This window comes from Lysinibacillus sphaericus, from assembly GCF_000600105.1.
Lineage (GTDB): Bacteria > Bacillota > Bacilli > Bacillales_A > Planococcaceae > Lysinibacillus > Lysinibacillus sphaericus.
Genome location: NZ_CP006837.1, coordinates 3056591 through 3114261, shown reverse-complemented (window position 1 = coordinate 3114261; position 57671 = coordinate 3056591). Strand labels below are relative to the sequence as shown.

General features: G+C 37.1%; 63 protein-coding genes (2 of these 63 running past the window's edge). 56 read left to right on the top strand and 7 right to left on the bottom strand.

Annotated features, from left to right (window positions below; genetic code table 11):
* The 9 genes from T479_RS14970 to mtnN all read left to right on the top strand — a co-directional run.
* Positions 1 to 313, top strand: the 3' end of a protein-coding gene (locus T479_RS14970; RefSeq protein WP_025220074.1) for an acyl-CoA dehydrogenase family protein. Its footprint begins 878 nt before the window's first position; the window shows 313 of its 1191 coding nt (coding positions 879–1191); its start codon lies off the left edge, out of view; its stop codon occupies positions 311 to 313.
* 129 nt (positions 314 to 442) lie between these two features.
* Positions 443 to 1561: an endolytic transglycosylase MltG gene (gene mltG / locus T479_RS14965; protein WP_024363107.1), complete on the top strand. Its 1119-nt coding sequence runs from the start codon at positions 443 to 445 to the stop codon at positions 1559 to 1561.
* Positions 1562 to 1835: 274 nt separating this feature from the next.
* Entirely contained in the window at positions 1836 to 2468 is a 633-nt protein-coding gene (locus T479_RS14960; protein ID WP_024363106.1) for an O-methyltransferase, read from the top strand.
* Between the two features lie 5 nt (positions 2469 to 2473).
* Positions 2474 to 3406, top strand: a complete 933-nt coding sequence (locus T479_RS14955; RefSeq protein ID WP_024363105.1) for a peptidase U32 family protein — start codon at positions 2474 to 2476, stop codon at positions 3404 to 3406.
* 14 nt (positions 3407 to 3420) lie between these two features.
* Positions 3421 to 4701 carry a peptidase U32 family protein gene (locus T479_RS14950; protein WP_029747273.1) on the top strand — a complete coding sequence of 427 codons (1281 nt, stop codon included), beginning with the start codon at positions 3421 to 3423 and terminating at the stop codon, positions 4699 to 4701.
* Positions 4701 to 5339 (top strand): uridine kinase, encoded by a 639-nt coding sequence (udk, locus tag T479_RS14945; RefSeq protein WP_024363103.1) that lies wholly within the window; start codon positions 4701 to 4703, stop codon positions 5337 to 5339. The genes T479_RS14950 and udk overlap by 1 nt, the downstream gene beginning before the upstream one ends.
* Positions 5340 to 5525: 186 nt before the next feature.
* The gene (greA, locus tag T479_RS14940) at positions 5526 to 6014 is read left to right on the top strand and encodes a transcription elongation factor GreA (protein WP_024363102.1); all 489 of its coding nucleotides are present in this window, start codon (positions 5526 to 5528) and stop codon (positions 6012 to 6014) included.
* Between the two features lie 109 nt (positions 6015 to 6123).
* The gene (locus tag T479_RS14935) at positions 6124 to 6786 is read left to right on the top strand and encodes a YrrS family protein (protein WP_025220073.1); all 663 of its coding nucleotides are present in this window, start codon (positions 6124 to 6126) and stop codon (positions 6784 to 6786) included.
* A gap of 211 nt (positions 6787 to 6997) precedes the next feature.
* Positions 6998 to 7690 carry a 5'-methylthioadenosine/S-adenosylhomocysteine nucleosidase gene (gene mtnN, locus T479_RS14930; RefSeq protein ID WP_025220072.1) on the top strand — a complete coding sequence of 231 codons (693 nt, stop codon included), beginning with the start codon at positions 6998 to 7000 and terminating at the stop codon, positions 7688 to 7690.
* Between the two features lie 406 nt (positions 7691 to 8096).
* Here the strand turns inward: mtnN and sigK are convergent, their stop codons facing one another.
* Positions 8097 to 8804: an RNA polymerase sporulation sigma factor SigK gene (sigK, locus tag T479_RS14920; RefSeq protein ID WP_024363098.1), complete on the bottom strand. Its 708-nt coding sequence runs from the start codon at positions 8802 to 8804 to the stop codon at positions 8097 to 8099.
* 87 nt (positions 8805 to 8891) lie between these two features.
* A complete protein-coding gene (gene pssA / locus T479_RS14915) occupies positions 8892 to 9392 on the bottom strand; it encodes a CDP-diacylglycerol--serine O-phosphatidyltransferase (RefSeq protein WP_051147750.1) in 501 nt (166 codons plus the stop codon).
* Positions 9393 to 9528: 136 nt separating this feature from the next.
* Between pssA and T479_RS14910 the strand changes: the two genes are divergently transcribed.
* The 12 genes from T479_RS14910 (at position 9529) to T479_RS14855 (ending at position 19506) form a co-directional block, all read left to right on the top strand.
* Positions 9529 to 10311 carry a phosphatidylserine decarboxylase gene (locus T479_RS14910; RefSeq protein ID WP_024363096.1) on the top strand — a complete coding sequence of 261 codons (783 nt, stop codon included), beginning with the start codon at positions 9529 to 9531 and terminating at the stop codon, positions 10309 to 10311.
* Positions 10312 to 10344: 33 nt separating this feature from the next.
* Positions 10345 to 10869 carry a YqeG family HAD IIIA-type phosphatase gene (locus T479_RS14905; RefSeq protein ID WP_227665469.1) on the top strand — a complete coding sequence of 175 codons (525 nt, stop codon included), beginning with the start codon at positions 10345 to 10347 and terminating at the stop codon, positions 10867 to 10869.
* Complete coding sequence (gene yqeH, locus T479_RS14900; RefSeq protein ID WP_024363094.1) at positions 10866 to 11969, top strand: ribosome biogenesis GTPase YqeH; 1104 nt, start codon at positions 10866 to 10868, stop codon at positions 11967 to 11969. The genes T479_RS14905 and yqeH overlap by 4 nt, the downstream gene beginning before the upstream one ends.
* 31 nt (positions 11970 to 12000) lie before the next feature.
* Positions 12001 to 12831: a shikimate dehydrogenase gene (aroE, locus tag T479_RS14895; RefSeq protein WP_025220070.1), complete on the top strand. Its 831-nt coding sequence runs from the start codon at positions 12001 to 12003 to the stop codon at positions 12829 to 12831.
* 5 nt (positions 12832 to 12836) lie between these two features.
* Complete coding sequence (gene yhbY, locus T479_RS14890; protein ID WP_025220069.1) at positions 12837 to 13139, top strand: ribosome assembly RNA-binding protein YhbY; 303 nt, start codon at positions 12837 to 12839, stop codon at positions 13137 to 13139.
* 9 nt (positions 13140 to 13148) lie between these two features.
* Entirely contained in the window at positions 13149 to 13739 is a 591-nt protein-coding gene (locus T479_RS14885; RefSeq protein ID WP_025220068.1) for a nicotinate-nucleotide adenylyltransferase, read from the top strand.
* A complete protein-coding gene (gene yqeK / locus T479_RS14880) occupies positions 13708 to 14280 on the top strand; it encodes a bis(5'-nucleosyl)-tetraphosphatase (symmetrical) YqeK (RefSeq protein WP_024363090.1) in 573 nt (190 codons plus the stop codon). Before T479_RS14885 ends, yqeK begins: the two co-directional genes overlap by 32 nt.
* On the top strand, positions 14277 to 14621 hold the full coding sequence (rsfS, locus tag T479_RS14875; protein ID WP_024363089.1) for a ribosome silencing factor: 345 nt from the start codon (positions 14277 to 14279) through the stop codon (positions 14619 to 14621). The genes yqeK and rsfS overlap by 4 nt, the downstream gene beginning before the upstream one ends.
* Positions 14622 to 15362: a class I SAM-dependent DNA methyltransferase gene (locus T479_RS14870; RefSeq protein ID WP_025220067.1), complete on the top strand. Its 741-nt coding sequence runs from the start codon at positions 14622 to 14624 to the stop codon at positions 15360 to 15362.
* Between the two features lie 527 nt (positions 15363 to 15889).
* Complete coding sequence (locus T479_RS14865; protein ID WP_025220066.1) at positions 15890 to 16528, top strand: helix-hairpin-helix domain-containing protein; 639 nt, start codon at positions 15890 to 15892, stop codon at positions 16526 to 16528.
* Between the two features lie 120 nt (positions 16529 to 16648).
* On the top strand, positions 16649 to 17218 hold the full coding sequence (locus T479_RS14860; RefSeq protein ID WP_024363086.1) for a ComE operon protein 2: 570 nt from the start codon (positions 16649 to 16651) through the stop codon (positions 17216 to 17218).
* Positions 17219 to 17340: 122 nt separating this feature from the next.
* On the top strand, positions 17341 to 19506 hold the full coding sequence (locus T479_RS14855; protein ID WP_227665365.1) for a DNA internalization-related competence protein ComEC/Rec2: 2166 nt from the start codon (positions 17341 to 17343) through the stop codon (positions 19504 to 19506).
* Positions 19507 to 19538: 32 nt separating this feature from the next.
* Here T479_RS14855 and T479_RS23295 read toward each other — a convergent pair whose 3' ends face one another.
* The gene (locus T479_RS23295) at positions 19539 to 19676 is read right to left on the bottom strand and encodes a YqzM family protein (RefSeq protein WP_024363084.1); all 138 of its coding nucleotides are present in this window, start codon (positions 19674 to 19676) and stop codon (positions 19539 to 19541) included.
* Positions 19677 to 19841: 165 nt separating this feature from the next.
* Between T479_RS23295 and holA the strand changes: the two genes are divergently transcribed.
* Together holA and T479_RS14840 are read left to right on the top strand one after the other, a co-directional pair.
* Positions 19842 to 20852 (top strand): DNA polymerase III subunit delta, encoded by a 1011-nt coding sequence (gene holA, locus T479_RS14845; RefSeq protein ID WP_025220064.1) that lies wholly within the window; start codon positions 19842 to 19844, stop codon positions 20850 to 20852.
* Positions 20853 to 20909: 57 nt separating this feature from the next.
* The gene (locus T479_RS14840) at positions 20910 to 21944 is read left to right on the top strand and encodes an acyltransferase (RefSeq protein WP_024363082.1); all 1035 of its coding nucleotides are present in this window, start codon (positions 20910 to 20912) and stop codon (positions 21942 to 21944) included.
* Between the two features lie 214 nt (positions 21945 to 22158).
* Here the strand turns inward: T479_RS14840 and rpsT are convergent, their stop codons facing one another.
* Entirely contained in the window at positions 22159 to 22407 is a 249-nt protein-coding gene (rpsT, locus tag T479_RS14835; protein WP_024363081.1) for a 30S ribosomal protein S20, read from the bottom strand.
* Positions 22408 to 22570: 163 nt separating this feature from the next.
* Between rpsT and gpr the strand changes: the two genes are divergently transcribed.
* From gpr to T479_RS14790, 8 genes are all read left to right on the top strand, one after another.
* Positions 22571 to 23587: a GPR endopeptidase gene (gene gpr / locus T479_RS14830; protein ID WP_025220063.1), complete on the top strand. Its 1017-nt coding sequence runs from the start codon at positions 22571 to 22573 to the stop codon at positions 23585 to 23587.
* 51 nt (positions 23588 to 23638) lie between these two features.
* Positions 23639 to 24529, top strand: a complete 891-nt coding sequence (spoIIP, locus tag T479_RS14825; RefSeq protein ID WP_227665364.1) for a stage II sporulation protein P — start codon at positions 23639 to 23641, stop codon at positions 24527 to 24529.
* Between the two features lie 619 nt (positions 24530 to 25148).
* Complete coding sequence (locus T479_RS14820) at positions 25149 to 27038, top strand: acyltransferase family protein (protein ID WP_025220061.1); 1890 nt, start codon at positions 25149 to 25151, stop codon at positions 27036 to 27038.
* A gap of 270 nt (positions 27039 to 27308) precedes the next feature.
* Positions 27309 to 28160, top strand: a complete 852-nt coding sequence (locus T479_RS14815) for an excalibur calcium-binding domain-containing protein (RefSeq protein WP_025220060.1) — start codon at positions 27309 to 27311, stop codon at positions 28158 to 28160.
* Positions 28161 to 28479: 319 nt separating this feature from the next.
* Complete coding sequence (lepA, locus tag T479_RS14810) at positions 28480 to 30306, top strand: translation elongation factor 4 (protein WP_025220059.1); 1827 nt, start codon at positions 28480 to 28482, stop codon at positions 30304 to 30306.
* Positions 30307 to 30619: 313 nt separating this feature from the next.
* Entirely contained in the window at positions 30620 to 31027 is a 408-nt protein-coding gene (locus tag T479_RS14805) for a hypothetical protein (protein WP_025220058.1), read from the top strand.
* Between the two features lie 21 nt (positions 31028 to 31048).
* Complete coding sequence (locus T479_RS14800; protein ID WP_025220057.1) at positions 31049 to 31237, top strand: hypothetical protein; 189 nt, start codon at positions 31049 to 31051, stop codon at positions 31235 to 31237.
* 1258 nt (positions 31238 to 32495) lie between these two features.
* Positions 32496 to 33242, top strand: a complete 747-nt coding sequence (locus tag T479_RS14790; protein WP_025220055.1) for a hypothetical protein — start codon at positions 32496 to 32498, stop codon at positions 33240 to 33242.
* A 460-nt stretch (positions 33243 to 33702) separates the two neighbouring features.
* On the opposite strand, the gene T479_RS14785 is transcribed toward T479_RS14790, so the two are convergent.
* Complete coding sequence (locus T479_RS14785; RefSeq protein ID WP_025220054.1) at positions 33703 to 34329, bottom strand: nitroreductase family protein; 627 nt, start codon at positions 34327 to 34329, stop codon at positions 33703 to 33705.
* Positions 34330 to 34458: 129 nt separating this feature from the next.
* On the opposite strand from T479_RS14785, the gene T479_RS14780 reads away from it, so the two are divergent.
* A complete protein-coding gene (locus T479_RS14780; RefSeq protein WP_025220053.1) occupies positions 34459 to 34830 on the top strand; it encodes a winged helix-turn-helix transcriptional regulator in 372 nt (123 codons plus the stop codon).
* A gap of 160 nt (positions 34831 to 34990) precedes the next feature.
* Entirely contained in the window at positions 34991 to 35719 is a 729-nt protein-coding gene (locus T479_RS14775) for a coiled-coil domain-containing protein (protein WP_024363070.1), read from the top strand.
* Positions 35720 to 35886: 167 nt separating this feature from the next.
* Here the strand turns inward: T479_RS14775 and T479_RS14770 are convergent, their stop codons facing one another.
* Positions 35887 to 36510 (bottom strand): hypothetical protein, encoded by a 624-nt coding sequence (locus tag T479_RS14770; protein WP_025220052.1) that lies wholly within the window; start codon positions 36508 to 36510, stop codon positions 35887 to 35889.
* A 228-nt stretch (positions 36511 to 36738) separates the two neighbouring features.
* Between T479_RS14770 and T479_RS14765 the strand changes: the two genes are divergently transcribed.
* From T479_RS14765 to T479_RS14720, 10 genes are all read left to right on the top strand, one after another.
* The gene (locus T479_RS14765) at positions 36739 to 37272 is read left to right on the top strand and encodes a DUF6143 family protein (RefSeq protein ID WP_025220051.1); all 534 of its coding nucleotides are present in this window, start codon (positions 36739 to 36741) and stop codon (positions 37270 to 37272) included.
* 277 nt (positions 37273 to 37549) lie between these two features.
* Positions 37550 to 38173, top strand: coding sequence for a DUF2306 domain-containing protein (locus T479_RS14760; RefSeq protein ID WP_025220050.1), 624 nt, complete (start codon positions 37550 to 37552; stop codon positions 38171 to 38173).
* A 784-nt stretch (positions 38174 to 38957) separates the two neighbouring features.
* Positions 38958 to 39368, top strand: a complete 411-nt coding sequence (locus T479_RS14755) for a hypothetical protein (protein WP_025220049.1) — start codon at positions 38958 to 38960, stop codon at positions 39366 to 39368.
* A gap of 45 nt (positions 39369 to 39413) precedes the next feature.
* A complete protein-coding gene (locus T479_RS14750) occupies positions 39414 to 40307 on the top strand; it encodes a S8 family peptidase (RefSeq protein ID WP_025220048.1) in 894 nt (297 codons plus the stop codon).
* Positions 40308 to 40521: 214 nt separating this feature from the next.
* Entirely contained in the window at positions 40522 to 40719 is a 198-nt protein-coding gene (locus T479_RS14745) for a hypothetical protein (protein ID WP_025220047.1), read from the top strand.
* A 170-nt stretch (positions 40720 to 40889) separates the two neighbouring features.
* The gene (locus T479_RS14740; protein ID WP_025220046.1) at positions 40890 to 41543 is read left to right on the top strand and encodes an SMI1/KNR4 family protein; all 654 of its coding nucleotides are present in this window, start codon (positions 40890 to 40892) and stop codon (positions 41541 to 41543) included.
* A gap of 60 nt (positions 41544 to 41603) precedes the next feature.
* The gene (locus T479_RS14735) at positions 41604 to 42092 is read left to right on the top strand and encodes a tetratricopeptide repeat protein (protein WP_025220045.1); all 489 of its coding nucleotides are present in this window, start codon (positions 41604 to 41606) and stop codon (positions 42090 to 42092) included.
* A 12-nt stretch (positions 42093 to 42104) separates the two neighbouring features.
* Positions 42105 to 42308 carry a hypothetical protein gene (locus tag T479_RS14730; protein WP_025220044.1) on the top strand — a complete coding sequence of 68 codons (204 nt, stop codon included), beginning with the start codon at positions 42105 to 42107 and terminating at the stop codon, positions 42306 to 42308.
* An 85-nt stretch (positions 42309 to 42393) separates the two neighbouring features.
* Entirely contained in the window at positions 42394 to 42732 is a 339-nt protein-coding gene (locus T479_RS14725; protein ID WP_025220043.1) for a cupin domain-containing protein, read from the top strand.
* Between the two features lie 114 nt (positions 42733 to 42846).
* Complete coding sequence (locus T479_RS14720) at positions 42847 to 43542, top strand: toxoflavin lyase-like VOC family protein (protein WP_025220042.1); 696 nt, start codon at positions 42847 to 42849, stop codon at positions 43540 to 43542.
* 23 nt (positions 43543 to 43565) lie between these two features.
* On the opposite strand, the gene T479_RS14715 is transcribed toward T479_RS14720, so the two are convergent.
* Entirely contained in the window at positions 43566 to 44561 is a 996-nt protein-coding gene (locus T479_RS14715; protein ID WP_038509812.1) for a PLP-dependent cysteine synthase family protein, read from the bottom strand.
* 260 nt (positions 44562 to 44821) lie between these two features.
* On the opposite strand from T479_RS14715, the gene T479_RS14710 reads away from it, so the two are divergent.
* From T479_RS14710 to prmA, 13 genes are all read left to right on the top strand, one after another.
* On the top strand, positions 44822 to 45883 hold the full coding sequence (locus tag T479_RS14710; RefSeq protein WP_227665363.1) for a DUF1835 domain-containing protein: 1062 nt from the start codon (positions 44822 to 44824) through the stop codon (positions 45881 to 45883).
* A 147-nt stretch (positions 45884 to 46030) separates the two neighbouring features.
* On the top strand, positions 46031 to 46435 hold the full coding sequence (locus T479_RS14705) for a hypothetical protein (RefSeq protein ID WP_052599507.1): 405 nt from the start codon (positions 46031 to 46033) through the stop codon (positions 46433 to 46435).
* Positions 46436 to 46500: 65 nt separating this feature from the next.
* Positions 46501 to 46926 (top strand): GatB/YqeY domain-containing protein, encoded by a 426-nt coding sequence (locus tag T479_RS14700; protein ID WP_025220039.1) that lies wholly within the window; start codon positions 46501 to 46503, stop codon positions 46924 to 46926.
* A gap of 220 nt (positions 46927 to 47146) precedes the next feature.
* Positions 47147 to 47716 (top strand): TetR/AcrR family transcriptional regulator, encoded by a 570-nt coding sequence (locus tag T479_RS14695; protein WP_025220038.1) that lies wholly within the window; start codon positions 47147 to 47149, stop codon positions 47714 to 47716.
* A gap of 86 nt (positions 47717 to 47802) precedes the next feature.
* On the top strand, positions 47803 to 48735 hold the full coding sequence (locus T479_RS14690) for an SDR family NAD(P)-dependent oxidoreductase (RefSeq protein WP_025220037.1): 933 nt from the start codon (positions 47803 to 47805) through the stop codon (positions 48733 to 48735).
* 193 nt (positions 48736 to 48928) lie between these two features.
* Positions 48929 to 49786 (top strand): DUF4179 domain-containing protein, encoded by an 858-nt coding sequence (locus T479_RS14685; protein WP_025220036.1) that lies wholly within the window; start codon positions 48929 to 48931, stop codon positions 49784 to 49786.
* An 89-nt stretch (positions 49787 to 49875) separates the two neighbouring features.
* Entirely contained in the window at positions 49876 to 51045 is a 1170-nt protein-coding gene (chrA, locus tag T479_RS14680; RefSeq protein ID WP_227665362.1) for a chromate efflux transporter, read from the top strand.
* Between the two features lie 362 nt (positions 51046 to 51407).
* Positions 51408 to 52553, top strand: coding sequence for a radical SAM family heme chaperone HemW (hemW, locus tag T479_RS14675; RefSeq protein WP_024363053.1), 1146 nt, complete (start codon positions 51408 to 51410; stop codon positions 52551 to 52553).
* An 89-nt stretch (positions 52554 to 52642) separates the two neighbouring features.
* Complete coding sequence (hrcA, locus tag T479_RS14670; protein WP_024363052.1) at positions 52643 to 53671, top strand: heat-inducible transcriptional repressor HrcA; 1029 nt, start codon at positions 52643 to 52645, stop codon at positions 53669 to 53671.
* Positions 53672 to 53688: 17 nt separating this feature from the next.
* Positions 53689 to 54261 (top strand): nucleotide exchange factor GrpE, encoded by a 573-nt coding sequence (gene grpE, locus T479_RS14665; protein ID WP_024363051.1) that lies wholly within the window; start codon positions 53689 to 53691, stop codon positions 54259 to 54261.
* Between the two features lie 72 nt (positions 54262 to 54333).
* Complete coding sequence (gene dnaK, locus T479_RS14660; protein ID WP_025220034.1) at positions 54334 to 56175, top strand: molecular chaperone DnaK; 1842 nt, start codon at positions 54334 to 54336, stop codon at positions 56173 to 56175.
* A 227-nt stretch (positions 56176 to 56402) separates the two neighbouring features.
* Positions 56403 to 57524, top strand: a complete 1122-nt coding sequence (gene dnaJ / locus T479_RS14655) for a molecular chaperone DnaJ (protein WP_024363049.1) — start codon at positions 56403 to 56405, stop codon at positions 57522 to 57524.
* 21 nt (positions 57525 to 57545) lie between these two features.
* On the top strand, positions 57546 to 57671 hold the 5' end (the start) of the coding sequence (prmA, locus tag T479_RS14650; RefSeq protein ID WP_024363048.1) for a 50S ribosomal protein L11 methyltransferase. The gene runs 816 nt beyond the window's last position; the window shows 126 of its 942 coding nt (coding positions 1–126); its start codon is at positions 57546 to 57548; its stop codon lies beyond the right edge, outside the window.

The following is a 57671-nucleotide window of genomic DNA, read 5'->3' as shown; positions in this document are numbered from 1 at the left end:
GTTGTATCAAACAGCACGTCGTACGCTTTACAGTATTGCTGCACAAGCAGAACAGCACCCGACAGGTAAACAGGATTTAGCGCAGGATGTTAATATTGCAAAATATGTGATTTGTCAACATGCCATAGACATTGTGACGAAAGCGATGCAAGTTGTTGGAGGCCGAAGTTTGTCGAAGTCTAATAAATTGCAACGACTTTTTCGAGATGTTCAGTGTAGCCGCTTTAATCCACCAGCTGATGATGTTGTTATTGCTCAACTAGCGCAAGGTTTGTTAGTAGAAGAGAAAAAGCAAGGAGCGTTGCAATTATAAAGGTACAAATCTGCTAAAGAATGTATTAGCAGATTTTTTTATGTGTGCAATTTCTCCTGAATTGTCATTTCTGTTTGTCGAAAAAGTTGATTTCTAGTATGATATTGGATAGTGATAGGGGGGAAACCCGTGGATAACGGTTCTAAAAAACAAGAAATGTTTTCAAAAATGGAAGAAAAAAAATCTGAGGTAAAAATCGTGAGAAAAATCGTAGCTATTATAGCCATTACGTTTTTATTATTATTTGGCATTATCGGTTTAATTGGGTACAACTACGTTAAAAGTGCGCTTAAACCGGTGAATCCGGATGCGACGAAAACCATTGCTGTTGAAGTACCAATTGGCTCTAGTTTAAGTTCGATTTCGGCTTTGTTAGAGAAAAAGGGCATTATTAAAGATGCGAAAGTCTTTAAATATTACGCCAAGTTTAAAAATGAATCTCAATTCCAAGCAGGAAATTATGATTTAACCCAAGCGATGACATTGGACGAGCTGATTGAGAGTTTAAAAACAGGCAAGGTGTATCGTGAGCCAATCTTTACGATGACGATTCCAGAAGGTCTAACACTTGATCAGATAGGTAAAATCGTAGAAAAGAAAACACCTTATACTCAAAAAGAGTTTATGGATTTAGTAACAAGTGAAGCATTTGTTCAAAAAATGATGGCTAACTATCCAGAACTTATTACAGATGCGGTTTTAGCTGATAATATTCGCTATGACTTAGAAGGGTATTTATTCCCAGCAACATATTCTTATTTTGAAGAAAAACCTTCGTTAGAGTCAATTGTTGAAGAAATGATTGCAGCGATGAATAATGTAGTGAAAAATTATAGTGAAGTGTTAGTTGAAAAACAAATGTCAGTCCATCAACTTTTAACGTTTGCATCGTTATTAGAGGAAGAGGCAACAGCACAAACAGATCGTGAAACGATAGCGAGTGTATTCTATAATCGTATAGAGAAAGGCATGCCACTTCAAACAGACCCAACTGTTTTATATGCCCTTGGTTCACATAAAGATCGCGTATTGTATGAAGATTTAGAAGTGGAAAACGCTTATAATACTTACAAAAATAAAGGATTACCGCCAGGGCCAATTGCTGGTGCTGGGAAAACTTCGATTGAAGCAACGTTAAATCCGAGCAAAACCGATTATCTTTATTTCTTAGCAGATAAAGAAGGAGTTAACCACTTCTCAAAAACATATGATGAGCATTTGCAAAAGAAAGAACAATATATTAAGTAAATCTCAGTAATTTGAGGCAAATAAATAGCACAATAAAATAGATAGAAGGAAAGAAAAATAGCTTTCCTTCTATTTTCGTGCTATTATAAATTGTGATTTTTAATCAATTATACGTGGTGGCAATTGTTTCGTGCATATCGACTAACAATTGCTCATTTTTGTATGGCAAAGTACCAAGACATCACGTTTGGTCTTTTTCTTTTTGTAGCAAAGTGATGATGAAGTTTGGATAACGGGAGTGCTCGTTTCCTTTTAAATGAGGGTGAATTTTACAATGGAATTATCGGATGCATATATACAATCATTTATTCAACCACGTAATGACTTGCTTTTAGAAATGGAAGCATATGCGGAAGAAAATCATGTACCGATTATGCAGTTAGCTGGAATAGACGCACTGAATCAGTTGCTACGTATTCAAAATCCGGCAAAAATTTTAGAAATTGGCACGGCAATTGGTTACTCAGCAATACGGATGGCAGAGGCTTTGCCAAATGTGCAGATTGTTACGATCGAACGTGATGAAGAACGTGTCGCTCGTGCAAAAGCTTATATTGCAAGATCGACCGTGTCCAATCGTATTACGGTTATTGAGGGAGATGCTTTAGAGGTAGACGATAAGGCAATTCACACAACTTTTGATGCGGTTTTTATAGATGCAGCAAAAGGACAATACCAACGATTTTTCGAAAAATATGCCCCTCTTGTCAACTCGGGAGGCGTCTTGTATATCGATAATATGTATATGCATGGCTTGTCCGATTTGGACTTAAAAGACGTACCACGTCGCAAGCGCACAATGATTCGGAATTTAAAAAACTTTACCGATTGGATTATGCACCATCCTGACTATACAAGTGCATTTTTACCAGTGGGGGATGGCTTATTATTATGTTTGAAGAGGTGACGACTATGAAAAAACCTGAATTGCTTGTTACACCGCAATCAGTAGACCATGTAAAAGCACTGTTAACAGCTGGAGCTGATGCTTTTGTCATTGGGGAACAACAATTTGGTCTTCGTCTTGCAGGTGAATTTTCAGTGAGCGAAGTAGAAGAAGCAACGAAGCTAATACACGCAGCAGGCAAAAAGGTGTATGTTGCAGTGAATGCGCTTTTCCATAACGAAAAACTAGATGCATTAGGTGACTATTTAAAAGAAATGCAACGCATAGGTGTAGATCGTTTAATTTACGGCGACCCTGCGGTTATTATAGTGCGTCGCGAGCAAGGTGTAACCATTCCGTTGCACTGGAATCCGGAAACGACGGCTACCAACTGGTTTACTGCGAATTATTGGGGTAAACGTGGTGCAACACGTGCTGTGCTAGCGCGTGAGCTTTCATTAGATGAAGTAATAGAAATTAAAGAAAACGCAGAAGTAGAAGTGGAAGTACAAGTACACGGCATGACTTGTATGTTCCAATCGAAGCGTCCATTACTAGGTCATTATTTCTTATATCAAGATAAAGTAATGACAATTGAAAATCGTCAAGAAAACCGTAATATGTTCCTTCATGATGATGAGCGTAACAACAAATATCCAATTTATGAGGATGCAAATGGTACACATATTTTCAGTCCAAATGATATGTGCATTATTGATGAGCTAGGCGAGTTATTTGAAGCAGGCATCGATGCGCTAAAAATTGAAGGTGTTTTACAAACGCCGGAATATGTAGTGACAGTTACAGAAGCATATCGTCGAGCAATTGACACATATTTTGACGAATCAGAAGATGCATATGACGATATTAAAGATGATTTACTGGCTAAAATTGAAGAAATTCAACCTGCTATTCGACCACTCGATACGGGCTTTATCTTCAAGGAAACAGTTTACTAGGAGGTGGCAAGAACATGGCATTGGCATTAGAACAAAATGACAAAATCCGTGAAATGATAAACGGTAAACGCGTCATTACAAAAAAACCTGAACTACTTGCCCCTGCAGGTAGCTTAGAAAAACTAAAAGTAGCTGTCCATTATGGTGCGGACGCAGTATTTATCGGAGGTCGAGAATTCGGTCTTCGCTCAAACGCAGATAATTTTTCTATCGAAGATATGCGTGAAGGTGTAGAGTTTGCAAATAAGTATGGAGCAAAAATTTACGTGACAACGAATATTTTCGCTCATAATGAAAATATGGATGGTTTAGAGCAATATTTAAAGGATATTGAATCAGCAGGCGTTACTGGCATTATTGTAGCGGACCCACTTATTATCGAAACATGTCGTAGTGCTGCGCCGAAGCTAGAAATCCATCTTTCTACACAACAATCTTTATCAAACTGGAAAGCAGTACAGTATTGGAAAGAAGAAGGCTTACACCGCGTTGTTTTAGCACGTGAGGTTGGCGGCGAAGAAATGAAGCTAATGAAAGAAAAAGTCGATATCGAAATTGAAGCTTTCGTTCATGGCGCAATGTGTATCGCCTATTCAGGTCGTTGTGTGTTATCAAATCATATGACAGCACGTGACTCCAATCGTGGTGGCTGCTGCCAATCTTGTCGTTGGGATTATGATTTATACGAGTTGGAAGACGGCGAGGAAAAAGCGCTCTTTGATGACAATCATGCACCTTTTGCGATGAGTCCGAAAGATTTAAAGTTAATTGAAGCGATACCACATATGATAGAGCTTGGCATTGACTCATTAAAAGTCGAAGGCCGTATGAAATCGATTCACTATGTGGCAACAGTAGTTTCTGTCTATCGTAAAGTCATTGATGCGTATTGTGCAGACCCTGACAATTTTAAAATTAAACGGGAATGGCTAGAAGAGTTAGATAAATGTGCAAATCGTGACACTGCTGAGGCGTTCTTCCATGATGCACCAGGTCATGAAGAGCAAATGTTTGGCGTTCATGGTCGTAAAACAACCTATGAATTTGCAGGGCTTATTTTAGAGCATGATCCTGAAACAAAAATTGTAACGATGCAACAACGTAACTATTTTAAACCAGGTGATGAAGTAGAATTTTTTGGGCCAGAAATCGAAAATTTCCGCATTACAATGGGGGAAATTTGGGATGAGGATGGCAATAGCTTAGATGCGGCACGTCATCCATTGCAAATTGTTAAGTTTAAATGTGAGACACCACTTCAACCGCACAACATGATGCGAAAGGAGAATAATTAATGGCAATCAAGCGTCCAGTTGTCATCGGAATCGCTGGTGGCTCATGCTCAGGTAAAACGAGTGTGACCCGTGCTATTTATGATGTTTTCCGTGAGCATTCTGTCGTAGTAATTGAACAAGATTACTACTATAAAGATCAAAGTCATTTAACATTTGAAGAACGACTTGGAACGAATTATGACCATCCACTAGCGTTTGATAATGATTTATTGATTGAGCATATAAAAAAATTATTAAAGCGTCAGCCAATCGATAAGCCGGTTTATGACTATGTACAGCATACGCGTGCTAAGGAAGTTATCCATGTAGAGCCAGTAGATGTTATTATACTAGAAGGAATTTTAGTATTAGAGGATGCAGACTTACGTGGTTTAATGGACATCAAATTATTTGTTGATACGGATCCAGATTTACGTATTATTCGTCGTATTTTACGTGATATTAAAGAGCGTGGACGTACAACAGATTCTGTAATTGACCAGTACCTATCTGCAGTACGACCGATGCATAATATGTTTATTGAACCGACTAAACGTTATGCTGATATTATTATTCCTGAAGGTGGAGAGAATGGCGTAGCGATTGATTTGATGGTAACGAAAATTAAAACTATTCTTGAAACTGACAACGTATTGTAATAAGATAGAGTGGTATTGACAATATTTACATGCTTTATGAAGCATATTTTTGTAAGGCATGCATACTATTAGGTCAAAGTGTATTTTGAAATGGATTAAAAATAATAAAATTCGATTAAATGCATTTTTCAAAGCATTTGGTCGAGTTTTATGTTTTTATATTGATGAAATAAGGAGTGAAGTACTTTGTCAAACGAAAAACAGTACCCAATGACTGCAGAGGGTAAAAGAAAATTAGAAGAAGAATTAGTGAAATTAGAAACAGAAACGCGTAAAGAAATTGTAGAGCGTATTAAAATTGCACGTGACTTCGGAGACCTTTCTGAAAATGCCGAGTATGACTCAGCAAAAGAAGAGCAAGCCTTTTTAGAAGGACGTATTTCTACATTAAAATCAATGATTCGTAACGCAGTAATTATTACTGAAGATGAAACGGACAACAGTGTAGTTTCGCTTGGGAAAACGGTTACATTCGTAGAAATTATTAACGGTAAACCTTCTTCTGATGAAGAATCTTATACGATTGTTGGTTCTGCCGAGGCTGATCCAATGGAATTCCGAATCTCAAATGAATCACCAATTGCAAAAGGCTTACTTGGAAAAGCTGAAGGTGAAGAAGTAGTTGTACAAACACCTGGTGGTGAAATGAAAGTGAAAATTCTTTCAATTAAATAATCACAGATGTACAAGCAGTTAGCTCTTCTTTCTAGAGAAGAGCTAACTGTTTTTATTTTGCAAGTCGTGTGGAACTTGATAAAATATTGGCTAGAGAGGGGGAGACTTCATGGGTGAACGACAAACACGAAGCAGTCGTCATTTGCAGCCATCTCACAATAAAAAGCTAGATAAAATGTTAAATATTTTAATTGGCATTGTCATTATATTAATTGTGATAGTGGCAACGTATGTGTTTAAGTGGCAAGATGATGCACAAGAAACTGTTAAAGAGGAACCAGCTCAAGAGCAAAAGAACGATGACAGTGAGAAGGAACCTTCAAAAGAGGAAGACATAGCGAGTAACGACGAACAGTCACAAGATGAAGAACAGACGAAAGATACAGACGAGTCGAAAGAGGCAGAACAGCAACCAGAACAAAATACGGCAGTGGAAACGACGTCAGACAATCCTATTGTTGACCGTGTGGTGACAGATAAAAGCTGGAAACCTACGCCGACAACGCAAACTGGAGAGCATGTGTCATCCTACGATGATCAATCTGTAGATTGGGCAGAAAAAATTGCGACAGTGACAGCCGTTACTGGCATTACAAATGACAATCTGATTGTTTGGCGCTTGCAAAATAATGGTGGTGCCAATAAAGCCATTGCAACGGTTTCGACAAAAGATAAAAGTGAAAAGTATCGTGTCAGCATGGAATGGGTTGATAACGAAGGCTGGCTTCCTGTAAAACTAGAACAGTTGAATACATTAGAAGGTGCCTATTGACGAAAACTGCTGTTTTGATTATTTTTAAATCTATTGGGTAAAAACATAGCTCAATAGCACAATGTTTGGTGACTAGAGCCATTATCCGTAGGTTATGGAAACACGTCAACGGATATTGGGGTTTGCGGCGGGTGCTTGTTACAATACGGATGCCAAAGCCGACACATCGTTGTTTAATAGAGTTGGATAAAAGAAGGGGAGTAATGAATTCATGAAAATCGCAGTTATCGGTGCAATGGAAGAGGAAGTAGAGTTATTACGCGCATCTTTAGAAGGTGCTAATAGTACAACAATTGCTGGTAGTGAATACACAACAGGGACATATGAAGGAAAAGAAGTAGTGCTATTAAAAAGCGGTATTGGTAAAGTCAATGCGGCAATGTCAACAACAATTTTATTACATGAATTCAAACCAGATGTAGTCATTAATACAGGTTCTGCTGGGGGTTATGATGAGGCCCTTGAAGTTGGAGCCGTTGTTATTTCAGATGAAGTCCGTCATCATGATGTAGATGTTACAATTTTCGGTTATGAAATTGGTCAAATGGCAGGTATGCCTGCTGCTTTCCAATCAGATGAAAAATTAATAAAAGTTGCCGAAGAAGCTGTAAAAGCAGTTGGTGAACATCAATACGGTATTGGCTTAATTTGCTCTGGTGATGCCTTTATGAATGATCCGGTACGTGTGGAAGCAGTGCGTCAACATTTTCCTCAAATGAAAGCTGTTGAAATGGAAGCGGCAGCTGTTGCACAAGTATGCTATCAATTCGGTACACCTTTCGTAGTTATTCGTGCACTATCTGATATTGCTGGCAAAGAATCAAACATCAGCTTCGATGAGTTCTTACCAGTCGCTGCAAAACATTCAACACAAATTGTATTAAAAGCAATTACGGCTCTATAAATCTACATGTAATAGACAAAGTGAGCAGTGAAAAAAGTGAGAAAAATCACAGTCGTAAATAATCTTCAATGCTACAATGGCATTATATTCTCTTCATAGTTCGATGGGAGGTATTCATTATGCTATTTTTAACAGCAGGTGTCGTAATAATTACAATGTTAATCGGCACGCTTATTTCGGCAGATTTGACAGAAGCAACGCATTAATACTTTATAGAAAGCTCCTTTGTGGCTGTTAAAGTCAAAAAGGAGCTTTTTATTGTTCGAGGAACTAACGGACTCCTCAATGGACACCAGCCACGCTAAAATGTGTTAGCAACTAATGAAAATCGTTATGCAAAGAGCATCAATAAAACAAGTACTGCTATGTCAAGATTGAATTTTTATCAATAACAAATTACAATAAATTACTCAATAGACTTTTGATCTCTTTTATAAAATTGATAGAGTTTAATGAGTGCTCGCTTTTCAATGCGAGATACATAACTACGAGAAATATTTAAGCGGGCAGCAATTTCTTTTTGTGTCAGTGCATCATGCTGATTTAGCCCATAACGGAGTGTGACAATTTCCAGCTCGCGTTCATCGAGCATGTGCAAATAATGGTACAACTGGGCAACATGTTCTTTATGTTCGATTTTTTCGGTTGCACTTTCTTCATCACATTGTAGCAGGTCGCGAATTTGTAATGCATTGCCATCTTTGTCTGTGCCAATTGGTTCAAATAAGGATACATCTTTTTGTACTTTTTTCTGGGTCCTTAAATGCATTAAAATTTCATTTTCAATACAGCGTGCTGCGTACGTTGCAAGGCGCGTCTTTTTATCGGGTGTATAACTTTCAACAGCTTTCATTAGACCGATTGTTCCGATTGAAATATAATCATCGAGTTGTTCATGTTTTGGGTGGAATTTCTTTACGACATGTGCAACAAGTCGCATATTGCGCTCAATTAAATCAAGACGCGCTTGCTCATCACCACCTAAAAATCGTTCAATACAAGCAGCTTCCTCTTCTTTAGAAAAGGGTTTATGGAATGTTTGCCCTTTTAAATAACCGAATAACGCAGGGATTTCAAACCATAACTGCAACATAGAAGTAAAAATTCCGCTCATTGAATGATTTCATCCTTTCCCCATTTTTCGACAGTATATGTTAAGAAAGGTCGTTCAATGAAAAAAAGTGCAACAGCAATTACGCTGTTACACTTTTCTTAACGTGAATGTACTAATCATTAGTAAAGCTAAAATCGGTAGTAGGAAAAGATAAAAGGCTGGATGGAACGTAGTCGACGCAAAATACGTTAATGTTAATAGCGTACCAGCAGCTGTTATCGGGAGCCCAGTAAAATAACCGTTTGCTTCACTAATATTGAAGCGAGCTAATCGCATCGCACCGCAGACGATATAAAGAACGGTCATCATCATGCCCGCGAAACCAAAATCAACTAGGACAACTTCATACATTAATAATGCAGGTGCTACACCAAATGATATAATATCACTCATAGAATCTAATTGTTTACCTAACTCAGATACTTGTCCGAGCGCGCGTGCCACTTTCCCGTCATAGCGATCGAGAAGAGCAGCAATAAAGATAAACAAGACACTATAGCTATAATATTCATGTAAAGTGGCCATTATGGCCGCGCCACCAAAGGACATATTACTAATTGTGATGAAGTTTGCTGCGTGCGATTTCATTTTCTTAACCGTCGTATCCACCAACTTGTGATAAAAAAACAAGGCGGATCACTCCTTTGCACTTAAGATATTGTACCATTATACTTCGGATGAGAAAAAATTGACAGTCTAATTTAATGGATAGGGGTTTTGCTTTATGAAAGAAAAACTATACCAACGCTTAATAGAATTAACGAATGGCAAACAATCTTCCCAGCTTTTACAAACTATTGCTAAAGCGAAGTGGAGTAAGCGAATAATTCCAAGCTATATGAAATTATACGATATTAACCTTGAAGAAGTTTCAAAAAAACCACAACAATTTTCAAGTTTGCATGATTTTTTTACAAGAGAGCTTTTAACAGATGCACGACCAGTAGACCAAAATCCTACTGTTTTTACAAGTCCAGTGGATGCAAAAGTGGAATCCTTTGGCCGCATTGAATGGGATATGACTTTTCTTGTAAAGGGCAAACCTTATGCTTTACAGGACTTACTAGGGAATAATGATCGTGCTGCGCAATATGCCGATGGACATTTTATCGTATTTTATTTAAGTCCTGCTGATTATCATCGAATCCATAGCCCGATTGATGGCGAAGTGTTAAGACAATACACATTGGGACAATCATCTTTCCCGGTCAATCAGCTAGGTCTAACTTACGGCAAAAAGCCAATTTCTCATAACTATCGTCTTGTAACGGAGTTAAAAGTGGCAAATGACCAGCATGTGGCATTTATTAAAGTCGGTGCTACTTTTGTCAATTCCATTGTGTTAACAAATACAACAGCCCAGTGGCAAAAGGGAGAAGAAGTTGGCTATTTTTCATTTGGTTCGACAGTGGTCATGCTATTTGAGAAAGATACCGTTACATTTACGGACAATGTTGTACAAGGAAGTCCAATTCGCATGGGTGAAGCCTTTGCAAATATGCTATAATGGTCGAATAATACGTTTAGATTAGGGGTCGCTATTTTGTATAATTTTTTATTACCAGATGAATTTGTGACAAGCATTTTTGAAATAACACCAGAAAAGCTTCAAGAACTAGGCATTAAAGGAATTATTACAGATTTAGATAATACGCTTGTGGAATGGGACCGTGCAGATGCAACGGAAGAGCTAATTATCTGGCTACGTATTATGAAGGAATCTGGCATTCGTGTCATTATCGCTTCAAATAATAAAGAAGCACGTGTAAAGCATTTTGCTGAGCCACTTAACATTCCATATATTCATAAGGCAAGAAAGCCACTTCGTAATGCTTTTTATAGTGCTGTTATTCAACTAGGCTTACGTCCTAATGAAGTAGTAATGGTAGGAGACCAGCTACTTACAGATGTGATGGGCGCCAAACGTTTAGGCTTGCATACTGTGTTAGTAAAACCAGTTGCACAATCAGATGGGCTCGTAACAAGATTTAATCGTTTCGTTGAACGTCGTGTGTTCAATGATTTAAAACGTAAAGGAATAATTACTTGGGAGGAACAAGAATGAACGAAATGCCAAATTGTATTGGCTGTGGTACGACAATTCAAACAGAAGATAAAACAGCAGTAGGGTATGCACCCCCATCATCATTAGAAAAAGACGTAGTCATTTGTCAACGTTGCTTCCGTTTGAAAAATTACAATGAAATACAACCTGTGTCATTAACAGATGACGATTTTCTGCGTATTTTGAATGGCCTTGGAACACAGCAAGGCTTGATCGTGAAAATCGTTGATATTTTTGACTTCAATGGTAGCTGGTTGCCAGGGCTTCATCGCTTCGTTGGCAAAAATCCAGTGCTATTAGTAGCGAATAAAGCTGATTTACTGCCAAAATCAGTGAAGCCCAAAAAAGTAATTAACTGGCTCAAACGTGAAGCGAAGGCACTTGGTCTACAACCGATTGATGTGCTGTTAGTTAGTGCACATAAGGGCCAAGGAATGGCTGAAGCAATGGAGGCTATAGACCAGTATCGCAACGGCCAAAACGTGTACGTAGTAGGTTGTACTAATGTTGGGAAATCCACGTTTATTAACCGCGTTATTAAGCAGGCTACGGGTGAAGGAGAAGTCATTACTACCTCGCATTTCCCTGGCACTACATTGGACATGATTGAAATTCCACTCGATGATGGTAGTGCATTATATGACACACCTGGGATTATTAATCACCATCAGATGGCACATTATATTGATGCAAGCGAATTAAAGTATATTATGCCCAAAAAAGAAATTAAGCCGAAAGTGTATCAGCAAAATGCAGGACAAACATTATTTATTGGTGCACTTGCGCGATTTGACTTTATTCAAGGGGAACGTTCAGCATTTACAATTCACGTGGCAAATGATTTGCCAATCCACCGTACAAAGCTTGAAAAGGCAGATACGCTATATGCTGAGCATAAGGGGGAATTATTGGCACCTCCGACTGCAGATTTTATCGACAAGCTTCCAGAGTTAGTCCGTCATGAGTTTTCAATCAAAGAAGCAAAAACAGATGTGGTCTTTTCGGGACTTGGCTGGATTACGGTACAGCATGCGAATGTGGTCATTGCTGCTTATGCACCAAAAGGTGTACAAGTATCAATTCGTCCATCGCTCATTTAATATTAGTAAAGAAGAGAAGAGGAACTAGGACATGAAGAAGTGGTTTGCAGTAATTGGTGATCCGATTGAGCATTCAAAATCACCAGCCATGCATAATGTTTGGTTTGAAGAAATGGCAATCGATGCAGCCTATATTCCAGTGCACGTACCATCACATCAGTTAGAGGCAGCGATTGCTGGTTTTAAAACATTAGGTGCTAGTGGTTGGAATGTGACCATACCGCATAAGACAGCAATCATTCCTTATTTAGACGAGCTAGATGAGTTAGCAGAAAAAATGGGTGCGGTGAACACCGTTGTACGAACAAAAGAGGGGAAGTTAAAAGGATACAATACAGATGGGCTTGGTTTTGTACGCTCATTAGAAGAAGCTGTCGGCAAGTCACATAAAGATAAGCCTGTGCTTCTAATTGGAGCAGGCGGGGCAGCTCGTGGCATCGCATTTGCCATGCAACAACAAGGATATATGAATTTAACAATCGCCAATCGTACAGTAGCTAATGCACAAGCAATTATCGATGAACTCGGAACAGGGCGTGCAATTTCTTTAGCGCAAGCGGAGGAATCATTGGCTGACTTTGGCATTTTGGTGCAAATGACGTCAGCTGGGCTTGTAACGGGTGACTTTTCGATGCCATTTTTATTGAATCGACTAGCGAAAGGCGCAATTGTTGCAGATATTGTGTATAATCCATTAATGACGCCTTTTTTACAAGCGGCTGTGGAAAAAGGAGCGACCGTTGTAACTGGTCTTGGAATGTTCGTACATCAAGGTGCGATTGCTTTCCATTACTGGCTCGATGAATATCCAAATACAAATTCAATGATTGCGCGATTAAAGGCGCAATTAGGAGGACAATAATTTTTATGTTAACAGGTAAACAAAAGCGTTTTTTACGTGCAGAAGCACATCATTTAACACCGATTTTCCAAGTAGGAAAAGGCGGCGTGAATGACGAAATGACAAAGCAAATTCGTGAAGCATTAGAAGTACGTGAATTAATTAAAGTGCGTATTTTAGATAACTGTGAAGATGACAAAAACGAAGTGGCAGAGGCTCTTGCAAAAGGTGCACATGCTGAACTTGTTCAATTAATCGGCTTGACAGTTGTTTTATATAAAGAATCACGTAACAACAAGAAAATTGTGTTACCAAAAGCAGCGAAATAAGGTGAAACGATGAAGAAGGTCGGTTTACTTGGAGGTACGTTTAATCCACCGCATATTGGACATCTAATCATGGCAAACGAAGTTTTTCATGCATTGGAGTTAGATGAGGTACGTTTTTTGCCAAATGCTCTACCACCCCATAAACAAGCTCCGCATGATGCGAGTGATGACAAACGCCTAGAAATGGTGAAGCGCGCCATTCAACCTTATCCGCATTTTCGTGTTGAGTCGTATGAGGTTGATAAGGGCGGTGTATCCTATTCCTATAACACACTTGCTGCATTATGTGAAAAGGAGCCTACTGTGGAGTTTTACTTTATCATTGGTGGCGATATGATTGATTCACTCCATACGTGGTATTGTATTGATGAGCTAGTGGAACTTGTTCAATTTGTCGGCGTAAAGCGTCCGAAGACAGAGGCGCTTACGGAGTATCCTGTATTAATGGTGGAAGTACCGCAAATCGATTTATCGTCGACACTGATTCGTGAGCGCCTTGCTACTGGTAGAACGGTAACCTTTTTACTGCCAGAAGCGGTAGAGACGTTTATACGAGAGGAAGGTCTTTATGGAACGCGAACAGTATTTAGCAGCGATTAAACCTCGCATGCCTGAGAAACGCTATATTCATACACTTGGTGTAATGGAAACAGCCATACAGTTAGCAAAAATCTATGGTGAAAACGAGAGCAAAGCAGAAACAGCTGCTATTCTTCATGATATTGCAAAGTATGCCGATATCGAATGGATGGAGGAAATCGTTAAAACACAACAGTTAGATCAACAACTGATTGGCTGGGGCAGTGAACTACTACATGGGCCTGTTGGTGCGTATATTGCTGAAAGTGAATTCGGCATAACGGATGAAGAGATATTAAATGCAATCCGTTTCCATACGACAGGACGTGTAGCGATGAGTAATTTAGAAAAAATAATTTTTGTTGCAGATATGATTGAACCGAATCGAAAATTTGATGGTGTAGAACGTCTGCGAAAAAAAGCGCAAAAGAATTTGGATAAGGCTATGAGTGCCTGCATACGTCATACATTGGCGTTTTTAATTGATAGTAAACAGGCTATCTATCCATTATCTATAGCATGTTATAACGATATGATGAAAAGAGAGGACAGTGAAGGATGACTTCAACTTTATTACAAGCAGCTTACAAAGCAATCGACGACAAACATGGCGAGGATATTGTCGTTTTAAATATGCAAGGTATTTCACTTTTAGCAGATTATTTCATCATTGCACACGGGAATTCAGATCGCCAAGTACAAGCGATTGCGCGTGAATTACAAGAGGTAGCAGTGAAAGAGGGACACGAAATTCGTCGTGTTGAAGGCTTCGATGGCGCACGCTGGATTTTAGTAGACCTTGGTGATGTTGTAGCACATATATTCCACAAGGATGAGCGTGCTTACTATAACTTAGAGCGTCTATGGGGCGATGCACCACAATTAGACGTATCAGAGGCGTAAGTGAGTAGCTACGAACGTTTTGCCCATGTATACGATGAGCTCCAAACGGATATTCCGTATGATCGTTACGTAAAGTGGGTAGAGCAACATGCGCCGAGCAATCAATTCCCGAAGCTTTTAGATATTGGCTGTGGCACTGGTGTGCTTGGCCTGATGCTAGCAAAGGCTGGTTATCAGGTAAGTGGTATTGATTTGTCAGAAGATATGCTTGCTATAGCCGCAGAGCGTTTTGCAGAGGCGGGTTTACAAGTGCCGCTGTTCTGTATGTCGATGCATGAATTGGACGGCTTTGAGGCACTGGATGTTGTCACGATTGCCATTGATTCACTTAACTATGTGGTGGAACAAGCAGACGTTTATTCGACGCTAGAGCGTATTCTTCATACGTTACGACCAGGTGGTCAACTGTTCTTTGATGTCCATTCATTATTTAAAATGGATGAAATCTTTTTAGATGGACCATTTACGTATGATGATGGAGATATTAGTTACGTATGGCATACAGAGCCTGGGGACTATGCACATTCGATTGTCCATCAAATGACGTTTTATGTTCGAGATGCTGGAAGTGATTTGTATGAACGTTTTGATGAGGAGCATTTCCAACGTACATTTGCTGTTGAACACTATATGACATGGCTTCGTGAGATTGGCTTTACAGATATAGAAGTAACAGCAGATTTTACAGAGGAAGCACCAGAATACGAAAGTGAACGCATTTTTATTCGTGCGGTGAAATGATAATTGCAACAGGTACTCCTGAAAGTTTGATAAGATGGGGGCCAATACTTAGAAAAGGCTGGGACAAAAGAGAAAAAGTGTTAGATTGACTGCCATCAATCTAACACTTTTTTGCTGCGCCGTTGTTGTCCGCTACGGCGGTGCTTTCCGCGGGCACACCGTAAGCCGCAACCCTCGCTACGCGCGGTCTGTTGCGTCTAACATTATGTGCTGTTCCCGCCGGAGTCACCACCTCCGCTACCAACAACTAATAACCCTTCTAATTTTTTATTTATTGCAAAAGCAAGAATAGCTAAGTTAGCCAAGTTCTCCATATAGCAAAAATTTATGAACACCTTTCCTCTATTCCTTAAATTTTTCTAGTTAGTCCCAGCCTCTTTCTGATTAAATATAAGGTTTTAATAACATATGGCTTGAACAATTTCGTTTTGGATAGAAAGCATCTATCTACTTTTCTCCATCAGAGCGATAGTATATGATTAAAACAGACTCCATATGATTACCTTTGCATAGAAAGGATGGTTTGCATGATCCAATCTTTATGGCAAAAGTATAAGAAAAGTGTGTTGCTCCCCAGCATACTAGTAATCAGTGGACTTTGTTACTTCTTTTTCTCGAATTTTGACTCTTCACCTCCCCAAGAAGAGCTCATCGAAACAATCCAACCGACAGAACAGCTAGCAATAATAGAAGAACCTGTTGAAGAAGCGGTCGTACAGCAGGTGCTTATTGATATAAAGGGTGCTGTATTGCATCCAGGTGTCTATGCACTTAAGCCAGATCAACGTATGATAGATGCAGTCCAGCTTGCAGGCGGCTATAGTGAGGACGCTGATACACGGCACATTAACCATGCGCAAAAGGTGCAGGATGAAATGGTTATTTATATTCCTGTAAAAGGAGAAAAACTTGATGACGTAATGTCCAGTTTCAACATTGCTACAGCAAATGAAAGCAACCTGACAACGAATAATAAAATCAATGTCAATAAGGCAGATCATACAGAGCTGGCAACATTAGTTGGGATAGGTCCTTCTAAGGCACAAAATATTATTGCCTACCGTGAGGAACATGGACGTTTCCAAACAATAGAAGATGTAAAAAAGGTGGCAGGTATCGGTGAAAAAACATTTGAAAAGTTTAAGGATGCCATTACCGTTAACTAATTTTACAAATATTGTGAAGTTGACGACCCTTTTCTAAAAGGGCTACACTAGAGTAGAAAAGTGACTGTGGCATGGAAGCGCAGTTTGTTATTAATGTAAGTAAATTTAGGAGGTAGTCATATGGAGCGTATTACTTGGGATCAATTTTTCATGGCACAAAGCCATTTACTCGCGTTACGTAGTACTTGTACAAGACTAGCAGTAGGCGCAACAGTTGTACGTGATAAACGCATTATAGCAGGAGGCTATAACGGCTCAATTACAGGTGATGAACATTGTATTGAAGAGGGTTGCTATGTTGTTGATAACCATTGTGTTCGTACGGTGCATGCAGAGATGAATGCTCTTCTACAATGCGCCAAGTACGGTACACCGACCAAAGGAGCAGATTTGTATGTGACACATTTCCCTTGTTTACCATGTACGAAGTCCATTATTCAAGCAGGGATTGAACGTGTCTATTATGCAACAGATTATAAAAATAATCCATATGCTCAAGAGTTATTTAAAAAAGCAGGTGTAGAAGTATTACATGTACCCTTTGATGAGCGCAAAATTGATTTTTTAAGAAATGAAAAATTAGCCTTGTACATAGATATGCTACATGCATTACGTGAAAGCGGCATGCCAGCAGAAAAATTGCTCCCTTATGAACAGAAGGTGAGTGCATTATTTGGCAAAATACAATAAAGCATAAATGGATTTATGTAGCACTAGCTGTACTTGTTGCTTCGCTTGCGGCATACAAGTCAGCTTGGCTACTTGTTGGTGTTCTGTTATTAGCATCATGGCTTATTTTAAAAGGTGAGGCAATGATGATACCAGCACTTGTGATAGGTGTTGGACTGCTTTCTTTCTTCTTTTTTTCCACCATTCGATTGACGGATCCTTCCCCCTTACCGTCAACTTTTCAATTAACATGGACGAGCGACTATAAAATTAATGGGCAACGGCTTAGTGGTTTTGCAAAAACAGAGACAGGTGAAAAACTCTATGTGATGTATACATTGTCCTCAGAGCAAGAAAAACATTTTTATGAAACGACATCGATTACAGGTTTTACCTATGTCGTTCAGGGCGAACTGGTAGCACCGAATCCACCAGCACATGCTTACGCTTTGTCCTTTGATAAATATTTAGTGAGCAAAGGCGCAAGGGGCATTTTTGAAGTCAAGGGTTGGTCGTTGATATCAAAAGAAAAATCATTAGGCATAGTGCTTGCAAAGTACAGATTCCACCTAAAAAAGCATATTGAAACTACTTTTCCTGCCTCCCTTGTAGCAGAGGCACAGGCGTTGCTTATTGGTTTACGGGATCATGTAGACGAAGAGCATCAGCGAGCATATCAGAAGCTAGGCATTACGCATCTATTTGCTATCTCTGGCTTACATGTCGCACTCGTTTCATGGTTGTTTTATGAAGGATTACTACGAGTGGGTATACGAAAAGAAATAGCGACAATTGTCCTGCTCGTTGTGTTACCTATGTATGGTGTGTTAGCCGGTGGAGCGCCTTCTGTAGTTCGAGCTGTTTCGGTTGTAGAACTGGTGATGTTAATGCGCTTTGCGAGGTGGCAGTTACCAGTTGATGACGCACTAGCCATTAGTTTTATTGGCTTTGTTTTATTGGAGCCTGGGGTAATATTTCAACTGGGCTTTCAGTTATCTTATCTTGCAACAATGAGCCTTTTATACTCGAATGCAATCTTGCAGGGCAGGCACTGGTTGTTCAAATCTTTGTTAGTCACGTTTGTATGCCAACTACTTGTGTATCCGCTATTACTTTATCACTTTTATGAACTATCAATCTCATCGTTTATTGCAAACATTGTTTTTGTGCCATTATTTTCGGTTGTTATTTTACCGACAAATCTGACGTTGCTCATTGTCTCGTTCATCTCGATGCCTTTAGCTAAGCTATTTTTCAAATTTTATGAGCCTTTGCGTGCTTGGCTGTCGGAAGCCATCATATATTTACAAGCTTTGCCGATGCAACTATGGACGCCTGGAAAACCTGCATTATGGCTTGTGTGTCTAGCGTTTGTTAGCGTGCTTAGTAGCTTGTATTTTTTAGAAGCGAGACGCTATGGTAAAGTTGCCATATTGCTTTTAATACCTGTTCTTTGTATTGAATTTGCACCTAAATTATATAGCGAAACGAGGCTGACATTTTTAAATGTAGGGCAGGGTGATTGTACAGTCATCGAATTACCGTTTAGAAGGGCCGTATACGTGGTAGATGCTGGAGGTGTACTTCGATTCAAGGAAGAGGATTGGAAGGCTCCTAAGCGCCCCTATGAGGTTGGTAGGCAGGTTATTGTCCCGTTTTTAAAAGGAAAAGGTATTCGACAGGTGGATATAATGATTATGACACACCCAGATGCTGACCATGTAGAGGGGGCAGAAGAAGTGCTAGAGGAGATTAGGGTGCGTGAAATTCATGTAACACCTAGCTCTCTCGATACACCAGTAATGCAAGACTTATTAGCGGAAGCGGCGAAACAAAAAGTTCCTGTAAAAGAAAAAATGAAAGGTACTTCATGGCGTGTGGGGTCGACAAATTTTCACTATTTATCACCGGATGATACACATTATGAGGGCAATAATGATTCCCTTGTGTTATTTATACAACAGGAATCGTTTCGTGCATTGTTAACAGGCGATTTGGAGGAAGCTGGTGAACATCAGTTAATAAAGCAATATGGTCCACAATTGGCAAACATAACGCTTTTAAAGGCTGGGCATCATGGTAGTAAAACTTCAAGCATTGAGCCATTTGTAGAGCTTCTACAGCCTAAATTAACCATTTTTAGTGCAGGACGTAATAATCGCTACAATCATCCGCATGAAATAGTAGTCGAACGTTTTCGACGGCGTGAATTAGCAACGATGATAACGGGTACAGATGGGACGATTGAAGTGGTAGCACATAAAGATAGATGGCATGTGCGTACTGAAAAAGACCTTGTCCAAAACTGAACAAGGTCTTTTACATTGGTATAAAAGGTAGCTTACATTGCTGCGTAGTCTACTATTACTGCGATGATAAACATAATAGTGAAAACCCCAAAAGATACGCCGAAACCAACGCCAGAATCAATAGCATCGTTACGTTTGCATTGTATATTTTTACCTTCAAATGGATTCATTGTCATCCCTCCAATTCTGTTATTTATTATAAGACATCATTTTCATAAAAGCTATATCGAAAAGACGAATTACCAATGTGGCAAGGAATCGACACAATTTAGCCCAAAGTCACAACCGAAACTAAATCATGTATACTAATAGTATTGCTAGATGGAGGTAAAAATATGATATCAACGGTTTGGAACAATATAAAAAAAGGTCAGCTTGCACCTGTATACTTAATAATTGGTGAAGAAAGCTATTTTATAGATGAAACAGTGAAACGTTTAAAGGAAGCCCTCGGCACAGAAGAAGAAATTGAAATGACGGCTTTTGACTTAGAGGAATTACCGGTAGATGTCGTAATGGATGAAGCGGATACGATTCCATTTTTTTCAGAGCGTAAACTGGTGATTGCTAAAAACGCATCGTTTTTAAAGGCAACTGAAAAGGGAAAAGAAAAAATCGAGCATGATGTGAAACGTTTGGAGGCATGGCTTGCAAATCCTTCAGATTTTTCTGTAACAGTTTTTATTGCACCATACGAAAAGCTAGATGAACGTAAAAAAGTGACAAAAATGATGAAAGAGCATGCGCTCATTGTCCAAGCCGAAACGCCGAAAGAACAAGATTTAGCAGTATGGATTCAAGGACTTGTGAAAGCACAGGGCAATACGATTACACAAAGTGCTATTGAGCAGCTTGTATCAATGGTTGGACCGAATATGCTACAGCTACAGATGGAAATGGAGAAACTATCGCTCTATGTAGGTGAGGGCGGAGAAATAACAACGATGCTCGTAGAAGATTTAGTAGCAAAAACGTTAGAACAGGATGCCTTTAAAATGTTAAACGCATATTTTGGACATGACCCTGTAGCGGCATTGTCGATTTACCATGATTTATTGCGCCAAAAGCAGGAGCCGATTATGCTTGTCGGGCTTCTTGCTTCGAATGTACGGACGATGTCGAATGTGTTTTATTTGCTGAAAAAGGGCTATCATCCACAGCAAATTGCAAAAAACTTAAAAATTCACCCATATCGTGTCAAGTTAATGGTTGAGCAACGCAACCGTCCATCTGAAGAAAGTTTACTGAAAGCTTTATATCAGTTGGCAGAAGTCGATTTACAGTTAAAAACAGCAGGAGGAAACCGCGAGCGATATTTAGAACTATTTTTACTACGCCAACTGTAAAAAAGATTAACTAGTTGGGCATGAATGGTTGTATAATGTCGTGGGGGGTTTTTGAACGTGCATACACGAATTCAGTACATGGACAGCCTTAGAGCCATTGCAATTCTAGGCGTATTACTTTTACATGCTGCGACTCCTTATGTCGTGCTTTATGACAAAATTACTTTATTTGACTGGCAAACAGGCATTGTTTATAATGCATTATCGCGCTGGTGTGTGCCCATTTTTTTAATGATTAGTGGGGCACTGTTACTTGGGCGGAAAGAAGAATCGCTGCGTACTTTTTTTAAAAAACGTGCGAATAAAATTTTACTACCTTTTATTGCTTGGTCAATAATCTATTATGCGTGGGCAACGTATATGTGGAATCCTGGGTATTCTTTGAAAGAGTTTCTAATCATGTTTTTTAATAATCAGATATACTATCATTTGTGGTATTTTTATGCGCTTATCGGTATTTATTTACTAGCGCCCGTCTTTAATATTTTCGTTAATCATGCCTCGAAACAAATGATAGGCTATGTGGTTGTTCTCTGGATATTATTTTATGGGGGCTTCCGTTATTATTCATATATTGTGAGTAATGAATTTACATTATTTTTCCCTTTAAGTGAGTATATCGGTTTCTTTATATTGGGCTACTATTTAGCGACATTTGAACTATCGAAAAAATGGCGTGTGGGCATTTACATGCTAGGGATAGTTGGAGCACTTGAAACAATTCTACGTACAAATGTTTTAACAGAGCAGCAAGGACAATTTACAAGCTATGCTTTTTCCTATTCTAGTCCAAATGTTATTGCGATGAGTATCGCTCTCTTTGTTTTTGTGAAATATTGGGTCAATCGTAAAGTGGCAAGTGGAAGCTATGAGACAAGTAGAATTGTTAAGTTAGTTGGGCAAACAAGTTTTGGTGTGTACTTAGTACATGCAATGATCTTAGATAAAGTCCGCCCGTACTTTTTTGATGAAAATGAGCTTTTTGTCAAACCGCTATTTGCTATTCCATTACAAGTACTCATTATTTTAGTGCTTTCCACAATAGTTGTGTGGATTATGCAGAAAATACCATATCTAAAAAGAGTGATTTAGTTAAGGAAGATTCATACATAATAGCAAGTGTGAATTGTTTTCCTGATAAAGAAAATCCGCTGTGCCTTTCCGAGGGGAAGACAAGGAGCACCTTTAGGGGCCCCATGTTTTTTCGAAGAAGCATAGCGGATTTTTTATTGGGCAATCCTATAATTGTTGAAAAACGAAAAAAGACCAGTTACTCAAGAAGAGTAAACTGATCCTTTATAAACACTTACGCTTTTTTAGCTAGGCGAGACTTTTTACGAGCCGCCGCGTTTTTGTGGATAAGTCCTTTTGAAGCTGCTTTATCTAAAGATTTGTAAGCTGCTTGTAAAAGTTCTTGTGCGTTTTCAGCGTTAGCAGCAACAGCGTTTTCAGCTTTTTTCACTGTAGTACGCATTGCAGATTTAGCTTGAGAGTTAGCAACGTTTGCTTTTTCGTTAACTTTTACGCGTTTAATCGCAGATTTAATGTTTGGCATATCTTTCACCTCCTAAAATAGGTACGAGATGATATCTTCTCATTGATTTCTTGTGTCAATACAACAAAAATCATTTTAACAAACGCTAGGCTAAATTGCAATAGATAAATGCAAAGAATATTTACTTGACAGTTTGAACAAACTACTAATTGAGGTGAGCTGAATGCAAAATTTAAATTGGCAACGGACTGATTTAATTGATGAATCTGAAGAGGTCGTTTTACATCAAACGAAGGAACAAAAAGAAACACTTGAACAATCATCTGGGGTTCAAATCGAAGACCGCACTGCAGGACGCGTGAAAATAACCGATGTCCAAGTGAACGCAGAAGGCAAGAAACAAATAGGCAAAAAAGAAGGGAAATATATAACCCTTTCAGTACCAACGCTTACATTAGAAGATGAGGATGGATTTGAACAACTTGAAAAAGCCTTGCTAGCAAACTTTAAAACGTTACATGAATCAATTTCTTGGCAGAAGGATGACAAAATATTAATTATAGGGCTTGGCAATCGAACGATAACACCGGATGCCATAGGACCATATGTTATCGATCACTTGCATAGTCTAGATAAAATCGATGACAAATTTGTCATGTATGCACCAGGTGTGACAGGGCAAACAGGCTATGAAACAGGTGAATTTGTAGCAGCATTAGCTGAGCGTCTACAACCAAAACTCATCATCGTCGTAGATGCCCTCGCAACAAGAGCAAGCGACCGCTTATGTAAAACCATCCAACTTACCGATACAGGCATTCACCCAGGTTCAGGTGTCGGCAATCAACGCAAGGAAATTTCCTTAGAAATGCTTGGTATCCCTGTCACGGCTATTGGGATTCCAACAGTTGTTGATGCACCCGTGCTAATTGCTGACGCAGTAGAGGTGATGTTACGCACGATTGCAGCGCGAGTTGCAGAGAGAGGAAAACCTTCGTCTAAATTATCATTATCTTCATGGCGTCCAGATATTAATAAAGAACTTGATATGTCTCTCGTTACACCCATTTTCGGTGAATGGGCAACATGGTCAAAAGAGGAGCGTCAACAGCTTTTTGAAGAGACTTTTGCTGCTTCACATGCACAGTTAATGGTCACACCGAAAGAAGCCGATTATTGGATAGATCGCTATGCAACACTCATTTCAACTATGCTTACAAAATGGGCAAACGACCTATAAATTCATCGTTCTAAAAGACACATCCCCTCCATACGATAAGGGGAGGAGGGTGTGACTTTGCTAAAAAAACTACAATGGTCAATTGGTCTATTATTGTTCTTTTTCGTATTACCAGTCATTGCTGGGCAACTTCCGTTCAACAAGCAAGCATCGACTCCGATGAAACAACCAGAGGATAAACAAGTCGTGTTTGCCGCTACTAATTTAGAAGAAGAAAGTGAACTAGAAAAGACAAAAGAGCAGACGGAAGAATCGACACCAGAATCGACACCAAAATCGACGTCAGAGCCGACAAAAGAGCAGGATCCATTTAAAGTATTATTGTTATTTACACATTCACAAGAAGCCTATCAACCGATAGTAAAAGCAGTTAGCGGAAAAGTGGCCGTTTATGATGACAAAACAAATATTTATAACTTACAAGGCGCCATTTCCAAGCACTTTAGCATGAACGGTATCCAGACGGATGTATTAGATGTTGATGTGATGAAGGTAATGAAATCGGAAGGCAAAACTTTTCCACAAGCTTATAACACAGTACGTCCCTATTTATCTAATCGTTTACAAGAGCAATCCTATAATTTAATAATTGATTTGCATCGAGATTCGGCCAAACGGAATGCGACAACTACTATGCACAACAATCAATCATATGCACGTATTGCCATAGTCGTAGGCGCAGAACATAAAAATTACAGATGGAATACGGCTTATGCAGAAAGTCTTTCTGCTGCCATGAATGACATTGTGCCAAAGGTTTCAAGAGGGGTTATATCGAAAAGTGGTGATAATGTAGATGGTCGCTACAATCAAGATTTAGCTAAAGAGATGATTTTAATTGAATTAGGTGGCATCGATAATACAGAAGATGAGTTAAATCGTACAATTGCTGTTATTGGAAAAGCAATTGCAAAAACCTTTGTAACGGAATCTAAAAGTTAAACAGTTATTAACTATATTGAATTTTTCCTATTCAAGTTCAAGCGATTTTTTCATCGCTGTCCACTTTAGAAAATAGTTTGATGCCATCAATAAAGGGTAATGAATGGTATGTAAGGTGCCAATTGAGAGAATTACCTAAAAAAATTTTTTACTAGGTCTTTCAATTGTTGATACCTTGCATTATACTTTTCAAGTCAGCTCATACGCCTTATTGAATCGGGCGATTTTCGATTGTGTTCATCAATGAAAAAAGCCGTTTCAAAAGCATCTTCCATTATGGGCAGATGCTTTTTTTGTTGTTTGGTTGCAACATTACAAATTTTTAATATAAAAGTGACTTTAATGATGTTTTATACATATGATTTGTAAGAAATATAGTATTTTTTTATACTCTATGGTAGCTAAGAAACGAATGAACATGGTATAACCAAAATCCCACCGTGGAAAATTTTTTTGCTTAAGAAAATGATCAACCTTTTAGGTGGCTCATACGTCTTTAATAGTATAAGTAAGTAAAGAATAAAGCGTAGAAAAGGAGCAGAGGCTAGGCAATATACTCACATTTTATAAATAACTTAATAAAGGGAACGACGTTTTATATTTTATTGGAGGAAACAGTATGTTAGGCAAGACATTGAATCATCGTTATATCCCAGGATTAGATGGGATAAGAGCTTTAGCAGTACTAGCAGTCATTGCTTACCATTTTAACTTTCGATGGGCCAGTGGAGGGTTCCTCGGAGTTGATATCTTTTTTGTTTTATCAGGTTATTTAATTACTTCAACCATTTTACCGGTGAAAGGGAATCAATTAACAGTCAGTTTGCGACGATTTTGGATTGGTCGCTTTCGACGTCTAGTGCCCGCTGCCTATGTTATGATTATGACCACTTTTGTGTGGGTCATGTTTTTTCATAAAGAACTTTTAAATACTATGCGTGGAGATGCGCTATCTTCCCTTTTCTACTCTAGTAATTGGTGGTTTATTTATCATAAACTTTCCTATTTTGATAGTTTCGGGTCGCCTTCCCCATTGAAGAATTTATGGTCTTTGGCGATTGAAGAACAATTTTATGTTATTTGGCCGATTGTATTGATAATTGGTTTAGCTCTATTTAAAAAACAAAGTAAATTTTCAACAATTATTTTCATTGGCGCAATTTGTTCAGCAATTCTCATGGCCATTCTGTATCAGCCAGGAGCTGACCCAAGCCGAATTTATTATGGGACAGATACACGTTCCTTCGAATTGTTAATAGGCTGTTGGTTAGCATTCGTTTGGCCGATGAAAAGACTTTCTACGAAAAAGCTTTCTACTAAGCATGTTTATGAACTTAACAGCATAGGTGTCATTACCTTTAGTATTTTTATTGTCAGTATTTTATTCGTAGATGAATACCAAGCATTTTTATATAGAGGTGGTATGTTCTTACTTTGTCTAAATGCAGCGCTATTAATAGCCTGTGTTTGTCATCCAGCTAGTTTTTTAGGCAAACTACTTGCATGGAAGCCGCTTCGCTGGATTGGTTCTAGATCGTACGGAATCTATCTTTGGCATTACCCTATTATTGTGTTAGGTACTCCTGTTCATGAAATCGGAAACCCTGTCTATTGGCGTGTTACTATACAGTTATTGCTCATATTACTGTTCGCTGAATTATCTTATCGCTTTATTGAAATGCCTATTCGTAAAAAAGGATTCCGATTATATTTCCGACAATATTTAATCATCCATCCGAACAAATGGCGTGATTTTTCAATTGCAAGAAAAATTGCAACTGCTGTTATCCCACTTTTCTTACTCGTGTTTTTTACTGGTATAACAGGGGTAGTAGGAGAAGCACCACAGGACACAAAGGAGTCTTACCCAACAAACATTAAAATAAATGGTGGACAACATGCTTCTGCAAAAGATCAGGATACAGTAGAGCAAGATTCCACAGATGAACAAGTAGAATCACCTGTTGATAATAACGAAGCAACGTCAAAAACGGAGAAAGATGATGTAAGTGACATTGCGAAGAAAGGACCGTATAAAGAACTACTAGCTATCGGGGATTCTGTTATGATTGATATTGCTACAAGTTTACATACGCTTTACCCTAACATTACAATAGATGGAAAAATCGGGAGACAAGTTTCGCAAGCAGTCAAACTGCTCCCTAGTTACGCCCGCTTTAATCAACCTGATAAAGCTATCATTATTCAACTTGGCACAAACGGATACTTTACAAATGACCAAATTGACACGCTTCTTGGTGCTTTTTCTCAAGCAGAAATATACTTAGTGAACACACGTGTACCACGTCCGTGGGAAGCAAAAGTAAACAATGCTTTAGCGAATAAAGCGCAAGAACGTGAGAATATTACGCTAATTGATTGGCATTCTACAGCCTTAAACCATCCCGAATATTTTGCACCTGACGGGGTACATTTGGAGCCAAAAGGGGTAGAAGCTTTATCGAGTCTAATTCAGCAAGCAATTGATGCTCGTATGAATGAAGTTTAATAAGCATCCTGCTGTCGCTAGATAGTCTCTCTGAGACGAGTCACTTTATGGAGTGACTCGTCTTTTTATATGAAAGAACAGGGATTTTTTCTTATGCAGAAAAAATAATTTGATTCTAATTTAATATATTTATACCAATTATAATCCAATTATGTATAATATTTAGTGGGAGGAGGGATTGATGGATACAGTGAATCCACTAGTTACCAACTTTCAAGTGTTACATAAAAAGGTTATTTATAGCAAATGACAAAAAGGGAGACTCAAAAAATGAAAAGTAAAACACTTGTATTAGTAATGACACTAATGTTAGCATTTGCATTCCATGTCAACATTGCAAACGCTAGCACTTTTAAAGAAGTAAAAGTAACAGACTCTTCATCAAAGGTATATGAAAAAACTGATACTAATACAAAAGTAATTGGAACTGTGGAAAAGGGGAAATTTGTTATTTCAATTAGTGAACATAATGATTTTTCTCGTATAATGTATTTAAATAACGAAAATAAAATGATTGATGGTTATATTATGGAAGATGCACTTGATGATGCGCCATACACAATTAAAATTGCGAGTTCGAAAAGTGGGTTGGTTGTAAAAGAAACGCCATCTTTAAAAGGTAAAACGATTGCAACATTACAAAATAAAATGGTTGTCAAAGATTTCGGATCAGTTGGTGATGGTTGGTCCTTTGTCCAGTATGGTAATGTTATTGGCTATGCTGCTACTAATTTTATGAGCAATTCACAGCCAACGACTAAATATGTGCTAGCAAGCAGTCTTATTGTTAGAAATATTGCAAGCCCTTCAGGTGTTCAAGTAGGGGAGCTAGCTAAAAATGAAGAAGTAGCCGTTCATTCTACAATTGCTGGCTGGTCGTTCGTAACAACTGATGATTACGAGGGCTATGTAGTAGATACTTACTTAAGCTCAAAAAATCCAGCTGCCGCGACAACGAGTAAACCAAGTGGCTCTTCAAATGCTAGTAATTCAAATAGCAATAAAACCTATAAAAATTGTACGGAGCTTCGTAAAGATCACCCAAATGGTGTAGGAGCTGACCACCCTGCTTATGCACCTAAACATGATCGAGACAAAGATGGATGGGCTTGCGAAAGATAATTTTACTTTAATTGAGTAGCAAATAATAGAATTAAAAAAGCGCCTGCCAACATGCAGGTGCTTTTTTAACTATATAGTTAGTTATTGAATTATTTAGTGCTTCCTGTACATACACTTGTCATATTTTATGTACTGTTTGAAAAGCACCTTTTAGGGCCTGATTGCCTGAATTGGGTGCTTTTTGATGCATTGAATTGCAGAAAATAACAAGCATAAATAAGAGTAACCATTGATTTAACAGCATTTATCCCGTTCTAATGTTGTGGTTTGTATGTGGTTCATAGTATAATTCATTATAGTTTAATTAGGAGTGGAAGAGATGAACCGAGAAGCACGATTAAAAAGACAAGAGAACATACGAAATTTCTCTATTATTGCACATATTGACCACGGGAAATCAACGCTTGCTGACCGTATTTTAGAGCAAACGAAATCACTGACATCCCGTGAAATGAAAGCGCAGCTACTCGACTCAATGGATTTAGAGCGTGAGCGAGGCATAACAATTAAGTTAAATGCAGTCCAATTAAAATATGAAGCCAAAGATGGCGAAGTGTATACGTTCCATTTAATCGACACACCAGGACACGTCGATTTCACATATGAGGTATCACGTAGTTTAGCTGCTTGTGAGGGCGCTATTTTAGTTGTGGATGCAGCACAAGGCATCGAAGCACAAACATTGGCTAACGTTTACTTAGCACTTGATAACGATTTAGAAATTTTGCCAGTTATCAATAAAATCGACTTACCAGCAGCAGATCCAGAACGTGTGCGTCAAGAAGTTGAAGATGTTATTGGTTTAGATGCTTCAGAAGCGGTATTAGCTTCCGCAAAGGCTGGTATCGGTATTGAAGATATTTTAGAACAAATTGTTGAAAAGGTTCCCGCACCAACAGGCGATCCAGAAGCACCATTACAAGCACTTATTTTTGACTCTGTATATGATGCCTATAAAGGTGTTATTATTTCCATTCGAATTATGAATGGTACGGTTAAACCTGGCGATAAAATACGTATGATGGCGACAGGTGCAGAATTTGATGTTATTGAAGTTGGCGTACATACTCCGAAAAGTGTGCCACAAAGTGAATTAACGGTTGGAGATGTTGGTTACTTAACAGCATCTATTAAAAATGTTGGTGATACGCGAGTGGGAGATACTGTTACATTTGCTAATCGTCCAGCAGCAGAGGCATTAGCAGGTTATCGCCGTTTAAATCCAATGGTATACTGTGGATTATATCCAATCGATACAGCTAAGTATAACGATTTACGTGATGCATTAGAAAAATTAGAGTTAAATGACTCTGCCTTACAATATGAACCTGAAACATCACAAGCGCTTGGTTTTGGTTTCCGTTGCGGTTTCTTAGGGCTTCTTCATATGGAAATTATTCAAGAACGTATTGAACGTGAATTTAACATTGATTTAATTACAACAGCACCTTCGGTAATTTACGATGTTTATATGACAGATGGTACGTCCATTAAAGTCGACAACCCATCCTTTATGCCAGACCCACAAAAAATTGACCGTGTTGAAGAACCATATGTGAAAGCGACAATTATGGTACCGAATGATTATGTTGGTGCGGTAATGGAGCTTTGCCAATTGAAACGTGGTAATTTCATGACGATGGATTACATTGATACGTCACGTGTCAGCATTATTTATGAAATGCCATTATCTGAAATTGTCTACGACTTCTTCGATTATTTAAAATCAAATACCAAAGGCTATGCATCATTTGATTATGAGCTAATCGGTTATCAGCCGTCAAAACTAGTGAAGATGGATATCCTATTAAATGCCGAGCAAGTCGATGCACTAAGCTTTATCGTGCACCGTGACTTTGCTTACGAGCGTGGAAAAGTAATCGTAGAAAAACTTAAAGAATTAATTCCACGTCAACAATTTGAAGTACCAATTCAAGCTGCAATCGGTCAAAAAATTGTCGCACGTTCGACAATTAAAGCGATGCGTAAAAACGTATTAGCAAAATGTTACGGTGGGGATATTTCTCGTAAACGTAAACTTCTTGATAAACAAAAAGAAGGTAAAAAGCGTATGAAACAAGTCGGTTCAGTCGAAGTGCCACAAGAAGCATTTATGGCTGTATTGAAAATGGATGATACGAAGTAACGTTGAAATAACAACGTTTATAGAGGTTATTAATTAGTAATTTTATATCCTTTGGGTGGAGGATGCCACCGATTTGCCACCGTTATTAAAATGAGCCTTCCACAGATGATTGTGGAGGGCTTTTATTATACAAAAAGGAAGGTGTCAGATAAAAATAGACACACTCTATACATCAATCAAAAAAGTGGCGTGAAGTTCTGATTGAAAATTAATATATAATAATGATAGGTATTAATATACCTCGGAGTAATTAACTCTTATAATCATTAATGTAAAATATTTGAATAATTTTTAATAAATTAGGAGTGTGGGAATGATTGATTATTTTGAAAGAATACTAAGATTTAAAGACATGGAAGTATGGGATGTTAAGTTTGGTAAAGATGTTTATCGATTATTTATAGTTGATGAAAATCGAGCATCTGAAATAAAAGATTTAAACCTATCTCCTAATGATATTTTTTTTGAAGATGATTTAAGGGGGAATTTGATTACCGTTAGTGTTTATTCTAAGCATCCTGTCAAAAAAGAACATATAGAACCAATCGATCAATTTTCTAAACAACTTACAGACCATGTTGCATTAGCACACTGTGATGTAGTAGTTACATTTTATACAGGTATTGTTGAAAATATTTTTAAGACGTTATTACAGGAGAAATATAACTTAGACTTTGACAAAATTCCTTTACAAAAATTATTACATTTAAATCAAGACTAATGCAAAAAAGGAGCGTTTATTTTGAAAAAGATAATAGCCACATTAATGATTTTGGTACTTACAATATCTATGCTTCCTTTATCTCCAAATAAAGTAAAAGCAGCAGAAATTGAAACAGAAAAAATGGATATTCCTCAAGAAGTATTGAATAGTTTACCAGAAGAGATTCAATCAATCTTGAGCGGTGAAAAGAATATGAGTTATATTTAGAGCTTATTGAAAAAGAAAAATGAAGAATATACTAGTTCTCCTATAGAGATAACACCTTTGGCTTCAAATGTTAACTCTCAAAGTTGTGAATATGATTTAGGAAGTAATTACTGTTTCAGAATTGATAAACAGAAATCGTCAACTGGTAAACCATATCATATACATAGTTATAAAAAGAAAGTACATAAAGGTCTATAGCCCTGATGCTCAAAAATGGTCAGATAATATACCATTTATAAAAACTTTAGCTATCTCAGCAATTGTAGTAGCTCTAGTAGTTACACCTATACCAGGTGACGAGTATGTAGCTTGGGCATATTTTTTAAGAGCCATTGCGTAATATTTTAAAAAGAACCAGGCGCTCATTTTAATTGAGTACCTAGTTTTTCCGTTATTTACCTTTTTGTATTATTCTAACCCTAATTGAGTCTTGTTCATCAATTTACCACCTCCTGTTTCTTGTTTAGAATCATTCGATGTTTCAGCAACCGATTTTTCCTCTTTTGCTGATTCGTCCTTTGTAGTTGTCTCTCCACAGCCTGCTAGTCCAAGACTTAATACTAATGCTGCACTAAATACTATTTTTTCATTTGTAAACCACTCCCTATGTATTTACATTTTAGGAAAATAATTATAAAAAGTGCAGATAAAAAAACAGATAGCCGTATTTAGTTATCTATTTAGAATAATTTATTAATTGTTCGTTTTAAAGATGGTTTACGCTTTTTCTTAATCAATGGCTTTTTCATCTTAATAGGCTTAATTCCAGTTGCTTCATATACTGACTTTTTAGCTTGCTTCTTTAATTGTTGCTTCTTTTTGCTAATCAACTTTTAAACATGTTAGCCCTTCGCAGATTATTTATATCTTCGTACCTTCTTTTAACACAAAATGAGCTTCAAACTTAATCCCTACAATATCAGCTACTTCTTATAATTCTTTTTCACTGAAATTATCACGTTTTTATTTTTTGACAAATTTGATTGTAAAGTTCCCATTTTTTCAGCTAATTACGTGATGTTCAAAGTCTTTAGCAGCCAATACACAGCTTCAAAGTGCACCTGACTTCATTAAAGCTAGCTATTCAAAATTGCTATGGATATAAAAAGAGAACTGGGTAGAATGGTAGATGGGAGAAATAATGTTTTGGAAAAATACTATACTTTTGTAGGGTTTTTAACAACCGTTGATAGAATATTAAGTTACTGGTATATAATACTAAGAAATTATGTTTTTATAACTGAGTAGGAGGAGAATAATGAAAAAATTATTTATTGTGTTACTAGCAGCATTCGTATTTGCAGTAGTAAATCCAACGAAATCAGAAGCGAAAGTGATGCATGATGGAGCGGAAGTTGTAAAAGGGCAAACAGGGAAAATGACCTTTAAAAAAGACATTAAGGTATACAAGAAAAATTCAGATGGTACGTTTGAATCTTTAGTGGTAAAGCGAAATAACTTCTTTAGAACGTATGATATTGAAAAATATGATAACAAAATATTCTATCAAATGGGGCAATACCGCGTACAAGCAACGGATTTGGTAGTTTTCAAAGAAGTACCAATAAAAATTCGTTCCTCTTTTTATAACGAACCAACTTATATTATTATTAATCGTGATGGTATTTATAGGGTAGGATCATACGGATTTAATTTCAGAAGTAGATGGGGTATTTCTTTCTTGGATACAAATAGTGGACAATTGCTGGAGTATTGCCAAAGCGATGATGGTAGTTGGATGGCGTGTTATCAGTATCCTGGTACAGACCTTAAAATCGCTGAGACTATACATAGTAAATCCGGAGAGCGTTTTGAGTTAACAAAAGATGCAGGTGGGAAAAGAACACCATTGGATGAAGCTAAATCTGAAACAATGTATGATAAGGGAAGTGTTTTTCAATCGCAAGGTACTGAAGTTAATGGTTATCTAGAAGTATTTAGTGAATCCGACTCAAAAAGTTCATGGCTTCCAGCGAATTTATTAAAGCCAGTTGGAGATAAGTGATAGATTAAGAATTATATAAAGCCCTCTTATTTTATTTGATAAGGGGGCTATTTTTTATGGTTGTGGACATGCGAATAGGCTGATTATCGATGTCTTGTGCTTAGCTGAATAATCCATAAAAGGACACTCTGTGATGGGTGGTCATTTTGTTATTTTCCCCATCATATCCCCACCAATGATAATAAATAAGCGAAGAAAAACAACCGACAAACCCTTATACAGCAAAGGTTTATCGGTTGGAAAAGGATACGAATAGATACATCCTGAATACAACGTTTCGATAGGAAGCATTTATGACTGTGCTGAAGATGGACGATACGAAGTAATTCTGATTTATCAATAGAGGTTGTAAACAAGAACCATGTAAAAAGCTCAGGTACTCAATTAATTTTGAGCCTGAGCTTTTTTCCATGAAAAACATATTGTTTTGCCTCTTGTTAATCAGGAGACTACAAAAACATTAACTGATTTCGTTTCTATAAATGATCTTATTTACATCGTGTCTTACTGTTTTATGACCGGCTTTCGTACCTTTCCCAACAGCTATGAGCATTACATCTAAATACCTGTCAGAAATATGCAAGATGTCTTTTAATTTTTTAGAATCATAGCCTGACATAGTAATCGTGTCAAAACCCGCTTCGTTTGCTAATAAAATAAATGACATGGACGCAAGACTTACATCTCTAGTTAATTCAAGCTTTAAATCTTCCTTGGATTGGTGTTTGTAATAATTGATTGCAGCATCCGCTAGATAATCCCTTAGCGATTCATCGTAATACCCCGCTTGGAAGCCTTCCTCATGTATGTCGATAATATTCTCTTTGTCAAATGCCTGATAATCACCCAACATGACAATTAAAGTTGAAGCTTCTATTACTTGTTGCTGATGAAAGGCTATAGGTAGTATTAAATTTCTTAAGTCCAGATTATCAATAATTAAGTATCGTGTAGCTTGGATATTATTTCCATTAGGTGACTTACTTGCACTTTCAACTAATGAACTTATTTGTTCTGAACTTATTTTATAACTTGCATCATAATGTCTAACTGAACGTCTTTTTTCCAATATATTTTTTACACTCATGCTATCAGCTCCGAAATTTTTATTGTCTTGCAGCTTTAATTATAGTAAGCAATAATATAGAAGAAAATAACGCACTTTAAAGTGGTATAGCCACTTAAAGGTGCCTATTTAGCGTTGGGAGGAAACTAGATGGTGAACTATAATACGGGAATTAATATTTTTATGAATATAGCAGGTGGTAAATGGAAATGTTTAATTCTTTTTTTCTTAAGTCAAAAATCAGTAAGAACAAAAGAGTTTTATGAGTTAATACCTGGCATTACACAAAAAGTTTTAACAGATCAATTGAAACAGTTAGAAAGAGATGGCCTTGTACGAAGAGAAATATTTAAAGAAGTACCGCCAAAAGTAGAATATAGCTTAACGGATTTAGGAAAATCTTTTGTACCAGTATTAAACACAATGTGTGAATGGGGAAATACATATGCAGGTATAAAAGGTCTAGATAAAGAGCAACAAATTGATTGTGATTTGTTCCGCGGTGCTCAAAATAACGTGTAATGGCAACTTGTCTTGCTTCTACAGGTACTGTAAATAATGAATCAAACATTTATTTAAAAAGTGAGTAGCTGTTTTTTCTAGATTGAGGCAATATTAGGTTTAACTAGATTTCATTTAAAATGCCAAAAAATTGTCGATATAGATTATGAGGTGGTAAAATATGAAAATAACGCATGATAGTAATTCTACGAACTTCATTAAAGTGTCAAATGTATCTTCCAATAGACCTAAAACGATTCAGCAAAATGCTCTAATTCGTAAAGATACATTAACAATAGGGCAACAAGCACGAAATTTGTTTAAAGGTCAGCAAGCTAAAACGAGTCTGATTGAAAGTTTAATGAAGCAACGTGAGAGCGTTCAACAAATGAAAAGTGATTTAAGCGAACGGACGTTAGAAAACGGAGGCGACTTATCGTCTATTAAAGAACAGCTAAAGGATTTTGAAAAACAAATAGCTGAAATTGATGCCCAAATAGCTGAACAGCAGATGGAAGAGCAAAAGAAAGCGACAAACCAAAAGGATCAAGAAATAAAGAAAGAACAACCTGCCAATTCACTGGAGGATATTTTGGGCAAATCTGTTTCACTAGAACAAATGGAAACATTAGAATTGTCGAGGAATTCATTAGGACGCGAACAAAATCGTCTTGCGAGTGAAGTAGCGTTAGATGCTAGCCGGGGTACTTTTATTGATAAAAAATATGAAAAACTCTCAGATTTAGAGGATCGGATTCAAACTGTGCAAGAAAAAGTAGCCGATCACCTTCAAAATGCTGAAGATAAAGATTTACATAAAGAAGCATCTTTAACTACTCTTATTGATGAGCTTAAAGAATCTAAAACCAAACAACAACAGGATAAACTGACAGCGGAAGAAGGCAGTTAAAGTAACTAGCCATCACCATATTGAGCAAATTTGACAGATTAACTGTTATTGTGAAGATTGAAAAAAGCCCAGTTCTCAAAATTATGAGACTGGGCTTTTGGGCGTGATCTAATTATTATGGACATGGCAAAAGGATCGTAGCCATATGCATGGTAGCAAAATAGCTATTAATCACATGTGTATTTATATTCAGGGTTTGTTTGAATAAAATAACCACTTCGTACTTGCCCTGCCCAGTTTTGTAATGCTTCTTTCCAAGCTATACTATCAAAAAATTCATCTACAGTTGTCGTTTCAGAAAACCATATTAATGGGGTATAAGGGGCAAGTGGACCTGCATCTCCCCAGATACCACCTGCTTTGATTGTACTTTGTTTTACAAGAAGTAAAGGAAGTCCGCGTTGTAGAGACATGGATGGTTCTATTTGTAAGAAAGGCGAATAAGGTTCAAGTTGATCCGTTCGCCGAGTTGGTTTTAATAGAGCCGCAGCTGTTCCATAACTAGAGTTTACTATTGTCCGGACATTCTCTATTGTAGTATTGGGATATTGGTCTGTATTCGGAATGGTTCTTGGGAAAAGAAGCACCTGTTTAATTTCGTTAAACATCCGAATAATAAATCGTTGCTCATCAGATAGTGGTGGTTGTGCTGAACCTAAAGTAAAAAGGTTTTGATGGCTAAAAAAAACAGGAATGCGGAAAAATGCACCAGCTGCATCATTTAAATCTTCCACAGCTTTATAAAATTGATTGATTTCAGTGTTCGTATTTCTAGTTTTATTCTCACTCAAGCTTTATCACCTCCTTACGCTAACTTATTCAAAAGTTAGAAGGAAAGGCTGTATTTACATACAATATAGCTATTCATTTTATTTCTTATAAATTATCACCTATATATTGCGAGTGAAAAATTATGAAATATAGTTACTAGATAAATAAATTAGGCTGCATTAGTTTAATTTTCGAATACACATTTTTATTCGCTCTACATACAGTGTAAAAAGGAGTGGTGTGTATTTATGAAAAATCATGACCGTTTTATTAAGGCTGTTAATATTCCTAACCCATTATATCAATCCATACAAGGACGATATTTTGTTGGTCAAACGGAACCGATTTGTTTAGGGAAAGGGAAAAATGCCTGGGGAAGCTTAAGTAATCCGCATTATTCAAATGTAGATTTATATGTAAATGCGTTTACCATTACAAATCATTCGAATCAACCATTTGTTGCTGAAATTTGGTTTAATGCAATACCTCCTGGAAATGCGATGATTTCTAAAAACGTAACATCTGCAAATCAGGCCATTTCGCCACTTCCAAAGCCCGAAGTGAAAATTGAGTTTGCTGAACTTGTAAGTGGATTTCCAAAACAGGGCGTAAATGCATTTAAACGCATTGTACCACCACAAAGTACATTGGCAAGTGATGAAGATGGAAAATTTATTTTTCCATCAGGAGAGTCATTTGTTATTTTTTTAGTTTCACCCAATGATGAATATATCGAGGCAGAAGTGGCATTTGGCTGGTTTGAAAAAAAGATTAAGAAATAAATATATCTCCGCCAAAGAAGATTCGCTTGTGTACATTCGATTGGGTAATACCAGCGTTCATCGTTAATTGTTGACTATATTATATGTATTGAATATTTTTTATGGGGAGATTACTTTATTTTACAATAGCTAAATGCAATGATAGTCACAATTTAAAACCTCTTATACACATTAAGTTACCACTTACTGTATGAATTACAAATCTTCTAAAATGGCGTGTTACATTAAGAATGTAGCATGATATATTTTGATAAATCATTTTTTAGGGGACTGTAAAATGAAAAAAATTACGTTAATATTTAGTTGCTTAGCTATTGGAATAGCTGGATACTCCATAGTTCAATATTTAATAATGGATGCCCATCAGGCAGGCTTTGTTCGCATGAAACTGATGTTTATGGATACATTGGATTCGCTTTGGTATACCTTGCTTTATATCCATATTGTATTTAGTATAGTGGCTTTAGTAATAGGACCCTTTACGCTATCTTCAAAGTTTAGAGAAAAAAATAGGAAGCGTCATCGTATAGCAGGGAAGGTCTATGTGATAGGCATTTTATTCGGCAGTATTGCAGGTCTTTATTTAGCGTTTTATGCTACAGGGGGATTTGTGTCACAGCTCGGTTTTAGTTTGTTAGCTATTTTCTGGATCATTACCGGCTATCAAGCGGTTACGAAAATTAAAAAACATAATGTTTATGAACACCAAAAATGGATGATACGCAATTATTCATTAACTTTTGCTGCAGTAACTTTAAGAATCTGGCTACCATTATTTGGATTAGAAAATTTTATGATTAGTTATCCTATTATTTCGTGGTTATGTTGGGTGCCAAATCTTATAGTTGCGCAGTGGATTATTGGGCGGATACTTCAAGAAAGAAGCACAATAGTTAAATAGGTTAGGATAAATGCCACTCTATTTAGGGTGGTTTTTATTGTCTATTCGTATCAAAAAGGCTGCCAAATTGGGAGGGTAGAATTTAAAAAAAGAAAAATAAAAGCCATCGGAAAGATGATATTTTTTTATGTAATCCTAAAATTATTATTAAAAAAATGTCTAAATTTTCTTGAAAAATAAAGTAATTTGACTATTGTGTGAGAATCATTATCAATGATAAATTATTGTTAACTCGGGGATAGTTTAGCTATAGTTATACGCTGTTGATATTATATAATATTACTTTTCAAATTGACATCATTTATTTAATAGGGTGAGGTATCGTAGTGTTTTGGATAAACAAAGAATACTTCAAATAAAAGTTAAGTCTGATGTTACAAAAGTTCTATAACATATAAATATTCTATGTGTTTTTTCGCACTTTTGGATAATAAATAAATTTCATATCAATCAGGTAACTCTTTTTTTTTTATACTAAAAATAAAATTTTAGGAGAGATGAAAATGAAAAAAATAATTATATTTTTACAGTTTTAACATTATTTTTTGGACTAGTACCTTTTAATGCAAAGGCATATGTAAATGGGGTAGATGAAAAAGAATATAAAGAGAGTTTAGAAAATATCATAACTGTTATAGAAGCAAATCTAGAAATTTCACCTCATGGCATAACTATTTTAGACGAAGATAAAATAGTTCATAATTTAAATAACCAAGATATTAATCTATTAAATGAATTAGCCAGACAACAAGGTAGCAATAAAATCATTACTAAAGCTTCATTAATGGAAGATTTAGAAGCACATTTCAATAACTTAAATTCACAGATTGAAAAAGGTGAACTAAAAGTTTTAGACAATGGTGCGATGATTGATTCTACTGATCACAATTTTTATATTCAGGGCGGATCTACTTACGATGAAACTTTTTGGTGGGGCAAACGACGTTATATGAGTACTTCAGCAGCTAGGCAATGGGTTTATGATTTAAGAGATGCTGCATCTGTATCTATGGGTCTGGCACTTGCTAGTGTCGTTTTTGGCAAACTTGGTGTAATACCTGCCACTATTAATGGTATTACTGCTTTATGGACTAACCAGTTAGCTAATCGAGTAGAATATCACAATGGAAATACAAATAGAGGAATTAGAGCAGATTTATACTGGGTTTTAGTTTTTAATATCGAGCCTCAATAATAGTATTTATTAAATTAATAAACAGCTATAAAGTAGGTGCTTTTATTGAAAAGTTTTTTAACTAAATTAATTTGGATGATTTTTATATTTGCTGGATTATCCTTGACAATCTATACCGTATTTTCGTCTGATTATGAAAATAATAGTGCAGATGCTACAACTTGGGAATTTGATTGGCTAGATTATAAAGAGCTTCATAAACTTTCTACAGGTGGGTCCCAAATAATTGCTATCATTGATAGTGGTATAAATCCTCTATACAGTGAAAATCTAAAATTTGAAAAATCTTTAGTTGATCAATCTATCGAAGATACAAATGGTCATGGTACTATGATGTACTCCATAATTAAAGGGATTGATGGCATTTTAGAAGGTATAAGTCCAGATGCACAAATAATCGTCATTAAAGTAATGAATGGGGATGATTCAGTTGCACCAACAATTATCAAGAATGCAATTGAATTGGCTATCCAAAAAGATGCTTCTATTATTAATTTAAGTATGGCTAGCCATTTTGAAGATAAAGATATTACGGAAACGATAAAATTAGCAGTAAATAAAGGTGTTACAGTAGTAGCTTCCTCAGGAGATTATGGAAATACTGAATTGATGTATCCTGCAATTTTAGATGAAGTTATTTCAGTTGGGGCGATAGATACTTCAGGAAATGTACTTGAATTAACAAGCGGTTCGCAAAAAACAACGATTAACGCACCTGGTCACGAGATATCAACAATCCATTCCGATGGGACTATAATTAAAACTACTGGTACATCGCAGGCAACAGCCTTAATATCAGGCTATATTGCACTATTAAAAGATTATGCCTTTTCGAAAAATGTAGCGTTAACTGATGATACGATTATATCGTTATTAAAGTCTATTAATAATGAAGAATTAACGTATTTACAAGCATTGATGAAAATCAGTACTTGGTAAGGGGGCTAGTTATATGGAAATAAGACCATATTATTTAGCAATAATAGCAGCCGTCATAAGTTGTAGTGCATCATATTTATCTATATCTTCAGATGCCAAATCTACCATTAACTTTTTTATGGCTATTTTAATAATTATTTCCATTTATTTGAGTTATAAAGAATACAAAAAGTCGAAAAGAGAGTCGTGATCTAGATTAATAGGATGTTGATATATGGAAATAAGAGATTGGTTTAGTATACCAATGATATTAAGTCAAATTGTTATTTGGATTTTATGGATTCTATTACAACTTGCTTTAGAAGCCAATGTAATGTGGATAGTTTTTAATCCATTTAATTTTCTTTTTGTTGCAAATGTAATTATTGGCGTCGTCTATCAAATTAAAAAGTGTAAAAAGACAACGTGTTAATATACGGGTATAAGATGACCAAGTAAGCAAACGATGTGACCTTGGTCATTTTTTATTGTGCAACGAATCCTGAAATAATGGAAAAATATAACTGACGAAATACCGTATGTGTATTATGATAAAAGAATAAGAAAGTAACACATTTTGGTTGTAGGAGAGAGGGGATTGCCATGGATTATCGTATATTTGAGCAGAGAGTTCAGAATATAGTGGAGCGAATAGTTGCGATTGGTGGAGAAGTATCAACAGTAGATATTGGTGCCCCTGCGACGCTACAACAAATTGCGCACTGTGAGAACCAATTAGGTTTCCAAATTCCTGAAAGTTTTAAAAAAGTGCTTGTGGAGTTTTCATCAGCATTTTACTTCCGTTGGGGTTTTCTAGATGATTACCAATTGGAGGGTGAACTGGACGGAATCTTTAGCGGAATGCTTCACTGGGATTTAGAATTATTGAACGAGATAAATAATGATAAAAATGCGTGGATTAAGGAAGTTTTTTCAAATCCACAACATGACTACGATAAAGTATGGCATCAAACATTTGCTTTTTACGAGGTCGGCAATGGAGACTACATTGCATTTGATATCGTTGATAACAATGCTGATGCTTCTATTGTTTATTTAAGTCATGATGATGGGGAAGGACATGGCTATAAATTAGCGGACAACTTTATTGATTTTCTGGAAAAATGGTCTAGGTTAGCATTTGTTGGTGGTGAAGATTGGCAGTGGCTAGCATTTACATCGAATGCTAGAAGTGGTCTTTTACCAGACAGTCAAAATGCAAAACGATTTAGAAGTTTAATGAAATTAACAATTTAATTTGGGATGTATGACGGGGCTTAAGAAAAGTGTCATATTGTTTAAAAGGAGCTAATAACATTGTACGAACAACAACTTGCAAGGGCAATCCAATTACGTAATGAGGAAAAGAAGAAAGAATCAAATCACTTGTTGTTAAAAATGGTAGAACAATACCCAAATGATGCGTTTGTGAACTATCAATGTGCTTGGAGCTTTGATGTTTTAGGAGAAGAGTCTCAAGCGGTACCATACTATGAAAAAGCAATTCAGCAAGGGCTATCAGGCAAAGAGTTAGAGGGTGCGTTTATAGGGCTTGGTAGTACATATAGAACGTTAGGACAGTATAAAAAAGCACAATCGACGTTTTTAAAAGGAATCGACTTATTTCCGACTAATAAAGCATTACAAGTCTTTTATGCCATGACTTTATATAATCTAGACGAGCATAGTAAGGCGATGGAGCTTTTACTAGAATGCTTGCTACATACGACAAGAGATGCGGAAATACTTAGTTATAAAAATGCGATTCATTTTTATGCACATCAATTAGATAAAGTATGGCAATAAAGGGGGAATAATGTGACGAAGTTTTATATGATGGCTATTACCAAAAAAACAGATGACCAAGAATATGAAGAAGCAGAAAAAGTTTTTGTTAAAAAATCGCAACTAAAAAAGTATTTGAAGAGTGAAGGGTACTGCAAGGAAACCAAGTATCAGTACATTAAAATACAAAAAGAATCGATGTATGTTGCCACTGTTGAAAAAATAAAAGTACAATAGCAGTCCAAATTCACGCAAACCAGAATGGCCGATTCTAAAAGGGAAATTAGAATAGATGGCCTATTTGAACAGGGAGTTGTTTTAGTTGAAAATTAGTAAAGAACATGCGGAGCATTACATTTGGGGTAAACAATGTGATGGCTGGCATTTAGTTAAAAATAATGAATTAAGTATTATTCATGAACGGATGCCTGCCAATACAACGGAAGTTTGTCATTACCACCATCAAGCACAACAATTCTTTTTCGTGCTATCAGGTATAGCAACAATGGAAATAGGCGAAGATCGGATTATATTATTGCCTCATGAAGGGGTTGAAGTACCACCATTTCAACCACACCAAATGCGCAATGATTCACAGGAGGATGTGGAATTTTTAGTTGTTTCACAGCCAAATAATAGAGGAGATCGTACGCCGATATAAGGTTATATAGGAACCTAAAGTATGTTTTCTAAATCTTCATTCTTTTGCATGAGGAACATTCATCTGTTATTTAGTACAGTAAATGGTATCAGAAGCTAAGGGGATGAGTGATTTATGAAAATCTTTAAAATAAAACTTTATGCGTATGATTTACATAAAATGAGGGAATTTTACTGTACCTTATTAGGATTTGAATTATTAGATGAGGGGACCCATTTTTTTGACATAGCTGCTGGGGAGAGCAAAGTTCGATTCGAAAAAGTAGAGGCTTCTGTTGCAAAGCAATATCATTTCGCCTTCAATATCCCTAGTAATTTATTTCAGTTAGCGAAAAAATGGGCAAAAGAGCGTGTAGACGTATTAAGTTTGGACGGAGTCGATGAAGTGTATTTTAAAACAAACGATGCCTATTCATGCTATTTTTATGATGCTGAGAACAATGTAGTAGAGTTGATAGCACGGCAGCAAATCAATCCGAGCGTTAATGCCGATACATTTTCTATTCAACATATACTGAATATAGCAGAAATAAATTTAACCACAGATGCGATTGCAGACGTCGTAGACCGTTTAAAGGAATATGATATAACGCCATTAAAGGGAGAAGATATTCGCCCAGATGCGCTAACCTTTATGGGAAATTACGAAGAGGGTGCCCATCTATTAATTGGTCCAAGTGAACGTCTTTGGTATTTCTCTACGCGTAAAGCGATTATCAGCCCTATTCAAATAGAGGTAAATAAAGAGATTGTGATATCTATGACAGCTAAAGGCAATTTTGCTATTTCAGAACAAACGAAGGATAGATAACAAGGCTATCCTTCGTTTTATCGTTAAAATAAATCGGTAGATAAATAGCGCAATCCTGTATCTGGAAAGAGTACGACTATACGTTTTCCTTTGTTTTCGGGACGTTTAGCAAGAGTTGTTGCAACAAACAATGCCGCACCAGAGGATGTACCTACTAAAACACCATCTGTTTGCGCTACAGTGCGAGCAGCTTTATAGGCCTCATCTGTTTCTACTTCTAACACTTCATCAATCCGATCAAGATGAACATTAGACGGAACGCGCGCTTCCTGTGCATCTGAAAAGCGATGCACACCTGTAATTTCAATAATATCAGGCTGTTCAACTGTAGCAATAGAATTAATAGCGGGTTCTACGCCTATAATTTGTATGGCTGGATTTTTGGATTTTAAATAAGCACCTACACCACTAATGGTGCCTCCTGTACCTATTGCAGCAACAAAAATATCAATTTGTCCTGCTGTGTCCTCCCAAATTTCTGGCCCAGTAGTGCGTTCGTGAATGTTAGGATTGGCTTCATTATCCAGTTGATTTAGAAAGACGACATTTTCATCCTTATCAACGACAGTTTCTCTAAATACTTTAATGGTTTCAACAAAATCGCCATCAGTTTCTTCAAATGCCGCTACCATCTCTGGTACATCGGAAAATGGCACAACCTCGGTTCCATATGCTTTCACAACCTTTGTTCGTTCTTCGCTTACACCATCTTGCATGTAGATACGTAACTTATAGCCCTTTGCTGCTGCGATAGCTGCAAGCCCAATACCAGTATTCCCACTTGTTGTTTCAATAATCGTTTTGTCCTTTGTTAAAACTCCACGTGCTTCAGCATCCTCAATCATCGCTTTAGCAATACGATCTTTTACACTATTCGCAGGATTAAAATATTCTAGCTTCGCAATAATTTCCGCTTCAAGTTGTAGTTCTTTCGTGTACTGATTTAATGCTAATAGTGGTGTATGCCCTATTAAATCGATTATCGACTGCTTTATGGTATTGGCAATAATTTGACCCATATCATCATCCCCTTTGTTTTACCTACTTAACAAATTAGTTTTGTAGGAATTATTGGCATCTTAGCATGATAAATCCTTCTGAGCAATACATTTTCTGATAGAAAGAATGGTTCGATTAATAGAAAAAAGTAATCAGTTTAGTTAAATTTAAAGTTTTAGTTGTTTTAAAGAGAAGTGGAGGGTAAGGTCAATTATTTGCGTTGTTGAACATTTTAGAAAAACATGAATTGCGCTATGATAAGAGAAATGGGAATGCTGTTATGATAGTAACTAGAAAAATGAATGGTGGAGAGGATTTGAATGGAATGTTGGAAGATGTTAACCGATTAAAAGAAAGAATCAATCAACTAAGTGAAGCGGAAGCAAAGTCAATGCTTTTCATATCTCTATTAAATGGAAAGTCGAGAGAGGACATGCAGCAAATACTCCTACATATGACAGAAGATAAGGAACAAATGGATAAAGCGCAGACAATACATATTGTTTTTGGTGATTCGCCAGCCGGAAGTCTAAAAGCAGCATTTAGAACGTCAGAATATCAAAAGACAGAGGATATTATTGTTTGGCCAGATAATTTATCGATTGGGCCAGTAAAAGATATACATCAAGCTTCGGGAATAGAAGCGAGACTTGGATGGTTCAACAAGCGATACAATATGGACGAGGCTGAACGTAATCATTATCGACAATGTATGCAAACTGCTATAGAGAAAATAAACAATATTTTACCACATCAAAAAATCGTTATTTGGACATGCCAAAATGCACATGAACAAACAGGATTACGACTTGTACTAGCCATGCTAGAAGGCAAAGTGAATGCAGTGCGAGTCATTGATACGTATAAGGCTTTTCATGAAAATGAGATGCATCCACAAATAGCGGATTATCCACGAACTTCAGGAGAATTGAATGAAGAAAACCTCCTGTATTTTTATGAACAGTTTGCTATGGATGAACTAAAAAATGATGCAAGAGAAGCTTTAATGAAGGAAGGTAAAAGCTTATTAGCAGATAAAGTCCATCTGTTACGAACATGGACATGTGATGGGCTATTACATAGCCTACATGAAAATCGAGATGATGATTTTATTATTGAATGTGCCAAGCGGATGTATCAAGAAGAGGGTACCGTAACGTTTAAGAAAGCGGCACGTTTAATAGGTGAAGTATATGGACATATGCAACAATTTACAGGAGACGAGTGGATTGAGTATCGCTTACGAACATTAATCAAGCAGGGGGTTTTTTCGTATCAAGGAGATTTGAAGGCAATGCGATTTTATGAAGTGAAATTGCAAGACGAATTCTTGACAAATTGAAATTTTTGATGTTTTGACTTCATTAAAAAGCATAGATAGAATAGTATAGTAGAGTTTGAATAACTCTAGTCGATTAGCAATATTTATCAGTGAACATAACGAGTGAATAAATAACGAATAGATAAATTTGAAGAAAGGAAGTCGATTATGAATCCTGAAATCAATCAAAATGCAATTCTTCAAGCTATTTTGGAGCTCTCTACACAAGTGCAGGGCGTGAAAACAGAGATTCAACAACAAATCAAAGCGCTAGACAAAAGACTACATTCAGTTGAAACGAGACTAGATTCATTAGAAACAAGACTAGGGTCGGTTGAAACGAGACTAGATTCACTAGAAATAAGATTAGGGTCGGTTGAAACGAGACTAGATTCACTAGAAATAAGATTAGGATCGGTTGAAACAAGACTAAATTCGCTAGAAACGAAACTAGATTCAGTAGAACAAAATCTTAGTGCAAAAATAGATAAAGTAGATGCAAAGATGAACGTGTTAACACTTGACATATTAGAAACAAAGGCCGATGTGGAAATGTTGAAGAAAGCAAAATAATTTGTTTTGGTCGTCACAATGTGCAATAATCATTGACAATTAGCAATGATAGAGGAGTGAGTTGGATGTTAAAAACAGCAGTATTTGAACAACTAAAAACAGCAATGAAGGAAAAGGATGTCTTAGCAAAAGGTGTGCTAACACTAGTTAAATCAGCATTAGATTTAGCAGAGAAAGAAAAAGGTGAACCTCTAACTCAACCAGAGGAGATTGCCATTATTAATCGTGAAGTAAAACAAACGAATCAGGCATTAGAAGGCGCGCAAAATGCTGGCCGTGCAGATTTAATCGAAAAAGAAGAAGCAAAATTAGTGTTATTAAAATCCTTCCTTCCTAAGCAATTAAGCGAAGCGGAAATTGCTGAAAAATTACTAGCAGCAGGCGTTAGTAAAGGTATGAATATGGGTGAAGCGATGAAGATTGCAAAACCATTATTATCTGGTCAAGCAGAAGGTGCCGTTATATCTAAAGTAGTAAAAAGTTTAATTTAATAATAAATTGAAGGATCGCTGACGAAGTAGTGTTGGCATCCTTTATTTATTGTCTGTGCAAGATTGCACCATTTAATCACTGTCAGAAAATAGAGGTTTTGCTTAATACAATGTTTAGAAGAGGAACCGTAAAATGATTTCTATTAAAATTAAGGTTTGCCAAATAAATGAAAACATTCTATACTATTAATTAACCACTGGTCAGTTGAAGGAGGATTCCATGTCGCCACGTAAACCATCAGCACAAGAATTGACACTCAAGATGATTGTTGACGAAGCTCATAAACAGTTTATTGAAAAGGGTTTTCACCAAGTTTCCATGCGTAGTATCGCGAAAGAACTTGGCTGTAGTCATGGAGCAATTTACTATCATTTTAAAAATAAAGCGGAATTATTTTATTGCATTATAGGTGAGTATTTTACTGAATTAAATCAAATGTTAGATGACATTGTAAATGGAACTGGAGACCATCAAAACAAACTTTACGATGTCTTTGTTGGCTTTATGAAATTTGGATTAAACTATCAAAGTCAATATGAATTGATGTTTATGACGAAAGATCTTCATATCGATGGATTATCGCAAGAGGCTGCTAATCTTAGCTATGAAAAATTTGCGCAATCGGTTCAAGCTTTATCAGCAAAAACATTGTTCATTTCGGATATTCATTCAACATTTCTTGCATTACACGGTTTTGTTTCACATTATCACCATTATGTGATGAACTATGATGAAGCGCAAGAGGCGGTAGATGTCCATGCTAAATTTCTCGTTAAAGCATTGGCTTAAATAATGTTGCTCTAGATGTGAAAGTGAATCTAGAGTTTTCTTTTAACATCTATTGACCAGTGGTTAATTAAAAGGAGGAATAGATGATGAAAAAAGCATTAGTCATGGGTGCTTCAGGTGGAATAGGTTTTGCGATAGTGAGTGAATTAGCGGCTAGAGGCATACAAGTTGTGGCTTTCGCTAGGGGGAAAGAGAAGTTGCAAGCGCTTTTTGAAAGTTACTCGAATGTGTCGATTTTTCCTGGAGATGTCTTTAATGAAGAGCATGTAAGGAAGGCATCTGTTGGGATTGATGTTATGTTTCATGCAATTAGTTTCCCTTATCAAGAATGGGAAGAAAAACATATTCAGTGTATCCATTCAATTATCAATGTCGCACAAACGCAACAAGCAAAAATTGCACTAGTGGACAATATCTACGCATATGGTAGGCAATCTTCTATTGTAACAGAGGAGGCAATTAAAGAACCTCATACGAAAAAGGGGAAGATACGATTAGCAATGGAAAATAAATTGAAGGCTAGTAGTGTGCCTTCATTAATCGTCCATATGCCTGATTTATATGGCCCCAATGCAGAAAATACAATTCTAAATGAAACATTAAAAAGTGTTATTAGTAATAAAAAGGCAAACTTCGTTGGGCATATGCAAGTGGCTAGAGAATTCCTCTATACAGTCGATGGAGCTAAAGCAATCGTTGAATTGGCATTGCGCTCAGACACATATAATCAGAATTGGAATGTGCCGGCTGTGCATCCTATTACAGGAGAACAATTATTGGAGATAATTCGAGATATTACGGGTTATAAAAAGAAAGTACGAACGGTTTCCAACGCAATGATTGGTATGTTAGCAATCTTTTCTCCGTTTATGAAGGAAATGAAGGAGATGATGTATTTAACAGAGGAGCCTGTTATTTTGAGCGGGGCAAAGTATGAAAGCGTGATTGGCACGTTGCCACAGACTAGTTATCAGGAAGGCTTACAACAAACGTTGCTATGGTTGAAGAAGAGGGGATAAAATCAGTTTTCCTAAAGTATAACAATTCACTTCGGTTTCTGCGGGTACAAAGTAGTTCGCAGAAATCTACGTGGATTTTTATTAAATTGTGTGAGTGACTGGCACTTATTTAGTTATATAATGCCTAGCTCGTTATTACAATGAATCATAGGGAAGTACTCGTTGATAGATTAAAGGGATTGGGGGTGTTTGTTTGTCAATTGAATCGCATGTGCATGAAGTGTATCCCGAAAAAAAAGGAAAACGTAAATGGGTGATCGTTGTAGTAAGTATTTTATTTGTTGTCGGTTTATTAATGGTAGGTAGCCGCGTTGTCTCTTCTATTTTTAATGATAATCAGTCGGATTTTGCAGCTTATAAAACACTTGTTGGTCAATCGACAGAAAATGATTTTGGGAGATTGACTTTAAACGAGGTGATGGTTGATGATAATCAACTATTGTTAAATGCAACTTTTGAACCGGCGAAAGATGTAAATTTCGACTATCAAATTTTTTTCTTTCCGCAAGTACTCGTGAACGGTCAAAATTATACCGTTCGAAATGGTGGTCAGACCATTGCCCAATCAGAAAATACTTATACAATATATAGCAGTGTTAAAATGCGTGATTTACCTCAAGATGAACTGTTGCAGCTGAATATCCTCTATAACGATTGGAATTGGGAAAAGCCCATTCCCGAGCCTTGGGCATTTAAGGTAGAAGCATCTCAAAAGCAACTGCAAGCGGATCGAAAAGTAATTGCGGTTAATAAAACCATTAAGCTTAGTGATGGTCAGGAAATTAAGGTAGAAAAAGTTGTATCTACACCGATTTCAACTACAGTATACGTTGAGACACAAGAAACTACAAATGAATCGTTAAATTTTAATATTGTATCGCAATCAGGCAAAACATGGCGTCAAGATTCTTCTTATACATTAAATGAAGAACATACAAAGTGGGGGATTCGCTTCGATGCACGCTATCTAACAGATAAGACATATAAACTGATTCCTGTTACTGCAAGTGATGTTAAAAGTGGCCCAGCTATCAAAATACGCGAGAAATGAATATTCGATGCTTTAAGTAAATTTTACAATATCTTAATCTATTATAAGACATTCTCCGTGTAATATGATTGTATATCACATGGAAAGTAGTGAACAGTTTGCCAAAGTTGTTAGAGATTTTTCTTATTTCCTTTAAATTAGGCTGTACATCTTTTGGGGGTCCAACAGCGCATTTAGGTTTTTTTCAAATTGAATACGTGCAAAAAAGAAAATGGTTATCAGATAAAGAGTACAGTAACTTAGTGGCACTTAGTCAATTTCTCCCTGGGCCTGCATCCAGTCAGGTAGGAATGGGCATTGGTTTACTACGTGGTGGACTGTTGGGAAGCTTAGCCTCCTTTCTTGGCTTTACGTTACCATCTGTATTACTATTAACTCTATTTGCCTATTTTTACTCGCATCTAGAGATAGATATGGGATGGATTCAAGGCTTGAAATTGGTTGCTGTTGCCATCGTGGCACAAGCCATTTGGGATATGTCCAAAAAGTTAATTCCTAGCGTAGTGCACTTGATAATAGCAATTTTGGCGCTTTTAACGCTCCAATTTTGGGGAAATCCATTTGCACAAGTTACTGTCATCTCATTGGCAGCTTTAATAGGTGCACGGCTGTTTAAGCAAACGAACGGTGTAGATGATACCGCGCAAAAAAACTTACCTATATCTAAAACAACAGGTGGTTTACTATTAGCATTATTTGCTATGTTAATGATTGCATTACCAATAGCTAATTCATTTGTAAAAGATGACTTATTAACAATTATAGAAAAATGTTATCTAGCAGGTGCCCTCGTATTTGGTGGCGGCCATGTAGTATTACCGTTACTCGAAACGCAGTTTGTGCAAAGTGGCTTAATGAGCGCATCTGACTTTATAGCAGGCTATGGTCTTACACAGGCAGTTCCAGGTCCATTGTTCACATTTGCTTCTTATATTGGGATGGTCATTGCTGGCGTGCCAGGAGCAGTGGTTGCAACGATTGCAATTTTCCTACCTGCATTTCTTTTAATTGTTGGGGCAATGCCTTTTTGGCTCACTATGAGCAGGCATGTGGCTTTAAAAGGTGCAATGGCTGGTGCTAATGCTGCGGTTGTTGGGATTTTAGCTAGTGCTTTTATCCATCCAATTGTGACCCAAACAATTCTAAGTGGATTAGATATTCTTTTAGCCGCTATATTTTTGTTGCTATCCTTGCGCTGGGCAGTCCCGCCTTATATACTGGTCGTGCTTGGCATAATAGTGGGATTGCTATGTTATTAAGAGCAAACAATAAAAAAATCAAAACTACACATAATGATGGTAGTTTTGATTTTTTTTTTGGATAAAGTGTTCCTTATTGTAGAAGCAAATGAAACTTTTCCATTCTAAAGGTAGGTTCCGCGAGCGGTGTGTCATCATGTTAGCTGAATTGTCATGTTCTATCTTCTATATAAAATATATTGCGTACGTATCTTGATACTAGTTTTTGCTTTTTAATTTTTGCAAAGACGTTATGAGAGTTTACTTTTATAAAACAATGTTTTTACAGTTCTTTTAAATATCTGGATGGATTCATAGCGTTCTTTATTTCGTTTGTTTATAATGAAGAAATGGAAAAACTCAACAAGAAAGAAGGGATAGCTATGGCACGAGGTGTTTACATTCATATTCCTTTTTGTCATCAAATTTGCAATTATTGCGATTTCAACAAATTTTACTTTAAAAATCAACCTGTGGATGAATATATAGAATCACTTGGCAAGGAGATGGCGCTTGCTACGGAAAAATATCCGCAACATTTTCAACAAATTGAAACGATATTTCTTGGCGGTGGAACACCGACTGCTTTATCTCCAGAACAATTGACGAGATTGCTCAACATGATTCGCACGTATATCCCAATGGATCGTGTGACAGAATTTACATCAGAGGCGAATCCAGATGAATTATCAGAGGCGAAAATGAATGCCTTGTTTGATGGAGGCGTCAATCGTTTAAGTATGGGCGTTCAATCATTTAACCAAGAATTATTGAAAAAAATTGGTCGCACACATAGCAATACGCACGTCTACGATACAATTGCACTCGCTAAAAAGGTCGGTTTCCAAAATATAAGCATCGATTTAATGTATGGTTTGCCTGGTCAAACGATGGCGCAATGGAAAGATTCACTAGATAAAGCGTTTGCGCTTGAGCTACCACATTTCTCAGCTTACTCTCTTATCGTAGAACCAAAAACAATTTTTTATAATCAATATGCGAAAGGGAAACTGAGCTTACCAACGGAAGATTTAGAAGCGGATATGTATGAAGTGCTAATGCAAGAAATGAAATTGCATGGTTATATGCAATATGAAATCAGCAATTTTGCGAAAGCAGGCTTTACTTCAACGCACAATAAAATTTATTGGGAAAATGATGAATATGCTGGTTTTGGCGCAGGTGCACACGGCTATATGAATGGCACGCGTTATTCAAATTATGGTCCTTTAAAAAAATATATGGATGCTGTAAATGCGGGGGACTTACCTATCATGCAGGAGCATGTTGTAACAGCAACAGAACAACGCGAAGAACAAATGTTTTTAGGGCTGCGTAAAACGGATGGAATTACACACAATATATATGAAGAAAGATTTAATGAGTCAATGATGGACCGTTATGGACATGTCATTGATAAGCTAGTATCAGAAGGGCTTTTGGCACACGATGCTGTAGGCATTCGGCTTACACGCAAGGGACGATTTGTCGGGAATGAAGTTTTTCAACAATTTTTGCTAGAAGATTGAGCGATATCGTTGACATAAAATGTGGGATTTGATAACTTAATAATAGTATTAGCACTCCTCTTAGTTGAGTGCTAACAGAGGTGATGATCATGCTAACAAATCGGCAATTACAGATATTGCAAGTAATCGTAGACGATTTCATTATGTCTGCACAGCCGGTAGGTTCTCGCCAAATCTCAAAAAAACAAGAGATTACATTTAGTCCAGCCACTATTAGAAACGAAATGGCGGATTTAGAGGAATTAGGGTTCTTAGAAAAAACCCATACGTCCTCTGGTCGAGTGCCTTCGGAAAAGGGGTATAGATTTTATGTAGATCATTTGTTGAATCCACAGGGCATTAATTCACGGGATATTCAGCAAATTCAATCGATTTTCAACGAACGTCTAGTAGAAGTAGAGCACATTATCCGAAAATCAGCGAATATTTTATCTGAGCTGACATCGTATACATCGATTCTTTTAGGACCAGATGTCCAAAGACATCGAGTAAAGCGTTTTTCTATCGTGCCACTCTCAAGCGACGCGGCAGTAGCGATTATCGTAACGAATAACGGACATGTTGAGAACCGCATGTTTAGTTTACCACCTAATTTTACCGCTGCTGAACTAGAAAAAATGGTGAACATTTTAAATGAGCGCTTAGTCGGTGTTTCGTTAGATGAAATCCATAAAAAGCTGGAAATTGAAATTCTGGCTATCTTGCAGCAACATGTTCGATCGGCGGATGATTTTATCCATTCGCTCGTTTCAGCTACGATGCAAAATTCGGAAAGTAAAATTTTCTATGGTGGTAAAACAAATATGTTCAACCAACCGGAATTCCACGATTTAAATAAAGTCCGAATGATTTTGGACTTAATGGAAACGACTAGCCAAGTGCAGTCGCTTTTCCATCCGAACGAATCGGGTATTCATATTCGTATAGGCTCGGAAAATCAGCAGTTAGAAATGGAAAACTGTAGTGTCATCACGACGACTTATTCAATAGGTGAGGATCAACAGGGGGCCATTGCAATTATTGGTCCAACGCGTATGGATTACAAGCGTGTTGTTGCTTTGCTTGAAGTAATGCGCATGGACTTATCTCAAGCCTTTACGAAGAATCGTAGTGAATGATAATGAGGAGGATTTAAGTGACTGAAACAACAGAAAACAAAGACCTTGTACAAGAAAATGTACAAGCTGAAAATGAGGCAACTGTAGAACAAACAGAAACGCCAGAAGAAGTGAAAGAACTAACGATTGAAGAGCAGTATGAAGCGAAACTAGCAGAATTACAAGCAAAGCTAGATGATGAGGAAAATCGCCATCTACGCCTGCGTGCTGACTTTGACAATTTACGTCGCCGTACACAACTTGATCGTGAGGCGGCTGAAAAATATCGTGCACAAAGTCTGTTATCGGATTTATTGCCGGTATTAGATAATTTCGAACGTGCTTTACAAATAGAGCCAACTTCTGAAGAAGCAGTCTCAATTGTAAAAGGTATTGAAATGGTCTACCGATCACTAGTAGAAGCAACTGAAAAAGAGGGCTTACAAGTGATAAAAGCTGAAGGAGAGCAATTTGATCCAAATGTTCACCAAGCTGTTATGCAAGAACAAGATAGTGAAAAAGAACAAGGTGTTGTATTACGTGAGCTTCAAAAAGGGTATATTTTAAAAGATCGCGTATTACGCCCAACTATGGTATCTGTAAACGAATAGTCATCGTACTATTTGAAAAAACAATTAGTTAATTAACGCATTTGCGTTTTAATAATAGGAGGAAATTTTACTATGAGCAAAATTATCGGTATTGACTTAGGAACAACAAACTCTTGTGTATCTGTACTTGAAGGCGGAGAGCCAAAAGTTATTCCAAACCCAGAAGGAAACCGTACGACTCCATCTGTAGTAGCATTCAAAAATGGTGAAAAACAAGTTGGGGAAGTAGCAAAACGCCAATCAGTAACAAATCCAAATACGATTATTTCAATTAAATCTAAAATGGGTACAGCTGAAAAAGTAAAAGTGGAGGATAAAGAATATACACCACAAGAAGTTTCAGCAATGATTCTTCAATACTTAAAAGGCTATGCAGAAGATTACTTAGGTGAAAAAGTAACGAAAGCAGTTATTACTGTACCTGCTTACTTTAACGATGCACAACGTCAAGCTACAAAAGACGCTGGTAAAATTGCTGGTCTAGAAGTAGAACGTATCATTAATGAGCCAACAGCTGCTGCACTTGCTTACGGTTTAGATAAACAAGATGTAGACCAAAAAGTATTAGTATTTGACCTTGGTGGTGGTACATTCGACGTATCAATCCTTGAATTAGGTGACGGTGTATTCGAAGTATTAGCTACAGCTGGTGATAACAAACTTGGTGGGGACGATTTCGATGACGCAGTAATCGAATATCTAGTTGCCGAATTTAAAAAAGAAAATGGCATTGACCTTTCTAAAGACAAAATGGCTATGCAACGTCTAAAAGACGCTGCTGAAAAAGCGAAAAAAGATTTATCAGGTGTAACGTCTACACAAATTTCATTACCATTCATTACGGCTGGTGAAGCAGGTCCATTACACTTAGAAATCTCTTTAACTCGTGCGAAATTCGATGAGATTACATTACCATTAGTAAATCGTACAGTAGGTCCAGTACGTCAAGCATTATCTGATGCAGGTCTATCTACTTCAGAAATTGACCAAGTAATTTTAGTTGGTGGTTCTACTCGTATTCCTGCCGTACAAGAAGCTGTACGTAAAGAAACTGGTAAAGAGCCTCACCGTGGTGTAAACCCTGATGAAGTAGTAGCAATGGGTGCTGCAGTTCAAGGTGGCGTATTAACAGGTGATGTGAAAGACGTAGTACTTCTTGATGTAACACCACTTTCTTTAGGTATTGAAACAATGGGTGGCGTGTTCACAAAATTAATTGATCGTAACACAACAATTCCAACATCTAAATCACAAGTATTCTCAACTGCAGCAGATAACCAACCAGCAGTAGATATTCACGTATTGCAAGGTGAGCGTTCAATGGCAGCGGATAACAAAACATTAGGTCGCTTCCAATTAGCGGATATCCCACCAGCTCCACGTGGTATTCCACAAATCGAAGTAACATTTGATATTGACAAAAATGGTATCGTGTCTGTTAAAGCGAAAGATTTAGGTACAAATAAAGAACAAACAATCGTTATCCAATCTGATTCTGGTTTATCAGATGAAGAAATCGAACGCATGGTAAAAGATGCTGAAGCAAATGCAGAAGCGGATGCAAAACGTAAAGAAGAAGCTGATCTTCGCAACGAAGCAGACCAATTAGTGTTCCAAGTTGACAAAACAATTGCTGATTTAGGTGAGCAAATTACAGAAGATGAGAAAAAATCTGTAGAAGATGCTCGTGATGAGCTTAAAAAAGCGCTTGAAGCTGGTGAATTAGAAGGTATTAAATCAGCGAAAGAAAAATTAGAAGGCGTATTACAGCCTCTAGTAATGAAAGTTTACGAACAAGCTGCAGCAGCGGCTCAAGCGGCTCAAGGTGGCGAAGCAGGTCCAGAGGCTGGAACTGACAAAAAAGACGATGGTATCGTTGATGCTGACTTTGAAGAAGTAAAAGACGATAAATAAGATATCAACAGCACAGTAAAGTGAAGAAGCCAAAGACCGCTTGCGGCTTTGGCTTTTCTCTTTCTATTCTTTATAGAAAAAAGAATGGGCATGTCAGTGACATTTCTATAATGCTAGAGATATCATAGATACAATGATAGTAATGAGAAAATTATGGCGAAAATTAAAGCAGTTTTTTAAACTGCATGTTACAATAGATTTTATGCAAAAAGAGCGGAGTGTGAATCATGGAGAAACGCGATTACTACGAGGTGCTTGGTTTAACGAAATCGGCTTCTAAAGATGATATTAAAAAAGCATATCGTAAATTATCAAAGCAATACCATCCTGACTTAAATAAAGAGCCAGGTGCAGATGAAAAATTCAAAGAAATTGCTGAGGCTTACGAAGTTCTAAGTGACGATCAGAAAAAAGCGCGCTATGACCAATTTGGCCACGAAGATCCTAACGCAGGCTTTGGCGGCGGTGGCTTCGGAGGCGGCGGCTTTGGCGGCTTCGAGGATATTTTCAGTTCATTCTTTGGTGGCGGTGGACGACGTCAAGATCCGAATGCACCGCGCAAAGGTGATGATTTGCAATATCGCATGAATATTAAATTTGAGGAAGCGATTTTCGGGAAAGAAACAGAAATCGAGATTCCAAAAGATGAAACATGTGATACTTGTCATGGCTCTGGAGCAAAACCAGGGACATCACCAGAAACATGTTCGACATGTAAAGGTGCTGGGCAAATTAACCAAGCAGTCGATACACCTTTTGGTCGCATGATGAATCGTCGTACTTGTTCAACATGTCAAGGAACAGGTAAAATCATTAAAGAAAAATGTTCAACTTGTCGTGGAGAAGGGAAAATTCAAAAACGTAAAACAATCAAAGTGTCTATTCCAGCAGGTGTAGATGACGGTCAACAAATTCGTGTGTCGGGTCAGGGTGAACCAGGTATTAATGGCGGTCCAGCTGGTGACCTATACATTATGTTCCGTGTTCAAGGGCACAATGAATTTGAACGTGATGGAGATGATATCTACTACGAATTAAAATTAACATTCCCTCAAGCAGCACTAGGTGATGAAATTGAGGTACCAACTGTGCATGGAAAAGTAAAATTACGTATTCCTGCAGGCACACAATCAGGTGCTCAATTCCGCTTGAAAGATAAAGGCGTTAAAAATGTGCATGGGTATGGAACAGGTAACCAATATGTCACAGTTAAAGTTGTCACACCAGAAAAACTAACAGAGAAACAAAAACAATTACTACGTGAATTTGCAGAAATCAGTGGTGATATTCCAGAAGAACAAGGAAGCTCACTATTTGATAAAATCAAGAAAAAATTCCAAGGTGAATAATTAGAGGAGCTGAAGAGCTACGTGAAGTGGTCAGAATTATCCATTCATACAAAAAATGAAGCGGTGGAAGCAATTTCAAACATTTTGCATGAAGCAGGGGCTAGCGGTGTTGTTATTGAAGATTCAGCTGAATATGCGAAGCCACGG

Excerpts from the sequence above, each read along its gene's own strand:
- T479_RS14960 (WP_024363106.1), top strand. The coding sequence starts at position 1,836 with ATGGAATTATCGGATGCATATATACAATCATTTATTCAACCACGTAAT.
- T479_RS14955 (WP_024363105.1), top strand. The coding sequence starts at position 2,474 with ATGAAAAAACCTGAATTGCTTGTTACACCGCAATCAGTAGACCATGTA.
- T479_RS14950 (WP_029747273.1), top strand. The coding sequence starts at position 3,421 with ATGGCATTGGCATTAGAACAAAATGACAAAATCCGTGAAATGATAAAC.
- udk (WP_024363103.1), top strand. The coding sequence starts at position 4,701 with ATGGCAATCAAGCGTCCAGTTGTCATCGGAATCGCTGGTGGCTCATGC.
- T479_RS14935 (WP_025220073.1), top strand. The coding sequence starts at position 6,124 with ATGGGTGAACGACAAACACGAAGCAGTCGTCATTTGCAGCCATCTCAC.
- mtnN (WP_025220072.1), top strand. The coding sequence starts at position 6,998 with ATGAAAATCGCAGTTATCGGTGCAATGGAAGAGGAAGTAGAGTTATTA.
- sigK (WP_024363098.1), bottom strand. The coding sequence starts at position 8,804 with ATGAGCGGAATTTTTACTTCTATGTTGCAGTTATGGTTTGAAATCCCT.
- pssA (WP_051147750.1), bottom strand. The coding sequence starts at position 9,392 with ATGAAATCGCACGCAGCAAACTTCATCACAATTAGTAATATGTCCTTT.
- T479_RS14910 (WP_024363096.1), top strand. The coding sequence starts at position 9,529 with ATGAAAGAAAAACTATACCAACGCTTAATAGAATTAACGAATGGCAAA.
- yqeH (WP_024363094.1), top strand. The coding sequence starts at position 10,866 with ATGAACGAAATGCCAAATTGTATTGGCTGTGGTACGACAATTCAAACA.
- aroE (WP_025220070.1), top strand. The coding sequence starts at position 12,001 with ATGAAGAAGTGGTTTGCAGTAATTGGTGATCCGATTGAGCATTCAAAA.
- yhbY (WP_025220069.1), top strand. The coding sequence starts at position 12,837 with ATGTTAACAGGTAAACAAAAGCGTTTTTTACGTGCAGAAGCACATCAT.
- T479_RS14885 (WP_025220068.1), top strand. The coding sequence starts at position 13,149 with ATGAAGAAGGTCGGTTTACTTGGAGGTACGTTTAATCCACCGCATATT.
- yqeK (WP_024363090.1), top strand. The coding sequence starts at position 13,708 with ATGGAACGCGAACAGTATTTAGCAGCGATTAAACCTCGCATGCCTGAG.
- rsfS (WP_024363089.1), top strand. The coding sequence starts at position 14,277 with ATGACTTCAACTTTATTACAAGCAGCTTACAAAGCAATCGACGACAAA.
- T479_RS14865 (WP_025220066.1), top strand. The coding sequence starts at position 15,890 with ATGATCCAATCTTTATGGCAAAAGTATAAGAAAAGTGTGTTGCTCCCC.
- T479_RS14860 (WP_024363086.1), top strand. The coding sequence starts at position 16,649 with ATGGAGCGTATTACTTGGGATCAATTTTTCATGGCACAAAGCCATTTA.
- T479_RS14855 (WP_227665365.1), top strand. The coding sequence starts at position 17,341 with ATGATGATACCAGCACTTGTGATAGGTGTTGGACTGCTTTCTTTCTTC.
- T479_RS23295 (WP_024363084.1), bottom strand. The coding sequence starts at position 19,676 with ATGAATCCATTTGAAGGTAAAAATATACAATGCAAACGTAACGATGCT.
- holA (WP_025220064.1), top strand. The coding sequence starts at position 19,842 with ATGATATCAACGGTTTGGAACAATATAAAAAAAGGTCAGCTTGCACCT.
- rpsT (WP_024363081.1), bottom strand. The coding sequence starts at position 22,407 with ATGCCAAACATTAAATCTGCGATTAAACGCGTAAAAGTTAACGAAAAA.
- gpr (WP_025220063.1), top strand. The coding sequence starts at position 22,571 with ATGCAAAATTTAAATTGGCAACGGACTGATTTAATTGATGAATCTGAA.
- T479_RS14820 (WP_025220061.1), top strand. The coding sequence starts at position 25,149 with ATGTTAGGCAAGACATTGAATCATCGTTATATCCCAGGATTAGATGGG.
- T479_RS14815 (WP_025220060.1), top strand. The coding sequence starts at position 27,309 with ATGAAAAGTAAAACACTTGTATTAGTAATGACACTAATGTTAGCATTT.
- lepA (WP_025220059.1), top strand. The coding sequence starts at position 28,480 with ATGAACCGAGAAGCACGATTAAAAAGACAAGAGAACATACGAAATTTC.
- T479_RS14805 (WP_025220058.1), top strand. The coding sequence starts at position 30,620 with ATGATTGATTATTTTGAAAGAATACTAAGATTTAAAGACATGGAAGTA.
- T479_RS14790 (WP_025220055.1), top strand. The coding sequence starts at position 32,496 with ATGAAAAAATTATTTATTGTGTTACTAGCAGCATTCGTATTTGCAGTA.
- T479_RS14785 (WP_025220054.1), bottom strand. The coding sequence starts at position 34,329 with ATGAGTGTAAAAAATATATTGGAAAAAAGACGTTCAGTTAGACATTAT.
- T479_RS14780 (WP_025220053.1), top strand. The coding sequence starts at position 34,459 with ATGGTGAACTATAATACGGGAATTAATATTTTTATGAATATAGCAGGT.
- T479_RS14775 (WP_024363070.1), top strand. The coding sequence starts at position 34,991 with ATGAAAATAACGCATGATAGTAATTCTACGAACTTCATTAAAGTGTCA.
- T479_RS14765 (WP_025220051.1), top strand. The coding sequence starts at position 36,739 with ATGAAAAATCATGACCGTTTTATTAAGGCTGTTAATATTCCTAACCCA.
- T479_RS14760 (WP_025220050.1), top strand. The coding sequence starts at position 37,550 with ATGAAAAAAATTACGTTAATATTTAGTTGCTTAGCTATTGGAATAGCT.
- T479_RS14755 (WP_025220049.1), top strand. The coding sequence starts at position 38,958 with ATGGAAGATTTAGAAGCACATTTCAATAACTTAAATTCACAGATTGAA.
- T479_RS14745 (WP_025220047.1), top strand. The coding sequence starts at position 40,522 with ATGGAAATAAGAGATTGGTTTAGTATACCAATGATATTAAGTCAAATT.
- T479_RS14740 (WP_025220046.1), top strand. The coding sequence starts at position 40,890 with ATGGATTATCGTATATTTGAGCAGAGAGTTCAGAATATAGTGGAGCGA.
- T479_RS14720 (WP_025220042.1), top strand. The coding sequence starts at position 42,847 with ATGAAAATCTTTAAAATAAAACTTTATGCGTATGATTTACATAAAATG.
- T479_RS14715 (WP_038509812.1), bottom strand. The coding sequence starts at position 44,561 with ATGGGTCAAATTATTGCCAATACCATAAAGCAGTCGATAATCGATTTA.
- T479_RS14710 (WP_227665363.1), top strand. The coding sequence starts at position 44,822 with ATGATAGTAACTAGAAAAATGAATGGTGGAGAGGATTTGAATGGAATG.
- T479_RS14705 (WP_052599507.1), top strand. The coding sequence starts at position 46,031 with ATGAATCCTGAAATCAATCAAAATGCAATTCTTCAAGCTATTTTGGAG.
- T479_RS14700 (WP_025220039.1), top strand. The coding sequence starts at position 46,501 with ATGTTAAAAACAGCAGTATTTGAACAACTAAAAACAGCAATGAAGGAA.
- T479_RS14695 (WP_025220038.1), top strand. The coding sequence starts at position 47,147 with ATGTCGCCACGTAAACCATCAGCACAAGAATTGACACTCAAGATGATT.
- T479_RS14690 (WP_025220037.1), top strand. The coding sequence starts at position 47,803 with ATGAAAAAAGCATTAGTCATGGGTGCTTCAGGTGGAATAGGTTTTGCG.
- hemW (WP_024363053.1), top strand. The coding sequence starts at position 51,408 with ATGGCACGAGGTGTTTACATTCATATTCCTTTTTGTCATCAAATTTGC.
- hrcA (WP_024363052.1), top strand. The coding sequence starts at position 52,643 with ATGCTAACAAATCGGCAATTACAGATATTGCAAGTAATCGTAGACGAT.
- dnaK (WP_025220034.1), top strand. The coding sequence starts at position 54,334 with ATGAGCAAAATTATCGGTATTGACTTAGGAACAACAAACTCTTGTGTA.
- dnaJ (WP_024363049.1), top strand. The coding sequence starts at position 56,403 with ATGGAGAAACGCGATTACTACGAGGTGCTTGGTTTAACGAAATCGGCT.